Consider the following 43330-nt stretch of genomic DNA (forward strand, 5'->3'; position numbering starts at 1 on the left):
CGCGGCCCGGGACCCCGGTCTGCAGCAGGGCTATGCCCGTCGAGATCAGCGCGCCCGCGGCGGCCGAACTGATCAGGGAGGCGAGCGGGGAGACCCGGAGCTTCCCGTGCGTCATCGGCAGCAGCACGCCCAGCGGCGCGAGCAGCGCGAGCCCCTCACCGATGCGGTGCGCCGCCTCGCGCGAGCCGAGCGCGAGGTCGGCGCGGATACCGGCGAGGGGGTGCAGGTTGGCGGGCATCACCCAGGGCACGTCCAGCGGCCGCAGCATCAGCCAGGCGACGAACACGAGATGTGCGACGAGGAGGACACCCCCTGCCACACGGACGCGGATCGCGGCGCTGCCGCCGATGGAGCCTTGACGCTGCACGCCCCCGTAGACGCGCCCGCGCACACGATCGGTTCCGGATACAGCGGTGAGGCCTCGGACACACGCCCCCGAAGGGGCGCGGGGAACTGCGCGAGCAACCGTCCACAGCCCGCACCCGCCGTACGGCCTCAGGCGGAACCCCGGCTAGGCGTTCCATCGGAAGCGCCGCAACACGCCGTAGGTCGACCGCGCCGCCGTCGTGGCTGGTCGCGCAGTTCCCCGCGCCCCTGACGGGGCGCTGCCCCTCACGCCCCTGGCGGGGCGCTGCCCCTCACGCTCCTGACGGGGCGCTGGCGCTGCGCGTCAGCCTGGGGCGACCTCGGTGGACGGCGGGCGGTTTGCGCCCGGTGCGTTGCGCACCGCGTCCGTGCACTCGTACCGCCGCAACGGCTCCGTCCCCGGCCCGCCCAGGATCACCGACCCGTCCCCCTCCGCGGCCGCCGAGTCGGACAGCGTGCAGACGATCTGGGCGAGCGCGTACGACGTCAGCTGCGGCGGCGACGTGCTCAGCCGCAGCGTGTCGTCGGGGTCCCCGGCCCGCGGCCCCCAGACGCTCATCCCGCCCCGCACGTTCGTCGTGTAGCCCGCCTCCTTCTCGGCGGCCGACGGCGTCTCGGCGAGCTGGTCGAGCAGCCCCTGGGCGACGGTCACCCGCCGCTTGGCGTCCGCCGAGCCGTCGGGGACGCGCACCTCCCGGTCGACGGTCACCAGCGAGGAGCCGCACAGCAGGAACACCTGCACCGGCACCCCGCGCTCGCTCTGCGCGGGCAGGTCCGGCTGGGTCATCGAGCACGGCACCCGCGAGGGCGCCCCGCCGAAGTCGGTCGGCACCTCGGTGGCCCGGATCCCGCAGCCGGAGAGCGCCAGCGCCAGCCCGGCGACGGCCAGGAGTCTTCGTACGTGCATCAGGCGCCCTTCTCCCCGGCACCGCCGGTGCCCCCGGCATCCCCGGTGTCCCCGGTGTCCCCGGTGTCCTTGCTCTCCTCCGTCAGCCGGGAGGCGTCCCGGGGCAGCCGGAGCGTGAACACCGCGCCGCCCTCGGGGGAGTTCGCGGCGGTGATCGAGCCGCCGTGGATGCGGGCGTTCTCCGTCGCGATGGACAGGCCCAGGCCGCTGCCCTCGGAGCGCGGCCGGGAGGCGCTGGCCTTGTAGAACCGGTCGAAGACGTGCGGCAGGACGTCCTCCGGGATGCCCGGACCGTGGTCCCGCACGGCGACGACCAGTTCGTCTCCGTCTATCCGCACCGACACCCGCACCGGCGACCCGCCGTGCTTGAGCGCGTTGCCGATCAGGTTGGCGAGGATGACGTCGAGGCGGCGCGGGTCGAGACGGGCGTGGACGCCGCGCTCGGCGTCCAGGTCCACCGCGTCCAGCCAGGCGCGGGCGTCGATGCAGGCGGTGATCTGGTCGGCGATGTCGACGTCGTCGAGGACGAGACGGGCCGTACCGGCGTCGAAGCGGGTGACCTCCATCAGGTTCTCGACGAGGTCGTTGAGGCGGCGCGTCTCGCTGACGACCAGCCGGACGGCGGGCTCGATCATCGGGTCCATCGAGCCCGACTCGGCCTCCAGCTCCTCCTCCAGGATCTCCGTCACGGCGGTGATCGCGGTGAGCGGGGTACGCAGCTCGTGGCTCATGTCCGCGACGAACCGCCGCGACGCGTCGTCCCGCGCGGCCATGTCGTCGACCCGCTTCTCCAGCGCCTCGGCCGCGTCGTTGAACGTCCGGGAGAGATCCGCGAGTTCGTCCGTCCCGGACACCCGCAGCCGGGTGTCCAGCTTGCCCTCGCCGAGCCGCCGGGCGGCGACCCCGAGCCGGTGCACGGGCTTGAGCACGGTCGTGGCCGCGGCCTGCGCCAGCAGCGCCGAACCGATGAGGGCGAGCCCCGTGGCGATCCCCAGCGACCACGCCAGCGAGTTGAGGTCCTTCGCCTCCGGCTCCAGCGACTTCATCATGTAACCGGTCGGCCCGCCGCCGATCAGCCGGGTCCCGGCGACGAGATACGGCGTGCCGTGGTCGACGACCCGCTGCCAGTACAGGTGGTACGTCGACTTGTTGGAGTCGGTCACCTTCTGCTGCTTGTCAACGGCCTTGCGCAGCGAGGTCGGCACGTCGTCGAGCGCGAACGCGCTGAGCCCGTCCGAACTGCCGTACACCGTCTTGCCGTTGCCGTCCTGGCCGACCAGCAGCACACTGAACCGCTGGCTGCTGCTGGCCATCTGCCCGGCCGTGCGCTGCAGTTCGTCCTGCGTCGGGTGCACGGGCAGCGCCCCGGCGCGGTTCTGCATCTCCTGCTGGAAGTCGCGCAGCACCGCGTCCTGGGTACGGGTGAGCACGGCCTCGCGGTTGAGCCAGTACGCGATGCCGGACGCGGACACGGCGGCGGTCAGCGCGACGAGCCCGAAGACCACGACGAGCCGCAGCCGCAGACTGGTGAAGCGCAGCCTGGACATGGCTCCCCTGCGATCCGCGGCCCAGCCGCGGAAACCCCCCTGCACGTCCGTCACTGAGGGGCGTCCAGGCGGTAGCCGACACCACGCACGGTACGGATCAGGGTCGGCGACGAGGGCACGTCCTCCACCTTGGCGCGCAGCCGCTGCACACACGCGTCCACCAGCCGGGAGTCACCGAGGTAGTCGTGCTCCCAGACCAGCCGCAGCAACTGCTGCCGGGACAGCGCCTGCCCCGGCCGCCGGCTCAGCTCAAGCAGGAGCCGCAGTTCGGTCGGCGTCAGCTGGAGGTCCTCGCCGTTCTTCGTCACGGTCATCGCGCTGCGGTCGATGACGACGTTGCCGAAGGTCGCCGAGTCGGTGGACTCCCGCTCCCCGCGGCGCAGCACGGCCCGGATCCGGGCGTCGAGCACCCGGCCCTGGACGGGCTTGACGACATAGTCGTCCGCACCGGACTCCAGGCCCACGACCACGTCGATGTCGTCGCTGCGCGCGGTCAGCAGAATGATCGGCAGCTGGTCCGTGCGCCGGATCCGCCGGCACACCTCGAAACCGTCGATGCCGGGCAGCATGACATCGAGGACGATCAGATCGGGCCGCTGCTCACGCAACAGCTTCAGACCGTCCTCACCGGTCGCAGCGGTGGCCACCCGGTGTCCCTGGCGCGTCAGAGAAAGCTCCAGGGCCGTACGGATGGCGTCGTCGTCCTCGATCAGCAACAGGGAAGGCACGGGCTCATTCTGGCCCATGCAGGGCCCGTCGTACGACCTGTGCGGCGCTCAGCACCTCGCAAACCTCTGTAGCGCCACAACCTGTGCACCCTCTGTGGACGCTGTGTGCCGGACCCCTGTGACAGGTCTGTGACAGTCGGCGGATACGGCCGTGAAGGTGGCCCGGCAGTCTTTTCGGCACGGGCAGCGAGCGGAACACGGCGAGCGGCCCGGGCAGGCCGAACTACCGGAAGTCCACGACGGGGGGCGCGAGATGAACACGCTGATCAGCCACAGCACCAGCGCAGTGATCACGCGTCTGCACGACGTGAACCGGGGTTCCGAGAAGTCCGGTGCCGTGAGCGGGCGGGGGTGCGCTCGCGGCACCGGACGTCAGCACACCGGCTACATGACGGTGGTTGACAGCTTCACGGGGGAAGCACACGGGGGATCCGCCTACAGGGAGGACACGGGGGAGCGCCGCTCGCTGACCGAGGCGGAGTTCACCGCCTACGTCCAGGAGCGCCGCGCCTCCCTGTACGCGACCGCCTACCACCTGACCGGCGACCGCTACGAGGCCGAGGACCTGCTGCAGAGCGCGCTGTTCTCGACGTACAAGGCGTGGGACCGGATCAGCGACAAGGCGGCCGTCGGCGGCTACCTGCGCCGGACCATGACCAACCTGCACATCAGCGCCTGGCGGCGCCGCAAGCTCAACGAGTACCCGACCGAGGAACTGCCGGAGACGCCCGGCGACACGGACGCGATGAGCGGCACCGAGCTGCGCGCGGTCCTGTGGCAGGCGCTGTCCCGGCTCCCCGAACTCCAGCGCACCATGCTGGTCCTGCGCTACTACGAGGGCCGCACGGACCCGGAGATCGCGGAGATCCTCGACATCAGTGTCGGCACGGTGAAGTCCAGCATCTGGCGGTCGCTCCGCCGGCTGCGCGAGGACGAGGTCCTCAGCTTCGGCCGTGACGAGGAGGACGCCTTCGGGGAGCTCGTCGCCTGAAGGTATGGGGATCCGGGGGGATCCTGACGGGGGAAAGCGGGGGAGGGTCCGGGGGGACCCACGGGGGAAAGCGGATCCGGGGGGATCCGGGGGGACGGGGGAAGCTCCGCCACGGGGGACACGGGGGTGTTCGGCGGAGCAACGGGGGAAGCGGGACTGGAGGGCCGGGGGGTCCATCCAGTCCCGCTTTTTTTCTGCCCTCGCAACGACTGTTACGCCGGCGCCTGGGTCCGGTCCCGGCTCTGCCGGCCCACCGCGGCAGCCGCCATCCGGCTCAGCGCCTCGTCCCGGTCGCACGCGTACGCGCCCAGTGCCACCTGGCGGGCCACGATCGTGCGCTCCGCCCGCATCAGCCGCCAGCCGCGCCGCAGCAGGAACGGCACCGACTTGCGGCCCTCCCTGAGGTCGCGCAGGAACCGGCGCCGGAACGTCCGCACCGGGCCCCGGCTCAGGCAGAGCGCGTCGGCCAGCAGACCCAGTTCGCGGCAGCGCTCCACGATCTCGGCGGCGAAGACGCCCTCGGCGATGAACAGCGGGGTGCGGCCGATGTCCAGGGACTTGGCGGCGGTGCGGGCGCTCAGTGCTATGTCATATACCGGTACGGGCGCCGCCCCCGTCGCGCACAGCCGCCCGATCGCCTCGACCGCGACCTCCGCGTCCCAGGACTCCGGGTGGTCCCAGTCGATGTCCGAACTCCCCGCCACCAGCGGCAGGGTCGGGTCGTCGCCCTCCTTGTAGAAGTCGTCGAGGCGCAGGACGGGAAGCCCGGAACGGGCGGCGACCAGTGACTTGCCCGAGCCGGAGGGGCCGCACAGCAGCACGACGCGGGCGGGGGACGGGGGATGAATGCTCACGGAACACCAGTTTGACGTATGGGGGGCCTCCTGCCGACCCCGCGGGTCGCCTTTGGAGCGTGAGTCACACCTCAACTACCCTGTGTTCCGACACGATTACCCTGAGTACCAGAAGGTGGCAGCAGCGATGTCCCGACACGCGTCCTCCCCGACCCCGACCGCCCGGCGCGCCCTGACCGCCCTTGCCACGGCAGGCGTGGCGCTCGGCGCGGGCGCCGCGACGGCCGCCGCGGACACGCATCCCGCGGTCGACGTGGTGCGTACCCGCCCCACCTCGCTCGGTCACGTCGACCCGCAGGCGGGCGTGCGGGCGCTGGGCGCCATGCTGCCGTACGTCACGGGGTCGGTGGCGGCCCTGAAGCCGAACCCCCTCGCCGGCACGGGCGTCGACCCGCTGGACAACGGGGTGGGCACGCAGCTGGCCGACTTCAAGCCGCTGACGTCGAAGACGGTGACGGGGCCGGTGGCGCAGGCCCCGTCGGTCGGGGCGCTGCCGGTGGTGGGGCAGGTTCTGCGGGGCTGAGCGTGGCGGAGAACAGCGGGCCGGCGGTGGCTGGTCGCGCGGTTCCTCCCCCAGCGCCCCTTTCGGGGCGCTGGGGTGCACGTCAGTACGAAGAGCCGGACGCGCCCAGCGAACCCGTCGGGTGCCACACCGTCTTCGTCTCCAGGAACGCCGTGAGGCGCTCGGTTCCCGGGGTCTCGGTGTAATCCACAGCCTGTGGACGCAGCACGCGCTTGAGGTTGTCGGCCGCCGCGATCTCCAGCTCCTTGGCCAGCACCTCGTCGGCGCCCGCGAGGTCGATCGCGTTGACGTCCTGGTGCGCGGCCAGCGGCGCGGCGATCTCCGCCGTACGGCCGGAGAGCACGTTGACGACCCCGCCGGGGACGTCGGAGGTGGCGAGCACCTCGGCGAGGGAGAGGGCCGGGAGCGGCGCGTTCTCGCTCGCCACCACGACGGCCGTGTTGCCGGTGGCGATCACCGGGGCGACCACCGACACCAGGCCCAGGAACGACGACTCCTGGGGGGCGAGGACCGCCACCACGCCCGTCGGCTCCGGCGTCGAGAGGTTGAAGAACGGGCCGGCGACCGGGTTGCCGCCACCGGCCACCTGGGCGATCTTGTCGGTCCAGCCCGCGTACCAGACCCAGCGGTCGATCGTCGCGTCCACCACCGCGGCCGCCTTGGACTTGCCGAGGCCCTCCGCGTCGGCGACCTCGCGCGCGAACTGGTCCCGGCGCCCCTCCAGCATCTCCGCGACGCGGTAGAGGACCTGGCCCCGGTTGTAGGCGGTGGCGCCCGCCCAGCCGCCGAACGCCTTGCGGGCGGCGACGACCGCGTCCCGGGCGTCCTTGCGGCTGGACTGCGGCGCGTTGGCCAGCCAGTTGTTCTTCGAGTCCGTCACCTCGTACACCCGGCCGCTCTCGGAACGCGGGAACTTCCCGCCGACGTACAGCTTGTAGGTCTTGAAGACAGACAGGCGATCAGACATCGAGGTACGCCTCCAGGCCGTGGCGGCCGCCCTCGCGGCCGAAGCCCGACTCCTTGTACCCGCCGAACGGCGAGGTCGGGTCGAACTTGTTGAACGTGTTGGACCAGACGACGCCGGCGCGCAGCTTGCCCGCGACCGCCAGGATCCTCGACCCCTTCTCGGTCCAGATGCCGGCCGAGAGGCCGTACTGGGTGTTGTTGGCCTTGGCGACCGCCTCGTCGGGTGTCCGGAAGGTCAGGACCGACAGGACGGGACCGAAGATCTCGTCGCGGGCGATGGTGTGGGCCTGGGTGACGTTCGTGAAGAGCGTCGGGGCGAACCAGTAGCCGGAGGAGGGGAGTTCGCAGGCGGGGGACCAGCGTTCGGCGCCCTCCGCCTCGCCCTGGTCGGCGAGGGTGGTGATGCGGGCCAGCTGCTCGGCGGAGTTGATCGCGCCGATGTCCGTGTTCTTGTCCAGCGGGTCGCCGAGGCGGAGCGTGGACAGACGGCGCTTCAGGGAGCCGAGCAGCTCGTCGTGGATCGACTCCTGGACGAGGAGACGGCTGCCCGCGCAGCAGACCTGGCCCTGGTTGAAGAAGATCCCGGTGACGATGCCCTCGACGGCCTGGTCGATGGGAGCGTCGTCGAAGACGATGTTGGCGCCCTTGCCGCCCAGCTCCAGCGTGAGCTTCTTGCGGGTGCCCGCGACCGTGCGCGCGATCTCCTTGCCGACGGCGGTGGAGCCGGTGAAGGCGACCTTGTTGACGTCGGGGTGGGCGACGAGCGCGGCGCCCGCGTCGCCGTAGCCGGGGAGGATGTTGACGACGCCCTTGGGGAGGCCCGCCTGGCGGCAGATGTCCGCGAAGAAGAGCGCGGAGAGGGGGGTCGTCTCGGCGGGCTTGAGGACCACCGTGTTGCCGGTGGCGAGCGCCGGGGCGATCTTCCAGGCCAGCATCAGGAGCGGGAAGTTCCACGGGATGACCTGGCCGGCCACGCCCAGCGGCTGCGGGTTCGCGCCGTAGCCCGCGTGGTCGAGCTTGTCGGCCCAGCCCGCGTAGTAGAAGAAGTGCGCGGCGACCAGGGGGAGGTCGGCGTCGCGCGTCTCCTTGATCGGCTTGCCGTTGTCCAGCGTCTCCAGGACGGCCAGCTCGCGGCTGCGCTCCTGGATGATGCGGGCGATGCGGAAGAGGTACTTGGCGCGCTCGGAGCCCGGCAGCGCGGACCACTTCTCGAAGGCCTTGCGGGCGGCCTTCACGGCCCGCTCGACGTCCTCGGCACCGGCCCGGGCGACCTCGGACAGCACCTCCTCGGTGCTCGGGCTGACCGTCTTGAAGACCTTGCCGTCGGCGGCGTCGGTGAACTCGCCGTCGATGAACAGGCCGTAGGAGGGCGCGATGTCGACGACGGAGCGGGACTCGGGCGCCGGTGCGTACTCGAATGCGGTGGTCATCTTTTCCTTGGCCATGGTGATCAGTCCACCGTCACGTAGTCGGGGCCGGAGTAGCGGCCGGTGGCCAGCTTCTGACGCTGCATGAGCAGGTCGTTCAGGAGCGAGGAGGCGCCGAAGCGGAACCAGTGGTTGTCCAGCCAGTCCGCACCGGCGGTCTCGTTCACCAGGACGAGGAACTTGATCGCGTCCTTGCTGGTCCGGATGCCGCCGGCCGGCTTGACCCCGACCTGGACGCCGGTCTGCGCCCGGAAGTCGCGCACGGCCTCCAGCATGAGGAGGGTGTTCGCCGGGGTGGCGTTGACGGCGACCTTGCCCGTCGACGTCTTGATGAAGTCGGCGCCCGCGAGCATGCCCAGCCAGGACGCCCGCCGGATGTTGTCGTACGTCGACAGCTCGCCGGTCTCGAAGATGACCTTGAGACGGGCCGAGGCGCCGCAGGCGTCCTTCACGGCGACGATCTCGTCGTACACCTTGCGGTAGTTCCCCGCGAGGAACGCGCCGCGGTCGATGACCATGTCGATCTCGTCGGCGCCGGCGCTCACGGCGTCGCGCACGTCGGCCAGCTTCACGTCGAGCGCGGCCCGGCCGGCCGGGAAGGCGGTGGCGACGGAGGCGACCTTGACGGACGAGCCGGCGACGGCCTCCTTCGCGGTGGCCACCATGTCGGGATAGACGCAGACGGCCGCCGTGGCGGGGGTCGTACGGTCCGTCGGGTCCGGGTGGACCGCCTTGGCGCCGAGCGCCCGGACCTTGCCCGGGGTGTCCGCGCCTTCCAGCGTCGTCAGGTCGACCATCGAGATGGCGAGGTCGATGGCGTACGCCTTCGCGGTGGTCTTGATGGATCGGGTGCCGAGCGAGGCGGCACGCGCCTCCAGGCCGACCGCGTCGACGCCGGGCAGCCCGTGGAGGAAGCGGCGCAGCGTGCTGTCGGACGCGGTGACGTCAGCAAGTGCGTGGGGTGCGGTGGTGGGCATGGTCACCAGCCGAGCATATCTACGCGCGTAGCGGCTGTACACCCCGAGGGAACGGTTCTTCTTGGCGCCGGGGGAGTGGCGGCGCGAGCACCCTCGTGCGATCCGCGCCCGCGTACGGCGATGACGCCCCGGCGGCCCCCGGGCGCACGGCTGAGGCAGAATCGGCGCTATGACCTCGCCCCTCGTCAAGGACCGCATCTACCGATCGCCCCAGGCGCTGATCGGCGGCGTACTGCTCCTCGTCATCGTCGGCTGGCTCGGCATCGACGCGCTGTTCCGGGGGCACGGCCACACCCCCTGGCTGGCCCTCGCCGCGCTCATCCTCATCGTGCCGCTGGTCGTGGCCTTCACCCTGCGCCCCGCGGTGTTCGCGGGCGAGGACCGGCTGCGCGTACGGAACCCGTTCCGGGTGATCACGCTGCCGTGGGGGGAGATCGCCTCCCTGCGGTCCGGTTACTCGAACGAGGTGATCGTCAAGTCCGGTGCGAAGTACCAGCTGTGGGCGGTCCCGGTGTCCCTGCGCGGCCGCAAGAAGGCGGCGCGGCGGCAGGCGAAGTCGGCGGCGGACGCGCGGCGCGGGCGGACCGGGTCGGGGTCGGGGGCCGGGCTCGGCGGGTTCGGTGGTTTCGGCGGGTTCGGGGGGCAGGGCGGGGCCGAGCACGAGGCCGGGCCGATGCGGGCGGAGACCGACAAGGTCATGGACGACCTGCGGGAGATGATGGAGAGCAGGGGCGCGGCCGAGTCGGCGCAGGGCGAGGTCACGGTGCGGTGGGCGTACGAGGTGGCCGCGCCGGCGGTGGCCGGGGCGGTGCTGCTGGGGATTCTGCTGGCGGTGTGGTAGCGCCGTAGCGGGCGTGTCGCAGGTGGGTGCGGGGGCGGCCGGCCTGCCGGGTACGGCCTGGCGGGGGCGTTCGCGAGAGGATCGCGGTGCCCCCGGAGGGCCGTCGCGCGCCCCGGCCCTCAGTCCTCGGTCTTGATCTTCTTCATGGTCAGGTGGGACTCGACGCGCAGGATGCCGGGGAGGCCGGTGAGTTTGCCGGTGAGGAAGGTGTTGTACGCGGCGTCGTCGGCGACGGCGACGCGGAGGAAGTAGTCGGGTCGGCCGTACATCCGGCGGAACTCGACGACCTCGTCGTACGAGGAGAGCGTCTCCTCCAGGGTCTCGATGGTCTTCAGGTCGTTCGCGGAGACCTCGATGTCGATCATGACCTCCAGGCCCCGGCCGAGCGCCTCCGGGTTGATGACGGCGCGGTAGCCGGCGATGACCCCGGCGTCCTCCAGCCGCTTCAGCCGGCGCAGGCACGGCGGCGGGGTCAGGCCGACCCGCTTGGCCAGCTCGACGTTGCTCAGGCGCCCGTCCTGGCGGAGGTGGAACAAAATTTCCCGGTCGACGGCATCGAGCTTTATTTCATTGCTCACATGGCCATTCTAAGGGAATTATTGGAAACCATATGTGGCGACAATCCTCCTAAAATTTCAGCATGCGTACGGTTTCGGTCGCCGCGGGCGATCCTCCCCGCCCCGTCCCCGCCACCACCCCGTCCCCGCCCCCGGCGGACCCCGGTCCCCGGCCGGACGCCCTCGCCGCCCTGAAGGACTCCGCTTCGGTGGGGCTCGGTCTGCTCCCGCTGGGCCTCGCCTTCGGGGTGCTCATCACCCACGCCGGCCTGCCCTGGTGGTGCGCGAGCCTGTTCACCGCCGTCATCTACGCCGGCTCGTTCGAGTTCCTGCTGGTGAGCCTGGCCGTCGCGGTCACCCCGCTGGCGACGGTCGCGCTGACCGCCTTCCTGGTCAACGTCCGGCACGTGTTCTACGCGCTGTCCTTCCCGCTCGACCGGGTGCGGGGGCGGCTCGGCAAGGCGTACGGCACGTTCGCGCTGACCGACGAGGCGTACGCGCTGACCGCCGGTGAGCGGGCCCGGTCCTGGTCCGGCGCCCGCATCCTGTGGCTGCAGTTCTTCATGCAGTCGTACTGGGTCGGCGGCGCGACCGTCGGCGCCCTGCTCGGCTCGGTCGTGCCCGACGGCGTCGCCGGGCTGGACTTCGCGATGACCGCCCTGTTCGCCGTACTCGCCCTGGACGCCGTCCGGGAGCGCCGCGACGACCTGCCCACCCCGGTCCTGGCGCTGCTCAGCGCCTTGGTGGCACGGCTGGTGCTCCCCGGTCAGATGCTGCTGACCGCCTTCACCCTGTTCACCGCCGCGCTGCTGGTCCGGAGCCGCAAGGGCGGCGAGGGCGGCGAGGGCGGCGAGGGTGGCCAGGACCGAAGGGACCGCAAGGACCACGAGGACCGAAAGGAGCCCTCCCGTGCCTGACACCCGTTACCTGCTGCTGGCCGTCGCCGTCTCGGCCGCCGTCACCTGGGCGCTGCGCGCGCTGCCCTTCACCGTCCTGGCCTCGCTGCGGGCCAGCAGGACCGTGCGCTACCTCGGCGCCCGGATGCCGGCCGGCGTGATGGTGATCCTGTTCGTCTACTGCCTGCGCGACCTGCCGCTGACCCAGCCCCGCGTCACCGCGCCCCTGGCCGCGCTCGCGGTCACCGTCGGACTGCACCTGTGGCGCCGCAACGCCCTGCTGAGCATCATCGGCGGCACCGTCGTCAGCGTGGCCCTGGCCAGCACCCTCTTCGCCGGCTGACCCCCTACAGTGGACCGTACGGTCCAGTGTGCGGAGGTCGGGCGATGCGGGGCAGGGAGCTGACGGCCAAGGGCAGGGCGACCCGGCGCCGGATCGTCGAGGGGGCCGCGCAGGTGCTGCGGGAACAGGGGGTCGGCTCCGTGACCCTGGAGGACGTCATGGCGCGGACCGGCACCAGCAAGAGCCAGCTCTTCCACTACTTCCCGGACGGCAAGGACGAACTGCTGCTCGCCGTCGCGCGGTTCGAGGCGGAGCAGGTGCTGGAGGACCAGCAGCCGTATCTGGGCCGCCTCGACTCCTGGGAGGACTGGCGGCGGTGGCGGGACGCGGTGGTCGCCCGCTACGAGGAACAGGGCGACACCTGTCCGCTCGGGTCGCTGTTCCTCCAGGTCGGGCGGTCGACGCCGGGCGCGCGGGCGATCGTGGTCGAGCTGATGCGGCAGTGGCAGGAGAGCCTGGCGACGGGCATCCGGGCGGTGCGCGCGCACAGCGGCTCCGACGCGGACGTGGACGTCGACGCGCGGGCCGCCGCTCTGCTCGCCGCGATCCAGGGCGGCGTCTCCATCCTCCTGTCGACGGGGCGGTCCGCCCACCTGCGGGCCGCCCTCGACCAGGGGATCGCGGACCTGCGACGCGACCTGGAGCCCGCCGGGTCGGCCGCGCCGCGGTGGCCCGGGGCAGTCGGCTAGGCCGCGACGACCGCCGCGGTCGTACGGCCGCCGTCCACGTCGAGCACGATCCCGTGCACGAACGACGACTCGTCGGCGGCCAGGTACACCGCGGCGCTCGCGATCTCCTCCGGCGTGCCCATCCGGCCCGCCGGCGTCCCCTTCATCATGGCCGCGGCGATGCCCGCGTCCTCGGCGTCCGCCGCCAGCACCACACCCGGCGAGATCGCGTTCACCCGCACCCCCTGCGGCCCGAACTCCGCCGCCCAGGCCCGGGTCAGCGTCTCCATCGCCCCCTTGGTGGAGCTGTACAGCGCGCCGACCGGGATGCCCAGCCGCGCGATCCAGGACCCCAGGTTGACGACCGCCCCGCCACCGGCCGCCGCCATGGCCGGCGCGACGGCCGCGGTCAGGAAGAACGGGGCCTTCACGTTGACCGCGTAGACCTGGTCGAAGGTCTTCTCGTCGGTGGCGGGGGTCGCGTCGCCGGGGTAGATGCCCGCGTTGTTGACGAGCACGTCGATACGACCGCCCAGCACCCGCGTAGCCTCCTCGGCGAGCGCCCGCGACGCGGCGGCGCTGCCGTCCAGGTCGGCCTCTACGAAGTCGGCGCGACCGCCCCGGGCCCGGATCCCCTCGACCACCTCCGCCCCACGCACGCCACTCCGCCCCGAGACGACGACATGCGCCCCCTCGACGGCGAACGCCTCCGCGATCGCCCGCCCGATGTTGCTGGTCGCACCGGTCACCAGCGCGGTCCTGCCTGCCAGCCGCATGGTCATGATCAACCCTCCGTGTCACTCGCTTCCCCGTCGGACGCGGCCCACTGTGCGCCCGGAAAAATGGACCAGCAAGTCCAGAAAGCTGTGCGGAGTGCGGAGGAGGGCAGTCTGCGCCAGTCCCGGTGCTGCCGATCGGAGACCTCGGCGCCGAGGACGGACGGAAGGACGCGAACCGGTCGTCACCCGACGGAGCGCGCGACGCGGAATCCGACGTCGTCGACCTGGAAGGCCGGGTGGCTGCGGCGCCGCGCGGAGGCCCGGCAGCTCCAGTGCTCGTCGAACCAGCCGCCGCCACGGAGCACCCGGTAGGTGCCGTAGACCTCGGCGTCGTAGACGTCCCAGCACCAGTCCCAGACGTTGCCGAGCATGTCGTGGAGCCCCCACGCGTTGGGGTGTCTTGCGCCCACGTCGTGGATGCGTTCGTCCGAGTTGCCGCGATACCAGGCGATGTCGTCGAGTTCCCCGTACCGCGGCCCCGTCGTACCGGCACGGCAGGCGTGCTCCCACTCGGCTTCGGTCGGCAGCCGGTACCCGTCGGCGGACGCGTCCCACTCGGCACCTTCGCCGTCGGCAGGGAAGCGGTACGCGGGTGCGAAGCCGTCGCGCTCGGACAGGGCGTTGCAGAACCGCACCGCGTCCCACCAGGAGACGGACTCGACGGGCAGCCGGTCCCCCTGGGCGGTGCTCGGCCGCCGGCCGGTGACCTGTGCGTACAGCGCCTGGGTGACCGGGCAGGCCGAGAGCCGGTAGGGCGCGAGCTCGACCGGCCAACTGCGTTGCGTCCGCCGGTCCGACAGCGTCACCTGTCCCGCCGGGATGGCGACCATCTCGTTCCCCGTCATCACGTCCATGACCGGGAGATCCTAGGGCCTGTGCGAGGTTCGGATCATGCCGCTGATCCGACCGCCAGGATCCGACCGCCGGATCCGACCGCCGGGATCCGACCGCCGGATCCGGCGGGTCCACCAGGCCGCCTACGGTGTCCGTGGGGCGCGCAAGCCCCCCGAGCCCGTCCCTGGTGGACCCCACAGCAGCCGGCGGTCGCGCAGGGGCTCTTCTCTGCAGACCGCCCGATCACGGCCTCCACCGGCTCCGGACCCCTGCCCGGCCGGGGCGTCCCGACGGGGGAACGGCTGCGGAGTCCCGCCGATGGTGGCGGGACGGCCGGCGGGGACCCCTCGACCGGTGCGGTCACCGAGGACGAGCGCTCGGTGCGGAGCGGCGGGGCCGGCGGGTGGTCCGGCGACCTGTTTCCGGGCCGGTCTCGACGTCCTTCGGTCAGGCGATCACGTACGCGCGAGACGCCGTCATGCCGGGACCTTGTCCAGGAAGCCGTGCACGTCCTGGATCCGGCCCGACTCGTCCAGTACCAGGACGTCGAATCCGATCACCAGCGGCTCGGCTCCCTCCGGGCCCAGGCCCCAGCGGAAACGCACCTGGCGATGGTGGGCGTCGGCCTCACCGACCTGGGTGAACACGAACCCGGGAAACTGCGCCTGGACGCCGTCGACGACGGCGGTGATCCCGTCGTGGCCGGAGACCTCGGCCAGCGGATCGGTGTAGGTCGCCGCGGGCGACCAGTGCTGGGTGAGCAACGCCGCCCGCTCGTCGCCGGTCGCGTTCCAGGTGGCCAGGTACTGCTGAACGACAGCCTTCATGATTGTCTTCTCCCGTTCGTCTCGGTCGGCTGACGGCATCCTGGCCCGGGCCCGGCGGGCAGATCCATGACCTCACAGGTCATGGCCACCCGGATGTGGCCCCCTAGGCTCACGGGTATGAGCGTTGCAGTGGAAGTCCCGCCGGTCGGTGCGCTGTTGCGGACCTGGCGTGAACGGCGCCGGTTCAGCCAGCAGGAGTTGTCCAACCGGTCCCGGGTCTCCACCCGGCACCTCAGCCGGGTGGAGACCGGCAAGGCGCACCCGACGCCGGAGATGCTCATGCGTCTCTCCGACAACCTGGATGTGCCGCTGCGGGATCGCAACCGGCTCCTGTTGGCCGCCGGCTACGCGCCCCGCTACCGGGACCACCCGTGGGACGACGCGTCGATCGCGGTGGTGATGGACGGCCTGCGCCGACTCCTCGACGCCCATCTCCCTTACCCCGCACTGCTGTTGGACGATCACTGGGACATCGTCGACGCCAACGCCGCCGTTGGCCGGCTGCTGGCCGGCTGCGCGCCGGAGCTGCTGGAGCCGCCGGTCAACGTGGTCCGGGTCTGCCTCCATCCGGACGGGCTGGCCCGCCGGATCGGCAATCTCCCGGAGTGGGGCGGCCATCTGCTGCGGCAGGTGAGCCACCGTGCCGAGCGCACCCATGACCAGCGCCACCACGAGCTTGCCGCGGAGATCGCCGGATACCTCGGCAGACCCGATGCCTCCACCCCCCGCACGGGGCCGGTGATCACCCTCGAAATCGACGTCGACGGCAGACCGCTCCGGTTCTTCAGCACCTCCGCCACCCTCAGCACCGCCACCGACGCCGCCTTGGAAGGGCTGCACCTGGAGACGTTCCTGCCGGCCGACGACGAGACCCGACGCCAGCTCGATCAGCGCTAGACCTTGCCGGAGGCGTCCGTCCGCGGGCCCGGCTCACGGCATCGGTCCGCGTTCGGGTCCGCGTCCGCGATTCACGAGAATGGGGAGCGCGAATCCGGCCGGGCGTTTCGGGCCGCACGGCAGCAGGTGACTCGGAGGGCCGATTCCCCGCCGGGGGCGAGCCGGTGGCGACACGACTGGCAGGCCAGGAGAGACGCCTTGTCGCGCCGCCGTCCGGCCGGATGTCAGCGCCGGTCGGTGGCGCGCGGGTGCCCTGTGCCTGCGAAGGTGATCCAGCAGGTCTCCCGGCCGATGTCGAGGAGGTACCAGATGCGGCCGCCACCGGTCACCTCGATCTGCCACTGCTCACAGGTCTGCCCGCGATGGGTGCCGTGCGCCAGACCGCCCTTGAGGCGGTGGTGCCGAGATGTCTCGATGGCCGGTCTGGGGGCGGTGCGCAAGGTGACCCAGGCGCGGTAGGTGTTCTCGCGGGCTTGCTGGGTGAGACCCGCCCAGCCCTTGGCCGAGGCGGCGTCGGCGAAGCGGACTTCCCATTGGCCGTCCGGCGCCGGTGGTGCGGCGCGGTCGCCGCGGCCCGCGGTCATGCGCTGTCCCGGGGGTCCGGTACCGGGCCGTAGTCCTCACCGTGATCCCTGGTCAGTGCGGCCAGCAGCTCGGGGTCGGAGTAGACCTCGGCGGTGTGCTGCCAGGCGGTGAGCAACTGGGCGACAGAGGCACTGTTGCCGACCGAGTCGGCGGCGCGCATGGTGTCGACCAGTTCGACGGCGAAGGCGTGGACATCGGGCTCGGGCAGGAAGCGGACCCAGGGGAAGGCGTCCGGCAGTATGTCGAGGAGCAGTTCCATGCTGCCGGGTTCCCGGCGCGCCATCGCGGCCAGCATCCGGGTGGCGGCCGACACCACGGTCTGGTCCTGCTCGGCCCGTGCCGCCGTGGTGAGAACCAGGTCCTCGCCGTCTCTGCGGTGCAGGAGCAGTCTCGGCGACTCCTTCAGCCGGGCAAGCGTCTGCTTGTTCTTGTTCACCAGCTCGGAGAAGTTCACGGCTGCGCTCTCGGCACTCATGAATTTGAAACTACTTCGAAACTCGCCACGGTGCCATCGCGCGTACGGGTGATCGCGCCTCCGCCGATCCGGCATGAAGGATCCCGTGACGGGCGGCGGTACGTTGTGCCGATGTCCGAGTCCCTGCCGCCCGGCGGTGCCGTTCTCGACGCCGACGAACTGACCGCCCGCTGGGCGGACCCGTGGCGGCCGGAACAGGTCGCGGTCCGCTTGGGCGGGGTCGGCGTGCCCTGGTGTGTTGCGGGCGGGTGGGCTCTGGACCTCTTCCGTGGCGGGCAGTCGCGGCCGCACGGTGACCTGGAGATCGCCGTTCCTGCGGCCGGGTTCGCGGAGGTGCGGGACCGCTTCCCCGAGTACGTGTTTGACGCGGTGGGCTCGGGACGCATCTGGGCGGCGGCGGGGGACGAGGTGCTCGCGGCGACGCACCAGACATGGGTACGGGATCCGGTGAGCGGACGGTTCCTCTTCGACGTCTTCCGCGAGCCGCACGAGGGCGGGACCTGGATCTGCCGGCGGGACGAGGGCCTGCGGCTGCCGTACGACGCGGTCGTCGAACGCACGGCGGACGGAATTCCCTACCTGGTCCCGGAGTTGGTGCTGCTGTTCACGGCGAAGGAGCCACGGCCCAAGGACCACGCCGACTTCGGCGGGGTTCTGCCGCTGCTGGGGCAGGCACGGCGCGAAGCGCTCAGCGGCTGGCTGACGCGCATGCATCCCGGACATCCCTGGCTGGCGGGGCTGGCCATCCAGTGAGTCCTCAGCGCACCGAGCACTCCAATGCCTCCCGGTGATCGGAAACCCACCGGTGGGCCGCCTGTACCTGCCTCACCGCTCCCGCGTCACGGAGCCGGGCCATGGCGACGTCACCCGCATCGGCCCGGGCGAGGACAAGGCAGCGTGGGCATCGAACGGTTCGGGGTGCATGTCACCACGGCGAGATGCAGGTAGGAGGGGCGTTCGAGGTAGAAGCCGTACGACACGTCGGCGCCCGAGTGCAGTTGTTCGGCAGCGGCGTTGACCTGTGGGGCCAGGCGGGTGGTGTCCCGGTCCTGCTCGGATGCGAAGCGGGGCGCGTACTCGGCGAGCCGCTCGCCGAGCCATGACGCGGCATCCTTCGCTTCCTCCCACGTGCCACGGACCAAGGAGTGCGGCTTGATCAGCCAGTACGCGGTTTCCACTGGCGGCAGATCGGACGAGGGGAACTCTGCGGCTACCTCGCGGTAGCGCTGGATCAGTTCCGGTCGGCTTCCGCCCGGGGGCGGCTCGGGGTGTGGGGGTCGTCGTAGCGCTAACTGGTCGAAGCGTGCTTTCGGGCCGGTCCACAGATAGCCGTGGTGGTGCACGGGTCGTTCCCGTTCCGAGAGGTGTCGGCCGGGCATGGACCGGCCCGGCCGACGAAAGAGGGCGGGGGATCAGACGTTGAGGCCGAAGCGCGCCGGGTCGATCCCGGCCGCGTCCAGTTCCTCCGTGGTGAAGCGGAGCGGCTGCGCGTCCGGCCGTTTGCTGTCACCGAGGGCCCAGGCTTCGTCGCCGATCCGAGCCAGGGTCACGCACCCCTCGGTGCACGGGCCGCCGCACGCCTTCACGAACGTGGCCCTGCTGATGTCGAGCGCGTACAGATCACTTCCGTCCAGCATCACTGCACCTTCCTCCTGCTCAACTGATCACGGCCATGACTGACCGCCGCCGCCCAGTGCCGGGCGGGAGTTCAGGGATTCTCAGCGCCGGGTGGGCCGCTACTGGGTGCGTACGACCATGGCGAACGAGGTCCGGATACGCCGGAAACCGGCATGACCCGACCGGCCCGTATGGCTCATGCACGCCATGTCGACGGGCGCCGGGTCATCGGCGGGCGGGGCCTTCCAGCAGCAGTGCAGACACTCGGCCTCGAACGTCACATCGGTGTCAGGGTGTTCCGTGATCCGGTGCATCACGTACCGCATCGCCGTCCTGATACTCACCGTCCACCCCTACGGGTCCGTGTGTTGACCTCGGCGACTCTGTTGCTCAGCCCCGCTGGCGGGTAGTTCGGTGGAGGCTCGTAGTCAGGGCACTTCGGGCTCCCGCACTCGCACGGGGGCCAGCACAACGCCGGGCTGGGCGCCAGGTCAGCTCCTTCGGGGCCAGGGATACTTTTCTGGACTACGACAACGCCGTCCACGCAGAATTCGGTGTCCTGCGCCTTGTTCTCGCCCATCACACCGCGCCTTCCTGGCCGTTCCCGGGTCGATGCGTCGACCGTAGGAAGTGACGAGTGCAGGGCTCCACAAACTTGCATGAGCTTGCGCGGCGATCACCTGATGGCGTCGATGGCGGCGGTGATGAGCGACCTGGCTTGTGCGCCGTACACGGCGATGGCGGACAATTCGGTGAATGCTCTCGCGTACTCCGCGATCTCACCGGGTTGTGTCACGGTCAGGTGGGCGGCGACGAGTTCCACGTTGACCTGGGTGTCGTCGTACATGGTGAAGGATTCGACGGGCCATCCGGCACCGCGTGGTGTGCCCATGGGGATGACACCCAGGCTGACGGATGGGAGCGATGCGACGGAGATCAGATGGCCGAGCGCTCCGGCCATGGTGTCGTTGCAACCGATGACCGTGCGCAGTACCCATTCCTCGACCAGCATGGCGAACCGGTGGTCGCCGGAGTGCAGTACGCGCTGTCGGTCCATGCGGACGGCCACGGCGTCGTCGATGTCGTCGGGCACGTCCCTGAGGTCGGCCACGGTGCCCAGTACCGCGCGGGTGTAGGCGGCGGACTGCAGCAGGCCGGGGAGCACCCAGGACTGGTAGACGCGGAAGCGGCGGGTGCGGTCGAAGAGCGGTGCCACAGACTGTTGGACCCGTCGCAGCCCTGCCCGCTCCATGCGCCGCCATTGCACGTACGCTCCCTCTATCCCACGTGCCGTGGCGATGAGGTCGGCAGTCTGGTCCTGAGCGTGGCAGAGCGTCGTGTACGCCCGAATGTCCGCGTCGGACGGAAGCGTGTGTCCGTTTTCAAGTCGCGAGCACTTCGATTCGTGCCAGGCGGCATGCCTGGCCAGCTCGCGCGCCGTCAGGCCGGCGTCCTTGCGGAGCTCGCGAAGACGCCGACCGAGGGCCTGTCGTGCCTGCTGAACGCTGGATGAAGTCACGCGGGGGATTGTGGGTCAGGCGAGCGTGTAGTCCGCATGCGGTGTCGCAAGTGCCCAGACAGCTTCGAAGGCATGCGCGCACAGTTTGACGACGGCCGGGTCGTCGTTGAATTCCTCGTCGTCCGGGGCCAGTTCGCCGTCGCCTGCGAAGTGATGGAAGACGACCGAGCTGTCGTCGAAGAGCCAGAAGTCGTTTCCGGGCAGAGGCAGAGCGGATGCGCGGCGGCGCGGCAGCCAGCGCACCTGTTCGCCGGCCGCCGCGGTGGGGCCGGTCAGATGGTGTTCGAACCGGATGTAGTCCGAGACGGGCTCCGACACGATCCGGGCTCTGCGTACTTCGACCCCTTGGGCTACGAGGTCGGCAATGAGCCGCAGCCACGGGCGACGTTCCGGGTCGCTTTCGGCGGGGTCGTTCCGGATGCCGTTCTGCCAGGCGGTGAACCGAGGGTCGGAGCGCATGTACTCGTCGCGCATCTCCAGATGAACCGCCGTGCGGGTGCAGCCCCGCAGGCGGTCCTCAAGAGTCGGTACCGTCACCGTGCTTCACCTCCGGGAAGAACTGCACCATGCGCTTCGGGATTTCGATCACGTCCTCATGCCCGGGAAGGTCCAGCTGCGAACGCCGGGCCTCATCGACCACCTTCCACCCCTGCACCAGATAGGTGCCCTTCTCGTCATCGAGGTAGATGGTGGGCGACTTCCCTTCCGGGCTCTCGGGATCCTGGCCGAGTTTGATCAGAGCCACTGCTGCCTCCCTCGTCGTCGGGTATCCGTGCTCGATCTTGCGCTCAACGCCGGACACGGACCAGGAGCTTGCGAGAACTTGCGCACGCCTCCTTCCGCGAGCGGGCGTTTGGAGTGTTTACGCCAGGGGTTTGGTTTTGTGGCCTGGTCGTGGCACAGACACTCCAAACACAGTCATCTGTGGCGGGGATGGCGCGTTGTGTACCACACGAAGTCCGCCCAGGCGGTGGGCCGGAGGGTGAGGTGGGGGCCGGAGGGGTGTTTGGAGTCGCGTATGCGGATGGCGGTCGGGGTGGGGGCAATCTCGACGCAGGCGGAGCCTTCTTCGCTGTACGTCGACTTCTGCCAGATCGGTTCGGCCATGTTTCGTCTCTCAGATGTCTTGGGCGATGCGGTGGATGAGGTCGAGTGAGGGGACGGGTTTCAGGGCTACGGCCTCCATGCGGTCCAGGACAAGGCGGTACTTCTCCAATTGTCCTGCGGCATCGACAAGTTCGGTGCCGTGTGCGGTGTCCACCTCGACGGTGTCGAGGGCGGGCAGCGGGCCGTGGAAGTAGTCGACGGCGTGGCCGGTCGTGGGGAACGAGGTACCGTTGAAAGGGATCACCCGGAGGCCGACGGCGGGGTGCTCGCTGATCTCGGCGAGGTGCTGCAGTTGCGCCCTGGCCACCTCGCGACCGCCGAACTGCATGCGCAGGGCGGCCTCGTGAACGATCGCCGTGTACGACGGCGGCTGCTCGCGATGGAGGACGGCCTGGCGCTTGATCCGGTGGGAGATCCGGTACTCGATCTCGTGGGGGCGCAGTGCGGGAACCGCTTCACGGAAAAGCGCGCGGGCGTGTTCCGGTGTCTGGAGCAGACCAGGGATGTTGATGACCTGCGTCACGCGCAGCCTCGTGGCGTGGTGTTCCAGTTCCGCCAGGTCGAGGAGACGAGGCGGCAGGGTGTCGCGGTACTCCTCCCACCAGCCTCGGGTCCGGTCGGCAGCCATGGCGGCGAGGGAGTCGATCAAGGGCTGGTCCGTGCAGCCGTAGATGTGGGCGAGCGTGTGTACGCGTTCCGCGCTGATGCCGAAGCGGTTCGCTTCGATGTTGCTGATCTGCGCTTGCGTCGTCCCCAGGGATCTGGCGGTCTCGGCGGCGGTCAGGCCTGCACGTTCGCGTAGCCGACGCAGTTCTGCGCCGATACGGAGGCGCCGTGCCGTGGGGGCGGGCCTCGGTGGCATGTCCTCACTCCGTTTCATACACCTGGCGTAGTGGTCACCCACACGAAGGAGATTACTGAAGGTTTTGCTGGAAGGAGCAAAACCTTCAGGCGCTGAAGTCTACGGTTGACCCAGGCCACTCGACTCCCGCCCCCTAAGCCGGAAGCGCACCGCGCCGCCCTGTCCGTGCGCGGCACTGCCACCGCCCGTTCGGTTGTCGAGTGAACCAGGTCCTCCCACCGTAGGAGCCGTTCATGGTCACCGTAGCCCCGCACGACACCTGGGCGTACGCCCTCCGCCTGCCTCATGACCCCCGCGCCGCGCGTGTCGCACGTATGACCGTACGGTCCGTGTTGGACAGCCATGGCAGAGGTGAAGTCCTTGATGCTGTGCAGTTGTTGACCTCCGAACTGGTCACCAACGCCTACCTGCACAGCGGTGGGCCCGTATCCCTGCGCCTCACCGCCCTTGCCGACGGGCGGCTGCGGGTCGGGGTCTGGGACAGTCATCCGCATGTCCCCGCCCCCTTCGGTGAACCGCCCTGGAATCGGGTGCCGCCTGCGCCGGCGGATGCCGAGAGCGGGCGTGGGCTGTGCCTCGTGACGGAGTACGCCGACAGATGGGGTGGCTGGCCCCTCGGGGACGGCCTCCTGGAGCGCGGCGCCGGGAAACTGCTCTGGTTCGAGGTGGGCGGGAAGGCAAGCCCGTGACGGAGGCGGCTCCCACGGAAACACGCTGGTCAGTCGAAGATGGCGCAGTTGACCGCGTCCATCAGGGCCGCGCCGGTCTGGTGCGCCTGTTTGGTGAGAGTGGACGTGGCAAAGAAGAAGGCGGCCGTGCGATGGCCGGTGGAGTCGGTGACGTTGTAGGTCGCATAGCCCGGGACGATGCCGACGTGGTCCCAGACCGTGCCGCAGTCGGTCTTCGCCGTCTCGATGCCCAACCCGTAGCCGAGCTCGTCCGGGTCCCCCGGCCCGTCCTCCGGCACGGTGGTGCGCATCTCGGCCAGTTGGGCGGCGGGCAGCAGGCGGCCCGACATCAGCGCGCCGTAGAAACGGGACCAGTCACCGGCGGTGGACACGATCGCGGCATCCGCTCCGACGGCCGTGACGTAGTCGCCGGTGACGTCCACGTGGTCGTCGTGCTGCGGTCCGGCGTAGTTCCTGAACTCGTCGGGGACGTCCGGTGGCATGTGGGCGGCGTCAGGTTCGTAGCCGTGCGCGTGCCGGTCGTGCCAGGCCGAGCCGGTGGCGTAGAAGGTGTGCCGGAGCCCCAGGGGTTCGGCGATCCGGTCCCGCACCAGCGCCGCAAGGCTCTTACCGGTGGCCTTCTCCAGGACGGCGCCGATCGCGATGTAGTTGGTGTTGCTGTACGACCACTCGGTGCCCGGCTCGAACAGTGCCGGGTGTCTGCTCACCAGGCTCAGGATTTCCGTCGACGTCCATACGTGGGAGTCCCGGCCAGTGAGGGCCGGTGCGAGGGCGGGGTCGTCGGTGTAGTCGAACAGCCCACTCGTGTGGTTGAGCAGCATGCGCAGGGTGATCGCTCTGCCGTTGCGCACCTGGCCGGGCAGCCACTTGTCGACCGGGTCGGTGAGGGCGAGTCTGTGCTCAGCGACCAGTTGCAGGACGAGGGTGGCCATCACCGTCTTGGTGTTGGACGCTTCCCGTACCTCGTCGTCCGCCCTGAGTCGATGGTCCTTCTTCGTCCAGGCGGCCTGCTCGGAGATCTCGATGGGCCTGCCGTGACCGTCGTCCACCCGCACGATCACCCCAGGCACTCCTTCTTCCACCAACTTCCGCGCCAACACCCGCAGGTGGGCGCGTGTCTCCGCAGTGCCGTCCTGCTGGACCGTCGAGAGCGTCCGAGGGCCGACGGCCGCACTCTCGCGGACAGCCGCATTCTTGCGGACCGTGTTCGCACTCGACGGGGTCGCAGCGAGGGGTACGACGAGGGCCGCGGACACCGCAACTGTTGCTACTGCGCGAAACCCCGTCAGTTGCGGGCGCCGTCGAACGCGCACATTTGCACGCATCTCATGCTCCTTCGAGAATCCGGGAGGCCGTCGGGCACGATCGGGGGACGGGGAGGAGAACACCTGACTCCGCCGGGCGAGTTGTCGCCCGGCCCCGGGCGGAGCCAGCTCCGGCGGGCCGTGCGTAGCCCTGGGAAATCCTTCGGAGGGTAGCCGAAGCCGGGGTGAAAAAGATGAATATCGGTTACTGGATCACGTTTTCCTGGGTGGAGTCCGCGAAACGAGCGGTTTCAGTGAGTTGTTGAGCTCGACTTCGATGTCCCGTGACGACCGGCCGGCTTCGCCTACGGACCACGAACCCCATCGAGTCAGCGTTCTCCACGGCCCAGCTCCGCACCGAGGTCACGCGAGGCGCGGGCGGCCCGGCTGCGATCTCCCGTGTCTGTGGCAGCGGTTGTGAGAGACAGTGAACGGTTCTGACTTGGGCCATTGGGCGGATGGCCACCCTGAAGTCCTGGCGCCTGCTGCGCAAGCCCCGCTGCGGCACCATCCGCATCACCGACCTGGTCAAGGCCGTCCTCGCCCTGCATCCGGCGACGTCAAACCGAGCTTGGAAAGGGCTCAGTGTGTCTCGTGTGCGGCGTGGAGGATCAGGGATCGCGTAAGTCCTCTCGCCTCGCCAGGAACTACAGGTGCGGTTCCGGCCGCAGGACGAGGTCGAGCAGCCCCGGGAAGCGGGCCTCGAACTCCGGTCGTCGTAGGCGGTTGACCCGGCGTGGGCCCTCGTCGCGCTGTTCGACGAGGCCGGCTGCCCGCAGTACGGAGAAGTGGTGGCTGAGGGCGGGCTTGCCGACGGGTACGTCGAAGCTGCCGCAGCTGCGGGACCACTCGGCGCTGGCGGCCAGTTCCCGGACGAGCGTGAGGCGTACCGGGTCGGCGAGGGCGGCGAGTGCGGTGAGGACGGGTACCTCGTCGGGGTGGGTGTGTTCGGGGGCGGCCCGGTGGCTCGTGCCGGTCATGCCGTCCTCCTCCCTCCTCTTCGCGGTGTTCCGCTTGCCGAGTGTTCGATGAAAACCATACACTCCCGGGTGTTCGATCCGTGTTGAACACTCGTGGAGAGGTGTGCGCCGTGCGTGCGGTCGAGTTGCAGGAATACGGCGGTCCGGAGGTCCTGAAGACCGTCGAGGTGGACGTCCCCGAGCCGGGCCCCGGCGAGGTGAGCATCGACGTGGCGTACGCGGGCGTGAACTTCGCCGACCTCAAGGCGCGTTCGGAGGGCTACCGGGTACCGGACCTGCCGTTCCGTCCGGGCCTGGAGGTCTCGGGCCGGGTCAGGGCCCTCGGCGCCGGCGTCGCGGACCTCGCCGTCGGCCAGGAGGTGGCCGCGCTGACCCAGGGCGGCGCCTACGCGGACGTGGTCGTGACGCAGGCGGCGACGGTCTTCCCGCTGCCGGCCGGGGCCGACCTGCGCACCGGAGCCACGCTCCCGTCCGTCCTGCCGACGGCGTACGCCCTCGTCCACACCGTCGGCCGCCTCCAGCCGGGCGAGACCGTCCTCGTGCAGGGCGCCGCGGGCGGGGTCGGTACGGTGGCCGGGCAGCTGGCGAAGGCGGCGGGCGCGGCCGCGGTGTACGGCGTGGTGTCGAGCGCGGCGAAGGCGTCGTACGCACGGGACCACGGCTACGACGAGGTCTTCGTCGGCGACTTCGAGGAGCCGGTCCGGAAGGCCACCGGCGGCCGGGGCGTCGACCTGGCCCTCGACCCCGTCGGCGGCACGACCCTGCGTGTGGGCCTGTCGTCCCTGGCCCGCTTCGGCCGCCTGGTCTCCTACGGCAACGCGAGCGGCGAACCGGCCTGGACGGCGGGCCAGGCGGAGCTGTACCCGCGGGGCCTGTCGGTCGCCGGTTTCTCCATCCTGGCGCTGGCCCAGACGGACCCGGAGGTGCTGCGGGAGCTGTCCGCCCGGGCCTTCGCGAAGGCGGCGGACGGCACGGTGACCCTGCCGGTCACGGCCGAGTTCGCCCTGACGGAGGCGGCGGAGGCGCACCGCCTGATGGGCGCCCGGACGAGCACGGGGAAGCTCCTGTTGCGGGTTACGGGCTGACGGCGTCGCGCGCTGACGGCGTCACGGACTGACGGCATCGCCGGCCGTGAACGGTGGTCCGGGGAGCGGCCCGTGCGCATATCCTCCGGACATGGCTGATCAGCGCTCGGTCGACGTCGGCGAGGTCCGGCTGGCCTGTCGGACCTCGGGTCCCCCGGACGCTCCGCCGCTCGTCCTGCTGCACGCGCTGGGCGAGGACGCCACCGACTGGGAGGCGGTGCTGCCCGCTCTCGCCCGGAGCCGGCGGGCGTACGCCCTCGACCTTCGCGGTCACGGCCGCAGCGACTGGCCGGGGGACTACTCCCTCGAACTCATGCAGGCCGACGTGCTCGGGTTCCTGGACGCGCTCGGACTCGGGCCGGTGGATCTGATCGGGCACTCCATGGGCGGGGTCGTGGCCTACCTGCTCGCGGCGGACCATCCGCGGCGGGTGGGCCGGCTCGTCCTGGAGGACGTGCCGGTGCCCCGTCCCCGGAAGCCGACCACGCCGGTCAGGCCGGACGGCGCGCTGACCTTCGACTGGGAGGTGGTGCCGGCCGTCCGGCGGCAGATCGACCGGCCCGACCCCCGGTGGCTGGAGCGGCTCGGCCGGATCACCGCCGAGACCCTCGTGCTCGCCGGCGGCCCGCGGAGCCATGTTCCCCAGGACGGTGTCGCCGAACTCGCCCGCCGCGTCGCTCGCGGGCGGCTGGTCACGATCCCCGTCGGACACCTGATCCACCACGCGGCGCCGGAGGCGTTCACCGAGGCGGTCTCGGCGTTCCTGGCGGCGGACGGAGCCGCGCCGGGTCGCCGCTGAGCCGCGCCAAGTCGGGTTGAGTGACGTCAAGTCGGGCTGAGCCGCGCCGAGTTGGAGCGAGGCGGGCTTCCGCCCTTGTGCCGGCGCCCCAATTGGCAACGTTGTCCCAGTCCGGGTGGTAGCGCTTTCTCTGTGTCTTGCCTACGGGTTACCTAGGGGATACCTCTACATGAAGCGTGGCCTCGGCAGTCAGTTTTGTCCGGGCGCCGTCACCCGCGTCTCAGTAGATTGCTGCTGCCGCCCCAGAGTGCCGTACCTGCGGATTTTACTTACCTATTGGGCGGCGGGGGTGGGGACATGGAGCGGTCCGAGAGGGCGGCAAGACCTGCCGCCGGGGCAGCGGGCATGAGATGCCAGGTGGACATCGACGGGCAGGGCAGGTTCGGCTGGCGACTGGTGGCGCCGAACGGGAGATCGGTGGCGGTTTCGCTCACGTCGCACGACACCCATGCCCGATGTCGTGCCGCGTTCCATCGCATGTGCGCGTTGCACTCCCGTACGGGGGGCGGAGTGCAGCACGGTTCCGACGGCGGCGGCTGGGTGTGGGTGGTCTGGGACGACTCCGGGCGTCACCTGGCGGGCTCGGCGCGGACGTACGAGCGGCATGCGACCTGTCGTGCGTCCTACGACCGGTTCCGCGCGACGATCGCCGAACTGGTATATGCCGGGCCCGAGTTATGGGGCGAATGAGCCGGGACTGATCCGCACGTCAACCGGGTCAGGAGGGGTCCTGGTCGGGGGTGAGGTGTGCCCGTGCGGGCGGGGCCGATGTTGCCCTTAGGGAACCCGTAGTTCACACCTCGGGATGGGCATGTCAACCGATGACACGGAGTGTCGGGACCGTGCCTTCGCTGAGAAGAACCAGACAGCCGCAGCCCGTGATCGCGGGCGTCGGCTCCACCGGCGCCGGAGCCGACGCCGGTGAACCCGACGTACGAAGACGTCTGTACGCCGATCCCGGGCTGCCCGACCGGGTGTTCCGCGCGGTGCTGCGCTCAGGCGGCGGTCTCGTGCTGGCCGTCATGCTGCTCGTCGGCGGCTTCCTGCTCTACCGGGCCTGGCTGGCGCTCGACAAGGCCGGCTGGTCGTTCCTCACCACCGCCGAATGGGAGCCCGGCAACGGGAAGTTCGGCATCGCGGCCGTCATCGTCGGGACCATCCTGATCGCGACCGTCGCGGTGCTCGTGGCCGTGCCGCTCGCCACCGGCGCCGCGCTCTACATCTCCGAGTACGCCTCGCCGCGGCTGCGCCGGACGCTGATCAGCGTCGTCGACCTGATGGCCGCCGTGCCGTCCGTGGTCTACGGCCTGTGGGGCGTCTTCTTCCTCCAGGACAAGGTCCTGCCGATCGCCCGCTGGATCTCCGCCTACTTCGGCTGGATCCCCGTCTTCGACGTGCAGGGCGCCGACCCGGACGACCCGCTCGCGCCCGAGAGCATCTACACGTCCTCGACGTTCATCGCGGGACTGGTCGTCGGCATGATGATCGCGCCCATCATCTGCTCGATCATGCGCGAGGTCTTCTCCCAGGCGCCGGCCGGCGAGCGCGAGGGCGCCTACGCGCTCGGCGCCACCCGCTGGGGCGTGATCCGCAGCGTGGTGCTGCCCTTCGGGCGCGGCGGGATGATCGGCGGCACGATGCTCGGGCTCGGCCGCGCGCTGGGCGAGACGATCGCCGTCTTCATGATCATCTCGGTGACCTTCCAGGTCCAGTGGCACATCCTGCAGTCCGGCACCAGCTCGGTCTCCTCGCTGATCGCCCTGCGGTACGGCGAGGCCAGTGAGTTCAGCATGTCCGCACTGATGGCGGCCGGTTTCTCGCTGTTCGTCATGACGCTGATCGTCAACTTCGCCGCCTCGTCCATCGTCGCCCGCTCCCGCTCGGGCGCGGCGAGCGACGCCTGAGCACCCGCGGCGCACGCAGGTCCCTTGCGCCACACAGGTACGCCACACAGGTACGTCACACAGGTACGTCACACAGCTATGCCACACAGGAATGAGCGACCATGACCGTTGCCCCCGAAGCGCCCGGCGCGCGTCAGGCGACCGGACGCCCGGGTACCACGCTGCCGGGCCCGGCCCGTGGCGCCGACCCGGCCGGTGAGCGGCGCCGCGCCCTGACGCGGCTGCAGGCCACCGACGTGTACGCCATGGCCGGGGCCGCCACCGCCGCGCTGTCGATCACCTGGCTGCTGTTCCACTGGCTGCTGCCGTTCAACGGCGCCGTCGGCTTCGTCGTCATCGCGTACGGCCTGTTCCTGCTGGTGTACGCCCTGCTGGTCTCCTTCGACGAGGACGGCCCCGCGGTCGTCGACCGGATCGCGGCGGCGATCGTACGGTCGATGGGTCTGCTGCTCGTGGTGATCCTCGTGTTCGTCGTCTGCTACGCGCTCGTCCAGGGCCGCAAGGCGCTGGTGCATCTCAACTTCTTCACGCAGAGCATGGAGCTGGCCGGCCCGCTCCAGCCGCTCAGCGTGGGCGGGGCCCTGCACGCGGCGGCCGGCACCCTGATCATGATCACGATCGCGCTGCTGATCACCGTGCCCACCGGGCTGGTCTGCGCGGTGTTCCTCAACGAGGTGCCCGGCGCCTACGCCCGGTTCGTGCGCACCATCGTCGAGGCGATGACGGCGCTGCCGTCGGTCGTGGCCGGTCTGTTCATCTACGCGACGGTGATCCTGGGCCTGGGGCTCGACCAGTCGGGCCTCGCCGCCGGTCTCGCCCTCTCGGTGATGATGCTGCCGATCATCATCAGGGCCGCCGACGTCGTCATCCGGCTGGTACCCGGCACCCTGCGCGAGGCGAGCTACGCGATGGGGACCAGCCGCTGGCGCACGGTCTGGCACGTGGTCCTGCCGACCTGCCGCTCGGGCCTGACCACCGCCGTCATCCTCGGCACCGCGCGCGGCATCGGCGAGACCTCCCCGGTCCTGCTGACCGCCGGCTTCACCAACGAGCTCAATCTCAACCCGTTCCACGACTCGATGGTCTCCCTGCCCCTGGTCACCTTCGAGTTCGTCAAGTCGCCCGAGCCGAACATGATCTCGCGCGGTTTCGGTACGGCGGCCCTGCTCATGGCGCTGGTGCTGCTGCTGTTCGTCGCCGCCCGCATCCTCGGCGGCCGCGGCCCCGGCCACCTCACGCGCCGCCAGGAACACCGGCGCGTCCTCGCGTCCCGGCGTGACGCGCGTCGATTCGCCGGGCGCCGGCCGGCCGGCCTCGTCAACACCCCTACCGAACCCGGGAGTCCGTCGTGAAACCCGCCACTCGTTTCCGTCTGGCGGCCACCGCGCTGTCACTGCTGTGCGCCCTGCTCGCCGTCCAGCCGCCGCCCGCCGCCGCGGCCTCCTACGCCAAGATCACCGGCTCCGGCTCGACCTGGAGCTCCAACGCCGTCCAGCAGTGGGTCCGCAACGTCAAGGCCAACTACGGCATGACGGTCAACTTCACGGCCAACGGCTCCTCCCAGGGCCGTGAGCAGTTCAAGAACAACACCGTCGACTTCGCGGTCTCCGAGATCCCCTACGGGCTCAAGGAGCAGGGCGTCACGGACACCCCGCCGAGCCGCGGCTACGCCTACATGCCGATCGTGGCCGGCGGTACGGCGTTCATGTACAACCTCAAGATCAACGGCAAGATGGTGACCAACCTCCGGCTCTCCGGGGACGTCGTCACCAAGATCTTCACCGGGAAGATCACCCGCTGGAACGACCCCGCGATCGCCGCCGACAACCCGGGCCTGACCATGCCGGCCCGCGCGATCGTCCCGGTCGTCCGCTCCGACGGCTCCGGCACCAGCGCCCAGTTCACCATGTGGATGTCGAAGCAGTACGGCTCCCTGTGGGCCGACTACTGCTCGCGCACCGGCCGCGGCAGCGGCAACTGCGGCATGACCTCCAACTACCCGCTGCTCAGCGGCTCCACGATGATCGCCAAGTCCGGCTCGCTCGGCGTCTCCGGCCATGTCCGCCAGCCCTCCGGCGAGGGTGCCATCACCTACGTCGAGTACTCCTACGCCAAGAACACCGGCTTCCCGGTGGCCAAGGTGCTCAACAAGGACGGCTACTACGTCGAACCGACCGCCGCGAGCGTCGCGGTGGCGCTGACCAAGGCCCAGATCAACGAGAACAAGTCGTCGGTCAACTACCTCACCCAGATCCTCGACGGCGTCTACGCCAACGCCGACGCCCGCACCTACCCGCTGTCCAGCTACAGCTACATGATCCTGCCGACGAAGGTGGAGTCCGGCTTCACCGCGGCCAAGGGCAACTCGCTGGGCACGTTCGGCCGTTACTTCCTGTGCGACGGCCAGCAGCAGGCGGACGACCTGGGGTACTCGCCGCTGCCGAAGAACCTGGTCCAGGCGGGCTTCGACCAGCTCCGCAAGGTCCCCGGCGCACCCACCGGCAGCATCGACATCAACACCTGCCGCAACCCCACCTTCTCCGGCGGGGTCAACACCCTGATCAAGAACGCCCCGTACCCCAAGTCCTGCGACAAGAAGGGGCCGACGCAGTGCACCACCGGCACGGCGGGTGCCGCGGGCACCGACACCCCGGTGAAGCCGGGCGCGTCGGGCGGTAGCTCCTCGGGCGGTTCCGGTTCGTCCTCCGGCGGCTCGTCGACCGGGGGGTCCTCCGCGACGGGCGGCAGCGGCACGGGCGGAACGGACACCAACGGCGACGGCAAGCCCGACGCGAGCGCCAGCGCCGCCGCCGGCGGTACCTCGGGGGCGAGCGTCGACCCCGACACCGGCGAGGTGGTCAGCGGCGACGGAGCGAACACCGGCGACACGAACGTGGCCGCCAACCCCGTCGCCCTCGCCTCCGACAACGGCCTCGGGATGCGCGGCGCCCTGATGGCCCTCTCCGCCGTCCTGCTCGTCGCGGTGGTCGTCGGCCCACCGCTCACCGCGCGTCTGCTCGCGGGGCGTTCGCGCCGTCGTAAGGGGGAGCTGTGATGAGAAGACGGCTGACGCCGCGGCTGTCTCCCGGCCGGCGCCGGGTGACCGCGGGGGTGGGCTGCCTGCTGTCCGCACTGGTGCTGGCGGTGCTGCCGCTGCCCAGGGGGGCGGATCAGGCGCAGGCGGCCACGACCGAGAGTTCGGCGGTGACCAAGAGCGGGGCGAAGGGGGTGTACGGCGACGACTTCTCCGATCTGAAGGTCACCGTGCACCAGACGGAGAACCTGTCCGGCCAGGCCGTGCGGGTGACCTGGACAGGCGGGCAGCCGGCCGCCGACACCTCGGGGACGAACTCCCTGTCGATCATGCAGTGCTGGGGGGACGAGGAGTCCGGGCCGGACCGTACGCAGTGCGAGTACGGCCTGTCGTCCGGCTCGCAGCCGGGCGGCCAGCGGTTCGTGTTCCTGACCGGGAACGGCGCCGTCAGCGACCCGCTGGAGACCGGTTCCGCGACCCCGGTCGACAAGAACGGCACCCACTACGTGCCGTTCCGGCCGGTGGCGGGACAGGGGGACGCCACTACGAGCGGCACCGACACCACGTACTTCACCTCGGAGGACACGAATGCCGTCCCGTACGTGCCGAACGACGGGGACGGCGGCGGGGACGTGGCGTTCGAAGTGAAGTCGGCGGTCGAGCAGCCCGCCATGGGGTGTGGCGCTCGCAAGACGTCTTCGGGCAAGATCCAGCCGTGCTGGCTGGTGGTCGTGCCCCGCGGTACTCACGACCCCGACGGAACAGCGCACCAGCCGAGCAACCAGCTCGCGTCCTCGCTCAGCCAGTCGACCTGGGACCAGCGCATCGTCTTCAGGCTGGGCTTCGCCCCGGTCACGGACAACTGTGACCCGGACAAGCCCGAGCGCGGAATCATGGGGTCGGAACTGGCCACCGATGTCATCACGTCGTGGCAGAGCGCGCTGTGCAGGACCGGAACCTATCGGTTCAGCTTCACCCAGTCCGGTGAGGGGCAGGCCAGGGACGCCGTGACGTCGGGTGACTCGGTCGCGGGGCTCGCCATGACGGTGGATCCCGTGGAGCCGGTCGACGGGGCGGCGCAGGTGGTACACGCTCCGGTGGCGGTCAGCGGCCTGACGATCGGGTTCGTCTGGATGTACGACACCCAGGACAACCGGAGTCTGCCGCTGACGGAACTGAAACTGAACCAGAGACTGCTGGCCAAAGTGCTCACGCAGTCGTACCCCTTCAGCGTGGTCAACCCGAGTGCCGGCACCCCCGACTACCTCGCCGGCAACCCGGAGTCCATCGTCAGGGACCCCGAATTCCTTCAGCTCAATCCCGGTCTTCAGGGCCAGGCGGCCGTCAACAGTCCATTGGGTCTGGCCCTGACTCTGGACAACACGGATTCCGCTCGTCTGGTGTGGAAATACATTCTGGCGAACACCGACGCGAGGGAGTTCATCGAGGGGAAGGTCGATCCTTGGGGGATGAAGGTGAACCCCGCGTACAAGGACGGGGTCATCTCGGATTCGCTGGACTTCTTCCCCAAGGCCGATCTCACGCCCTCGGTCACCGACTGTGCGGTAGGCGTACCCCAGATCACGTACAACGGGCAGGACGTGGTCCCCTACACGAACGACATGCACGATGCGGCGCTGAAGGTGCGTCGGGGTTCCATCGGAACCGCGTACAAATGTGGTTCCACGGTAAGCGGCTACAAACTGGTAGCGGAAGACCGGCCGATTCCCACGAAACAACGGCAGTACGGCATCGTCGACAACGCGTCCGCGGTGCGCTACCAGCTGGGCGCCGCCGCCCTGCCGAACGCCGACGGGGACTACATCACGCCGACCAACGACTCCCTGCTCAAGGCGGTCGCCGAGATGCCCGACTCGGACGTGGCCGGCGTCAAGGCGCCCGACCCCGGGAAGATGAGGGCCGGCGCCTACCCGCTGACCGCCGTGGTCTACGCGGCGTCCTCGCTCGACCAGGCCAAGGACGCCCGGCAGGACTACGCCAAGGTGATGCGCTACGCGGCCGGCGCGGGGCAGACCCAGGGCACCGCGAAGGGCGAACTCCCTTATGGGTACGCCCCGTTGCCCGCCGCCCTGCGCACGCAGGCGGAGCAGGCCGCCGACAGGCTGGAGAAGGGGGCGCCGGACGCCGACGAGTCGTCCAGCGGTACGTCCGGAGGCGGCGGTGACCTGAGCGGCACCGGCAGCGGCGGCGCGGCGGGCGGCGCGGCCGGCGGCACCGGCGGCGACTCCGCCGGGACCTCGGGCACCGCGACCGGCGCCGACGCGACGGACACCGCCCAGCCCTCCACCGCCCCGACCGAGACCGACCCGGCCAAGCAGAACGTCGCCCAGTCCGGCGGCTACACCCCGTCGGAAGTGCTCGGGCTGATCCGCTGGGTGCTGCTCGGTGTCCTCGTCGCGGGCGGAGTGGCCGCGCTCTCGGGCCCGGTGATGCTGCGGCTGTCGGTACGCGGGGCGGCCCCGACCCGATTCCACGGGGACGGAGGGAAAGCCAGGTAATCGCCGGATTCAAATTTCCGGGGCTTATTCGACCCCGGGGAATTCGTGCACCGCTAGGTGAACTCCCTTGGATTCACCTAGGAAACGGACTCGTAACCTGAAGGCCGGCTGTAATTAGTGGCCGCCGGTCCGGGTCTGCGGAATTGTTCTGCGTGGCCGGCCGACGGGTCGGTGGCGAAAACGGAATCCGGATTTTCTTGCACGTCCATTGCTCGATCCGTTTCAACGGAGGAGAAATCAAGTGAACGTCAAGTCCCGCGTGCGCATCGGTGCCGCTGTCGGTGCGGTTGCCCTGGGCCTGGGCGCCCTTGCAGCCCCCGCCGCTTACGCCGACCCCAGCTCGGCCACCGACTACCGTCAGCTGGCCGGCGTCGGTTCCGACACGACCCAGGACGTCATGAACGCCCTGGGCAACGCGATCACGAACAGCAACGGCAAGGTCATCGCCTCCTGGAACGCCACCGGCGCCAGCCCGATCACGACCAAGGGCAGCGGCAGCTGCACGATCGCCCGCCCCGACGGCTCCGGCGCCGGCATCACCGCGCTGAACACCGCTCTGGACGGCAGCACCGGCTGTGTGGACTTCGCCCGTTCCTCGCGCGGCCCGAACAACACCACCACCACGGACCTGACCTTCATCCCGTACGCCAAGGACGCGGTGTCCTGGGTGAAGCAGGACGGCAGCGCCCTGCCGGACGACCTGACCACGGCCCAGCTCAAGGCCATCTACGAGTGCACCCTGACCTCGCTCAACGGTGTCACCCTCACCCCGATCCTGCCGCAGTCGGCCTCGGGCACCCGCGCCTTCTTCCTCAGCTCCATCGGCGTGACGACCCCCGGCTCCTGCGTCACCTCGAACTCCACCATCCAGGAGAACGACGGCTCGGTCATCGACAGCGCGGGCGACATCTTCCCGTACTCCGTGGCCCAGTACACCGCCCAGGAGACCTCCGTGGTGGACGACCGCCGCGGTGACGCCGTGCTCGGCTCGGTGAACGGTGTGGTCCCGCGCAACGAGGACGACCTGTCGCTGAACCTCTCCTTCCCCTACCTGCGGAACGTCTACAACGTCGTCCCGACCGCCAAGCTGTCGGACGCGCTGATCGCGGCCACCTTCGTGGGCACCGGCTCCAAGGTCTGCGCGAACACCAGCACCATCACCGACTACGGCTTCGGCACCCTCGGCAGCGACTGCGGCAGCACGACCCTCAAGGGCGAGAGCTGATCACCGTCCCATAGCCGCACAACGGCCGGGCACCTCTTGGGTGTCCGGCCCTGTCGGCGTATTCATCCACGACCCGGACCCAGACCCCGCGGGGGGACCATCCATGAATCACCGTCTCGCACCACTCAGATCACCGGTGGCGCTGCTGACCGGCATCGCGCTGCTGTGCGCCGCCCTGGCCGGGGTCCTCGCCTTCTCGGGCCGGGCCCATGCCGCCACCCAGCTCGGCAAGTTCACGATCACGCCCACCACGGGCAGCATCTCGACCTACCCCATGATCACGTCGGTGACGACGACCGCCGGCTGCCCGGACGACACCGCCGGCAAGGCGGCCGTCCTCAAGGTGTTCAACCCCACGAGCGACACCACGCAGGCCACCCTCGGCCAGGGCGCCACCAAGATCGTGGCCGGCTCGGGTCCCTTCACGATGGACATCACGACCCTGGCCGCCGCGAAGAGCCTGGAGACGCGGCTGCGCACCTGGATCCCCGACGGATCCCTCGACGGCACCTACACCCTGGGGCTGGGCTGCGGCGGCGGTACCGACGTCCCGGTCTTCCTCGCCAAGGTCCGGGTCACGGGCGACACCTGGTCCCTGCTCGAACAGCAGGCCACGACGCTCTCGGTGAGCGCGGCCTCCGGCGTTGCCGTGGGCGGCGACCTCAAGCTCACCGCCACGGTGTCGCCCGCGTCGGCGGCCGGCTCCGTGGAGTTCAAGAACGGTGACACGTCGCTCGGCACCGCGCAGGTCACGAACGGCACCGCCGAACTCACGGTCAAGGCACCCGCGATCGGCGGCCCGCTGCCCTTCGGCGCCGTGTTCACCCCCACCGACGCCGACTCCTACTCCAGCTCCGAGGCGAGCGGGACCGCGAACATCGACTACGTCGTCTCCGCCAAGGACGCCGACGGCACCGCCCTCGGGGCCAAGCCGACCCTGTACGTCGGCCAGAAGGTGAAGGTCACCGTCAAGGGCTTCACCCCGGCGGCCGCCGCACACGTGACGCTCTCCAACTCCACCGCGACCTTCGCGGACGTGACAGCGAACGCCGACGGCGCCGTGGCGGACTACGCGTTCACCGTGCCCAACGCCCTGACCAACGGCGACCACGCCCTGAACTTCTCCGAGAAGTCCGGCATCTACGCCACCTTCGACTTCGTCAGCACCGACCAGGCCCCCTCCAGTCCCTCCCCCTCGGACGACCCCGACCTCACCGTCACCGACGAGGACGGCAACACCCTCGACACCAACCCGAACCTCGAAGCCGGGCAGAAGGTGAAGATCACCGCCCGCGGCTACACCGCGAGCGCCGCGGTCAAGGTCACCCTCGCCGACAGCGACGCGACGTTCGACGACGCCAAGGCGAACGCCGACGGCACCGTGGAGGACTACGCGTTCACGGTCCCGAAGGACATCGCCGACGGCGACCACACGCTCACCCTCGCCGAGGACAAGACCGACGGGCACAGCGTGGACTTCGCGTTCACGACCGGCTCCGACGACTCCAGCGAGTCCCCCGAGCCCAGCGCCTCCGCCTCGGACAGCGGTGGCACGGACACCGGCGGCACCGGCAGCGGCGGCTCGGACACGGGCGGTTCCACCGGCGGTGGCACCGGCGGCTCCGGCGGCGGCTCGATGGCCTCGACCGGCGCCCAGGTCGGCGCGATCGGCCTGGCCTCCCTCGCGTTCCTGTCCGCGGGTGGCGCGCTCGTGCTGCACATGCGCCGCAAGGGCCTGCTGACCTTCGGCGGCGACACCCCGCAGCACCACTGACCGACCGGGCGGCCGACCGGCCGACCGGCCGACGGGTCGGCCCGGGGGCGCACGCCGACGTGCCCCCGGGCCCGCCCCGTCTCCGCAGGAAGCCGTAGAGAACCCTCCGCTTCGAGGAGCGCACCCCGTGACCACCCTCGCCCCACCCTCGGCCAACGCCGCGGCGCCCGCCGACGGACCGCCCGACCCGCCGCCCCCGCCGACCACCGAGCCGCGCCAGGAGACCCCGCGGCCCCCCGCCCGCCCCGGGCTCGCACTCGCCGGGGCGGCCCTGTGCGTTCTCGCCGCCGTGCTCCTCGGCTTCGCCGCGAACCTCACGATCGTCGGCCACCTCCAGCACGCCCGCGACCAGCAGACCGCCTACGACGAGCTGCGCAAGGAACTCGCCCTGGGCACCGCCCCCGTGGGCCAGCGCGACTACGAGGGCAAGCTGCTGAAGGCGGGCGCGCCCGTCGCCCTGCTGCGGATCCCGGCCCTCGGTCTCAAGGAGGTCGTCGCCGAGGGGACCACCTCAGAGGTGCTGATGGCGGGGCCGGGGCACCGCAGGGACACCCCGCTGCCCGGCCAGGCCGGGACCGCGGTGCTCATGGGCCGTCAGTGGGGATACGGCAGCCCGTTCCACGACCTGCACCAGCTGCCCGTCGGCAGCCGCATCGAGATCACCACCGGCCAGGGCAGGGCGGTCTACGAGGTCACCGGCATCCGCCGGGCCGGCGACGCGCTGCCCGCCCCGGTCGCCGAGGGGCAGGGCCGGCTCACCCTCATCACCGCGACCGGGGCGCCGTACACCCCGAGCGGAGTGCTCCGGGTCGACGCCAAGCTGGTCACGGCCGTGCAGCCGAACCCGCCGCGCGATCTGCGGGCGGGCTGGATCGCCGACTCCGAACAGGCCCTCGGCACCGACTCCGGTGCCTGGCTCGGCGTCTTCCTGTGGACCCAGGGACTGCTGCTCGCCGCGCTGCTCGCGGTGGTCTCCTTCCGGGTCTGGGGCCGCTGGCAGACCTGGATCTGCGCCGGCCCGCTGCTGCTCGCGCTGGGCCTCGCCGACTCCCAGTCCATCACGGCACTGCTGCCGAACCTGCTCTGAACCACCGCACGTCGAAGGGGAGTTGACCCACCGCATGTCCGAGAACACCGATCTTGTCGACACCGTCGTCCAGCCGCCCGTCGAGGCCGGCCGCGACCGCGGACCCCGCTTCGGCGACGGCCCCGCCACCCTGCGCGCCGACGCCGTCTCCGCCTGGTTCGGCGACCACAAGGTCCTCGACCGGGTCTCGCTCACCATGCCCGCGCGCCAGGTCACCGCGCTCATCGGCCCCTCCGGCTGCGGCAAGTCGACCTTCCTGCGCATCCTCAACCGGATGCACGAGCTGATCGGCTCGGCCTCGCTGGCCGGCCGCGTGCTCCTCGACGAGGTCGACATCTACGACCGCGGGCGGCGCATCACCCACGCCCGCCGTGAGATCGGCATGGTCTTCCAGAAGCCGAACCCCTTCCCGGCCATGTCGATCTACGACAACGTCGTCGCCGGTCTCAAGCTCAATGCCATCAAGACGGGGCGTGACGGCAAGGACGACCTGGTCGAGGAGTGCCTCACCAAGGCGGGCCTGTGGAAGGAGGTCAGGGACCGGCTCCGGCAGCCCGGCGGCGCGCTCTCCGGCGGCCAGCAGCAGCGGCTGTGCATCGCCCGGTCGCTCGCGGTACGGCCGCGCGTGCTGCTGATGGACGAGCCCTGCTCGGCGCTCGACCCGACGTCCACCCGCCGGATCGAGGAGACCATCCACGACCTCAAGGACGAGGTGACGATCGTCATCGTCACCCACAACATGCAGCAGGCCGCCCGTGTCTCCGACAACTGCGCCTTCTTCCTCGCCTCGCACGGCACACCCGGTGTGATCGTCGAGCACGGCGACACCCACGCGATGTTCAACTCGCCCCAGGACGAGAGGACTTCGGACTACGTGAACGGACGTTTCGGGTGACGGGGTGGCGGCGGGCGGGTGCCGGCGGGGGTGCCGGGGTGCCGGTGCCGGTGGCTGTCGTGGCGGTGGTGGCGGTGGTGGCGGTGGTGGCGGTCGTGGCGGTGGGGCTGGTCGCCGGGTGCGGGTCCGGGGGGAGGGCGGCGGTGGGTGCGGGAGCAGGGGCAGGGACAGGGGCAGGGGTGGGGGCGCGGGTCTCGGAGACCGCGGGAGGGGTTCCGGGCGGCTCGGCCTCGGTGACGCCGTCGCCCTCGGCTTCCGCCTCCGCGCCGGGGTCCCTCGCGCCGCCCGTGCGCCGCGGCCCGCGGCCCGGCACGTCCCGTGCCTCCGCGAGCGCGGGCGCCCGGGTGCCGGGGCCGGACCTGTCCCGTCGGGTGCCGGTCACGCCGTCCCGCCGTCCGAGCGCCTCCGCCACGCCGCGGGCCGCCGCGGGCACGGCCGGGCTGCCGGCCGGCACCACCATCCGGATCGGCACCTGGACCGCGGGCGTGATCCGCGGCGGGCAGGACGAGGTGGACGCCTGCCAGGACGCCGTGCAGTGGGCGGGGCCCAACATCGGCACCGAGGACGGCTACGAGATGCGGACCGTCGTGATCGTCGGTCACGACTACTGCGGGTTCGACCTGTTCGCCACCCTCCGCGTCGGCACCAGGGTCACCATCGGCACCCCGCGCGGCGCCTGGACGTACACGGTGTACGCCAACTACGTCACCCCGGGCCGTGGCGCCCCGGCCGCCGGGCTCTACTGGGGCGACCTCACCCTGCAGTCGTGCGTGGGACCGGACACCGGGTTCAGCTACCTGGTGCGGGACTGACCGCTCACGGTGCGCTCGGCCAGACCAGGAGCATGTACGCCCCGCAGTACGCCGAGCCCGCGACGGCCGCCGTCAGGGCGAGTACCCGTACCCGTGCCGAGGCGCGGGCGAGGTACCCGGCCACCGGCAGCAGCAGCGGGAAGCCGGGGAGGAGGAAGCGGGCGCGCGGGAAGTAGACGCCGCCGCTGGCCACCACGATCAGCAGCAGGACCGCGCTGAAGACGAGCAGCGGGAGCGGCTGGCGGTCCGCCGCGGCCAGTCCGAACAGGACGACGGAGGCCAGCATCGTCAGGCTCACCACGACCAGGAACAGCTCCGGGCGCGAGACCTGCCCGAACAGGTGCCGCAGCCAGTGCAGGGTCTCCGCGCCGCCGTCCAGCTCGTTGTGCCACATCCGCTGCACGGCGAAGTAGCCGTCCCAGCGGTGCAGCCTGACGCCCACCCAGCCGACGTACGCGCACCAGCCGAGCGGGGCCAGCAGGGCCGCCGCCAGGGCGCGGGGCGAGCGGCGGGTACGGAGGGAGAGCAGGGCGGTGACGGTGACGGCGGCGGCCACGGCGATGCCGGTCGGGCGGGTCAGGCCGGCCAGGACCGAGCCGGCCGCCGCGTACAGCCAGCGCTCGGTCAGCACCGCGTACAGCGTCCACGCGGCGAACGCCGTGAAGACGGATTCCGTGTAGCCCATCCACTGGACGAGTCCGACCGGGTACGCCGCCCACAGCACGGTCAGCAGGACGCCGACCCGGCGGCCGGCCAGCCGGTCGCCCACCGCGAACACGCCCCAGGCCGCGAAGAGCGAGGCCAGCCATGCGAGGGCCAGGCCGGTGCTGGCCCGGGTGCCCGGGGTCAGCACCGCGACGGCCTTGACCAGGAGCGGGTACAGCGGGAAGAACGCCAGGTTGTTGTGGTCGTAGGCGGTGCCGAGCACGTGGGCGTACCCGTGGTCCGCGATGCCCAGGTACCAGCGGGAGTCCCACTGCGTCGCCAGCATCGGCCACACGCCGTGGTGGCGCCGGTGCGCCCAGACGGTGAAGAACACCAGGCCGGTGAGGCGTACGGCGAGGTACGCGGTGAGCGCCGGGGCCGCCCGGCGCAGGGCGTGCCGGGGAGTGGCCGCCGTGGGGAGGTGGGGTCGTCGGGTGCCCGGGATGTGCCCGCGGGGGGCGGTGTCGGGGGCGGTCGAGGACACGGTGGCGGCTCCTGTACGACGGCTGCGGCGGGCGGTACCGGATCACCGTTCCCCGGGAGCCGGGGCGGGGCGCGGTGGGTGGGTCGGTCGCCGTCGCGAAATCACCCGTAGGGGTGCCCCCTGGCGGAGAGGCACCCCCACGGGCGTCAGATGCCGGCCGCCGCGGAGAGGTCCCGCTTGATCTCGGCAAGGGTCCGGGCGGCCTGTGCGCGGGCCGCGGGGAGGGCGGTGTGGTCGGCCACGGGGACCACTGCCTCCAGGTAGCACTTCAGCTTGGGCTCGGTGCCGCTGGGGCGGACGACGACCCGGGCGCCGGTGAGGGTGTAGCGGAGGCCGTCGGTGGGAGGCAGCTTGTCCGTGCCCCGGGTGAGGTCCTCGGACCTGGTGACGGGGAGCCCGGCGAGTTCGGTGGGGGGGTGCTCGCGGAGGCGTCGCATCGCGTCGGCGATGACGGAGAGGTCCTCGACGCGGACCGAGAGCTGGTCGGTGGCGTGCAGGCCGTGTTCCACGGCGAGGTCGTCGAGGAGGTCGAGGAGGGTGCGGCCCTCCTCCTTGAGGACCGAGGCCAGCTCGGTGATCAGGAGGGCCGCGGTGATGCCGTCCTTGTCGCGGACGCCGTCGGGGTCGACGCAGTAGCCGAGGGCCTCCTCGTAGCCGTAGCGCAGGCCGTCGACGCGGGCGATCCACTTGAAGCCGGTGAGGGTCTCCTCGTAGCGGAGGTTCGCCTTCTCGGCGATCCGGCCGAGGAGGGAGGAGGAGACGATCGACTCGGCGAAGACGCCGGTGGCGCCGCGGCGGACCAGGTGGGCGGCGAGCAGGGAGCCGACCTCGTCGCCGCGGAGCATGCGCCAGGTGCCGTTGTCCTTGACGGCGGCGGCGCAGCGGTCGGCGTCCGGGTCGTTGGCGATGATCAGGTCGGGGTCGGTCTCGCGGGCCTTCGCGAAGGCGAGGTCCATCGCGCCGGGCTCTTCCGGGTTGGGGAAGGCGACGGTCGGGAAGTCCGGGTCGGGGTCGGCCTGTTCGGCGACGAGCGCGGGGGCGGGGAAGCCGGCGCGGGCGAAGGCGGCGAGGAGGGTGTCCCTGCCGACGCCGTGCATGGCCGTGTAGACGGTGCGGGCGGTGCGGGGGGAGGTGGGGGACAGGACGGCGTCCGTGCGGGCCAGGTAGGCCTCCAGGACGGTGTCGTCGAGGGTCTCCCAGCCGGTGTCGGGGCGGGGGACGTCGTGGAGGGTGGCGATCGCCTGGATCTCGGCGGCGATCTCCGCGTCGGCGGGCGGGACGATCTGGGAGCCGTCGCCGAGGTAGACCTTGTAGCCGTTGTCGCGGGGCGGGTTGTGGCTGGCGGTGACCTCCACGCCGGCGACCGCGCCGAGGTGCCGTATGGCGAACGCGAGGACGGGGGTGGGGAGGGGGCGGGGGAGTACGACGGCCTTGAGGCCGGCGCCGGTCATGACCGCGGCGGTGTCGCGGGCGAAGTCGGTGGACTTGTGGCGGGCGTCGTAGCCGATGACGACGGTGCCGGTGGCGTGGCCGTGGGTTTTGAGATAGGCGGCGAGGCCGGCGGCGGCTCGGATGACGACGGCGCGGTTCATGCGCATGGGGCCGGCGCCGAGTTCGCCGCGGAGGCCTGCGGTGCCGAACTGGAGGGTGCCGCTGAAGCGGGCCGACAGTTCGGTGAGGTCACCGGCTTCGATGAGCTTGGCGAGCTCGTCGCGGGTCTCCGGGTCGGGGTCCTCGGTCTGCCAGGCTCGGGCCCGGGCGATGAGATCGTCGTGCACGGTCGTCGTCCAACCTCTCGTGGTGTGCCTGCGGCGCATCCGCGGCTTCGGTGGGGGTGTGCGTGGCGCCTGCGGTTCGGGGGTGGGTCGGGGCCGGGGGGGGGGGGGGCCCGCCCCCGGCCCCCCGGGGGGGGGCGAGGGGCGAGGCGGGGGGCCCCCCCCC

46 protein-coding genes and 1 pseudogene (1 of these 47 only partly in view) are annotated in these 43330 nt (G+C 71.0%); 21 read left to right on the forward strand and 26 right to left on the reverse strand.

What is annotated here, in order from left to right:
• From ACFZB3_RS12070 to afsQ1, 4 genes are all read right to left on the reverse strand, one after another.
• Positions 1–367: the 5' portion of a VanZ family protein gene (locus tag ACFZB3_RS12070; protein WP_391373489.1), read on the reverse strand. Its footprint begins 185 nt before the window's first position; the window shows 367 of its 552 coding nt (coding positions 1–367); its start codon is at positions 365–367; the stop codon falls past the left edge of the window.
• Positions 368–670: 303 nt separating this feature from the next.
• Complete coding sequence (locus tag ACFZB3_RS12075; protein ID WP_391373492.1) at positions 671–1273, reverse strand: hypothetical protein; 603 nt, start codon at positions 1271–1273, stop codon at positions 671–673.
• Positions 1273–2874, reverse strand: a complete 1602-nt coding sequence (locus ACFZB3_RS12080) for an ATP-binding protein (protein ID WP_391373495.1) — start codon at positions 2872–2874, stop codon at positions 1273–1275. Before ACFZB3_RS12080 ends, ACFZB3_RS12075 begins: the two co-directional genes overlap by 1 nt.
• Positions 2871–3548 carry a two-component system response regulator AfsQ1 gene (afsQ1, locus tag ACFZB3_RS12085; protein ID WP_177232965.1) on the reverse strand — a complete coding sequence of 226 codons (678 nt, stop codon included), beginning with the start codon at positions 3546–3548 and terminating at the stop codon, positions 2871–2873. Before afsQ1 ends, ACFZB3_RS12080 begins: the two co-directional genes overlap by 4 nt.
• A gap of 253 nt (positions 3549–3801) precedes the next feature.
• Here afsQ1 and ACFZB3_RS12090 point away from each other — a divergent pair, with 253 nt between their 5' ends.
• Positions 3802–4539: a SigE family RNA polymerase sigma factor gene (locus ACFZB3_RS12090; RefSeq protein ID WP_391373498.1), complete on the forward strand. Its 738-nt coding sequence runs from the start codon at positions 3802–3804 to the stop codon at positions 4537–4539.
• A 212-nt stretch (positions 4540–4751) separates the two neighbouring features.
• Here ACFZB3_RS12090 and ACFZB3_RS12095 read toward each other — a convergent pair whose 3' ends face one another.
• Positions 4752–5393 carry a uridine kinase gene (locus ACFZB3_RS12095; RefSeq protein ID WP_391373501.1) on the reverse strand — a complete coding sequence of 214 codons (642 nt, stop codon included), beginning with the start codon at positions 5391–5393 and terminating at the stop codon, positions 4752–4754.
• A 127-nt stretch (positions 5394–5520) separates the two neighbouring features.
• Between ACFZB3_RS12095 and ACFZB3_RS12100 the strand changes: the two genes are divergently transcribed.
• Positions 5521–5916, forward strand: a complete 396-nt coding sequence (locus tag ACFZB3_RS12100) for a hypothetical protein (RefSeq protein WP_391373504.1) — start codon at positions 5521–5523, stop codon at positions 5914–5916.
• Positions 5917–5998: 82 nt separating this feature from the next.
• Here the strand turns inward: ACFZB3_RS12100 and ACFZB3_RS12105 are convergent, their stop codons facing one another.
• Genes ACFZB3_RS12105 through deoC form a run of 3 tightly spaced genes read right to left on the reverse strand, consistent with a single transcriptional unit; the run spans position 5999 to position 9286 of the window.
• The gene (locus ACFZB3_RS12105; protein WP_391373507.1) at positions 5999–6883 is read right to left on the reverse strand and encodes an aldehyde dehydrogenase family protein; all 885 of its coding nucleotides are present in this window, start codon (positions 6881–6883) and stop codon (positions 5999–6001) included.
• Positions 6876–8312, reverse strand: a complete 1437-nt coding sequence (locus tag ACFZB3_RS12110; protein ID WP_391373509.1) for an aldehyde dehydrogenase family protein — start codon at positions 8310–8312, stop codon at positions 6876–6878. The genes ACFZB3_RS12105 and ACFZB3_RS12110 overlap by 8 nt, the downstream gene beginning before the upstream one ends.
• Before the next feature lie 20 nt (positions 8313–8332).
• Positions 8333–9286, reverse strand: coding sequence for a deoxyribose-phosphate aldolase (gene deoC, locus ACFZB3_RS12115; protein WP_391374055.1), 954 nt, complete (start codon positions 9284–9286; stop codon positions 8333–8335).
• A gap of 169 nt (positions 9287–9455) precedes the next feature.
• Between deoC and ACFZB3_RS12120 the strand changes: the two genes are divergently transcribed.
• A complete protein-coding gene (locus ACFZB3_RS12120) occupies positions 9456–10127 on the forward strand; it encodes a PH domain-containing protein (RefSeq protein WP_391373511.1) in 672 nt (223 codons plus the stop codon).
• Between the two features lie 119 nt (positions 10128–10246).
• Here ACFZB3_RS12120 and ACFZB3_RS12125 read toward each other — a convergent pair whose 3' ends face one another.
• On the reverse strand, positions 10247–10705 hold the full coding sequence (locus ACFZB3_RS12125; protein WP_391373514.1) for a winged helix-turn-helix transcriptional regulator: 459 nt from the start codon (positions 10703–10705) through the stop codon (positions 10247–10249).
• Positions 10706–10893: 188 nt separating this feature from the next.
• Between ACFZB3_RS12125 and ACFZB3_RS12130 the strand changes: the two genes are divergently transcribed.
• Genes ACFZB3_RS12130 through ACFZB3_RS12140 form a run of 3 tightly spaced genes read left to right on the forward strand, consistent with a single transcriptional unit; the run spans position 10894 to position 12612 of the window.
• Positions 10894–11601, forward strand: a complete 708-nt coding sequence (locus ACFZB3_RS12130) for an AzlC family ABC transporter permease (protein ID WP_391374058.1) — start codon at positions 10894–10896, stop codon at positions 11599–11601.
• Positions 11594–11923, forward strand: coding sequence for an AzlD domain-containing protein (locus ACFZB3_RS12135; RefSeq protein WP_391373516.1), 330 nt, complete (start codon positions 11594–11596; stop codon positions 11921–11923). Before ACFZB3_RS12130 ends, ACFZB3_RS12135 begins: the two co-directional genes overlap by 8 nt.
• Positions 11924–11967: 44 nt before the next feature.
• Positions 11968–12612 (forward strand): TetR family transcriptional regulator, encoded by a 645-nt coding sequence (locus ACFZB3_RS12140; protein WP_391373519.1) that lies wholly within the window; start codon positions 11968–11970, stop codon positions 12610–12612.
• On the opposite strand, the gene ACFZB3_RS12145 is transcribed toward ACFZB3_RS12140, so the two are convergent.
• The 3 genes from ACFZB3_RS12145 to ACFZB3_RS12155 form a co-directional block, all read right to left on the reverse strand.
• Positions 12609–13373 carry an SDR family oxidoreductase gene (locus ACFZB3_RS12145; protein ID WP_391373522.1) on the reverse strand — a complete coding sequence of 255 codons (765 nt, stop codon included), beginning with the start codon at positions 13371–13373 and terminating at the stop codon, positions 12609–12611. The genes ACFZB3_RS12140 and ACFZB3_RS12145 overlap by 4 nt on opposite strands.
• 179 nt (positions 13374–13552) lie before the next feature.
• Positions 13553–14224, reverse strand: a complete 672-nt coding sequence (locus tag ACFZB3_RS12150) for an SUMF1/EgtB/PvdO family nonheme iron enzyme (RefSeq protein ID WP_391373525.1) — start codon at positions 14222–14224, stop codon at positions 13553–13555.
• A gap of 456 nt (positions 14225–14680) precedes the next feature.
• Complete coding sequence (locus ACFZB3_RS12155; protein WP_391373528.1) at positions 14681–15031, reverse strand: nuclear transport factor 2 family protein; 351 nt, start codon at positions 15029–15031, stop codon at positions 14681–14683.
• 117 nt (positions 15032–15148) lie between these two features.
• Between ACFZB3_RS12155 and ACFZB3_RS12160 the strand changes: the two genes are divergently transcribed.
• The gene (locus ACFZB3_RS12160; protein WP_391373531.1) at positions 15149–15928 is read left to right on the forward strand and encodes a helix-turn-helix domain-containing protein; all 780 of its coding nucleotides are present in this window, start codon (positions 15149–15151) and stop codon (positions 15926–15928) included.
• A 224-nt stretch (positions 15929–16152) separates the two neighbouring features.
• Here the strand turns inward: ACFZB3_RS12160 and ACFZB3_RS12165 are convergent, their stop codons facing one another.
• Complete coding sequence (locus tag ACFZB3_RS12165) at positions 16153–16512, reverse strand: hypothetical protein (protein WP_391373533.1); 360 nt, start codon at positions 16510–16512, stop codon at positions 16153–16155.
• Positions 16509–16988: a hypothetical protein gene (locus ACFZB3_RS12170; protein ID WP_391373535.1), complete on the reverse strand. Its 480-nt coding sequence runs from the start codon at positions 16986–16988 to the stop codon at positions 16509–16511. Before ACFZB3_RS12170 ends, ACFZB3_RS12165 begins: the two co-directional genes overlap by 4 nt.
• Positions 16989–17099: 111 nt before the next feature.
• Between ACFZB3_RS12170 and ACFZB3_RS12175 the strand changes: the two genes are divergently transcribed.
• Entirely contained in the window at positions 17100–17741 is a 642-nt protein-coding gene (locus ACFZB3_RS12175) for a nucleotidyltransferase domain-containing protein (protein ID WP_391373538.1), read from the forward strand.
• A 110-nt stretch (positions 17742–17851) separates the two neighbouring features.
• Here the strand turns inward: ACFZB3_RS12175 and ACFZB3_RS12180 are convergent, their stop codons facing one another.
• The 8 genes and pseudogenes from ACFZB3_RS12180 to ACFZB3_RS12215 all read right to left on the reverse strand — a co-directional run bounded on the left by ACFZB3_RS12180 (position 17852) and on the right by ACFZB3_RS12215 (position 22093).
• Complete coding sequence (locus tag ACFZB3_RS12180) at positions 17852–18331, reverse strand: hypothetical protein (protein WP_391373541.1); 480 nt, start codon at positions 18329–18331, stop codon at positions 17852–17854.
• A 69-nt stretch (positions 18332–18400) separates the two neighbouring features.
• Entirely contained in the window at positions 18401–18625 is a 225-nt protein-coding gene (locus tag ACFZB3_RS12185; RefSeq protein ID WP_391373544.1) for a DUF397 domain-containing protein, read from the reverse strand.
• A gap of 656 nt (positions 18626–19281) precedes the next feature.
• Positions 19282–19821 (reverse strand): Scr1 family TA system antitoxin-like transcriptional regulator, encoded by a 540-nt coding sequence (locus ACFZB3_RS12190; RefSeq protein WP_391374060.1) that lies wholly within the window; start codon positions 19819–19821, stop codon positions 19282–19284.
• Between the two features lie 105 nt (positions 19822–19926).
• Positions 19927–20124, reverse strand: a pseudogene (locus ACFZB3_RS12195) (helix-turn-helix domain-containing protein); the annotation flags it as partial.
• A 15-nt stretch (positions 20125–20139) separates the two neighbouring features.
• Positions 20140–20598 carry a DUF6879 family protein gene (locus tag ACFZB3_RS12200; protein ID WP_391373547.1) on the reverse strand — a complete coding sequence of 153 codons (459 nt, stop codon included), beginning with the start codon at positions 20596–20598 and terminating at the stop codon, positions 20140–20142.
• A gap of 43 nt (positions 20599–20641) precedes the next feature.
• Positions 20642–20869 carry a hypothetical protein gene (locus ACFZB3_RS12205; RefSeq protein WP_391373550.1) on the reverse strand — a complete coding sequence of 76 codons (228 nt, stop codon included), beginning with the start codon at positions 20867–20869 and terminating at the stop codon, positions 20642–20644.
• A 173-nt stretch (positions 20870–21042) separates the two neighbouring features.
• A complete protein-coding gene (locus tag ACFZB3_RS12210) occupies positions 21043–21231 on the reverse strand; it encodes a DUF397 domain-containing protein (RefSeq protein ID WP_391373553.1) in 189 nt (62 codons plus the stop codon).
• Between the two features lie 10 nt (positions 21232–21241).
• Complete coding sequence (locus ACFZB3_RS12215) at positions 21242–22093, reverse strand: Scr1 family TA system antitoxin-like transcriptional regulator (protein WP_391373556.1); 852 nt, start codon at positions 22091–22093, stop codon at positions 21242–21244.
• Positions 22094–22407: 314 nt separating this feature from the next.
• On the opposite strand from ACFZB3_RS12215, the gene ACFZB3_RS12220 reads away from it, so the two are divergent.
• The gene (locus ACFZB3_RS12220) at positions 22408–22782 is read left to right on the forward strand and encodes an ATP-binding protein (RefSeq protein ID WP_391374063.1); all 375 of its coding nucleotides are present in this window, start codon (positions 22408–22410) and stop codon (positions 22780–22782) included.
• A 29-nt stretch (positions 22783–22811) separates the two neighbouring features.
• On the opposite strand, the gene ACFZB3_RS12225 is transcribed toward ACFZB3_RS12220, so the two are convergent.
• Together ACFZB3_RS12225 and ACFZB3_RS12230 are read right to left on the reverse strand one after the other, a co-directional pair.
• Positions 22812–23843 carry a serine hydrolase gene (locus ACFZB3_RS12225; RefSeq protein ID WP_391373559.1) on the reverse strand — a complete coding sequence of 344 codons (1032 nt, stop codon included), beginning with the start codon at positions 23841–23843 and terminating at the stop codon, positions 22812–22814.
• A gap of 890 nt (positions 23844–24733) precedes the next feature.
• Positions 24734–25066, reverse strand: coding sequence for an ArsR family transcriptional regulator (locus ACFZB3_RS12230; protein WP_391373562.1), 333 nt, complete (start codon positions 25064–25066; stop codon positions 24734–24736).
• A gap of 110 nt (positions 25067–25176) precedes the next feature.
• On the opposite strand from ACFZB3_RS12230, the gene ACFZB3_RS12235 reads away from it, so the two are divergent.
• The 12 genes from ACFZB3_RS12235 to ACFZB3_RS12290 all read left to right on the forward strand — a co-directional run bounded on the left by ACFZB3_RS12235 (position 25177) and on the right by ACFZB3_RS12290 (position 40200).
• Positions 25177–26151: a zinc-binding dehydrogenase gene (locus tag ACFZB3_RS12235; RefSeq protein ID WP_391373564.1), complete on the forward strand. Its 975-nt coding sequence runs from the start codon at positions 25177–25179 to the stop codon at positions 26149–26151.
• A gap of 91 nt (positions 26152–26242) precedes the next feature.
• Complete coding sequence (locus tag ACFZB3_RS12240) at positions 26243–26950, forward strand: alpha/beta fold hydrolase (protein ID WP_391373566.1); 708 nt, start codon at positions 26243–26245, stop codon at positions 26948–26950.
• Positions 26951–27460: 510 nt separating this feature from the next.
• The gene (locus tag ACFZB3_RS12245) at positions 27461–27640 is read left to right on the forward strand and encodes a hypothetical protein (protein ID WP_391373569.1); all 180 of its coding nucleotides are present in this window, start codon (positions 27461–27463) and stop codon (positions 27638–27640) included.
• A 152-nt stretch (positions 27641–27792) separates the two neighbouring features.
• Entirely contained in the window at positions 27793–28854 is a 1062-nt protein-coding gene (pstC, locus tag ACFZB3_RS12250; protein WP_391373571.1) for a phosphate ABC transporter permease subunit PstC, read from the forward strand.
• A 101-nt stretch (positions 28855–28955) separates the two neighbouring features.
• The gene (gene pstA / locus ACFZB3_RS12255) at positions 28956–30206 is read left to right on the forward strand and encodes a phosphate ABC transporter permease PstA (RefSeq protein WP_391373574.1); all 1251 of its coding nucleotides are present in this window, start codon (positions 28956–28958) and stop codon (positions 30204–30206) included.
• Positions 30203–31909 carry a phosphate ABC transporter substrate-binding protein PstS gene (gene pstS, locus ACFZB3_RS12260; RefSeq protein ID WP_391373577.1) on the forward strand — a complete coding sequence of 569 codons (1707 nt, stop codon included), beginning with the start codon at positions 30203–30205 and terminating at the stop codon, positions 31907–31909. The genes pstA and pstS overlap by 4 nt, the downstream gene beginning before the upstream one ends.
• Complete coding sequence (locus tag ACFZB3_RS12265; RefSeq protein ID WP_391373580.1) at positions 31909–34407, forward strand: hypothetical protein; 2499 nt, start codon at positions 31909–31911, stop codon at positions 34405–34407. The genes pstS and ACFZB3_RS12265 overlap by 1 nt, the downstream gene beginning before the upstream one ends.
• A 241-nt stretch (positions 34408–34648) precedes the next feature.
• A complete protein-coding gene (locus ACFZB3_RS12270) occupies positions 34649–35632 on the forward strand; it encodes a substrate-binding domain-containing protein (protein WP_391373583.1) in 984 nt (327 codons plus the stop codon).
• Positions 35633–35735: 103 nt separating this feature from the next.
• Positions 35736–37406, forward strand: coding sequence for a hypothetical protein (locus tag ACFZB3_RS12275; RefSeq protein WP_391373585.1), 1671 nt, complete (start codon positions 35736–35738; stop codon positions 37404–37406).
• Positions 37407–37533: 127 nt separating this feature from the next.
• Positions 37534–38493, forward strand: coding sequence for a sortase domain-bontaining protein (locus ACFZB3_RS12280; protein WP_391373588.1), 960 nt, complete (start codon positions 37534–37536; stop codon positions 38491–38493).
• A gap of 34 nt (positions 38494–38527) precedes the next feature.
• Positions 38528–39388: an ATP-binding cassette domain-containing protein gene (locus ACFZB3_RS12285; RefSeq protein ID WP_391373591.1), complete on the forward strand. Its 861-nt coding sequence runs from the start codon at positions 38528–38530 to the stop codon at positions 39386–39388.
• 50 nt (positions 39389–39438) lie between these two features.
• Positions 39439–40200: a hypothetical protein gene (locus tag ACFZB3_RS12290; RefSeq protein ID WP_391373593.1), complete on the forward strand. Its 762-nt coding sequence runs from the start codon at positions 39439–39441 to the stop codon at positions 40198–40200.
• Positions 40201–40204: 4 nt separating this feature from the next.
• Here ACFZB3_RS12290 and ACFZB3_RS12295 read toward each other — a convergent pair whose 3' ends face one another.
• Entirely contained in the window at positions 40205–41389 is a 1185-nt protein-coding gene (locus ACFZB3_RS12295) for a hypothetical protein (protein WP_391373596.1), read from the reverse strand.
• Positions 41390–41535: 146 nt separating this feature from the next.
• The gene (locus ACFZB3_RS12300; protein WP_391373599.1) at positions 41536–43167 is read right to left on the reverse strand and encodes a phospho-sugar mutase; all 1632 of its coding nucleotides are present in this window, start codon (positions 43165–43167) and stop codon (positions 41536–41538) included.
• Between the last annotated feature and the right edge of the window lie 163 nt (positions 43168–43330).

The sequence above is a fragment of the Streptomyces sp. NPDC008092 genome (assembly GCF_042957285.1).
In the GTDB taxonomy this organism is placed as follows: domain Bacteria; phylum Actinomycetota; class Actinomycetes; order Streptomycetales; family Streptomycetaceae; genus Streptomyces.

What these genes read in the sequence shown, in the direction of transcription:
- ACFZB3_RS12075 (WP_391373492.1), bottom strand. Translation starts at nt 1,273, where the DNA reads ATGCACGTACGAAGACTCCTGGCCGTCGCCGGGCTGGCGCTGGCGCTC.
- ACFZB3_RS12090 (WP_391373498.1), top strand. Translation starts at nt 3,802, where the DNA reads ATGAACACGCTGATCAGCCACAGCACCAGCGCAGTGATCACGCGTCTG.
- ACFZB3_RS12100 (WP_391373504.1), top strand. Translation starts at nt 5,521, where the DNA reads ATGTCCCGACACGCGTCCTCCCCGACCCCGACCGCCCGGCGCGCCCTG.
- ACFZB3_RS12105 (WP_391373507.1), bottom strand. Translation starts at nt 6,883, where the DNA reads ATGTCTGATCGCCTGTCTGTCTTCAAGACCTACAAGCTGTACGTCGGC.
- ACFZB3_RS12110 (WP_391373509.1), bottom strand. Translation starts at nt 8,312, where the DNA reads ATGACCACCGCATTCGAGTACGCACCGGCGCCCGAGTCCCGCTCCGTC.
- deoC (WP_391374055.1), bottom strand. Translation starts at nt 9,286, where the DNA reads ATGCCCACCACCGCACCCCACGCACTTGCTGACGTCACCGCGTCCGAC.
- ACFZB3_RS12120 (WP_391373511.1), top strand. Translation starts at nt 9,456, where the DNA reads ATGACCTCGCCCCTCGTCAAGGACCGCATCTACCGATCGCCCCAGGCG.
- ACFZB3_RS12140 (WP_391373519.1), top strand. Translation starts at nt 11,968, where the DNA reads ATGCGGGGCAGGGAGCTGACGGCCAAGGGCAGGGCGACCCGGCGCCGG.
- ACFZB3_RS12145 (WP_391373522.1), bottom strand. Translation starts at nt 13,373, where the DNA reads ATGACCATGCGGCTGGCAGGCAGGACCGCGCTGGTGACCGGTGCGACC.
- ACFZB3_RS12150 (WP_391373525.1), bottom strand. Translation starts at nt 14,224, where the DNA reads ATGGACGTGATGACGGGGAACGAGATGGTCGCCATCCCGGCGGGACAG.
- ACFZB3_RS12155 (WP_391373528.1), bottom strand. Translation starts at nt 15,031, where the DNA reads ATGAAGGCTGTCGTTCAGCAGTACCTGGCCACCTGGAACGCGACCGGC.
- ACFZB3_RS12160 (WP_391373531.1), top strand. Translation starts at nt 15,149, where the DNA reads ATGAGCGTTGCAGTGGAAGTCCCGCCGGTCGGTGCGCTGTTGCGGACC.
- ACFZB3_RS12165 (WP_391373533.1), bottom strand. Translation starts at nt 16,512, where the DNA reads ATGACCGCGGGCCGCGGCGACCGCGCCGCACCACCGGCGCCGGACGGC.
- ACFZB3_RS12170 (WP_391373535.1), bottom strand. Translation starts at nt 16,988, where the DNA reads ATGAGTGCCGAGAGCGCAGCCGTGAACTTCTCCGAGCTGGTGAACAAG.
- ACFZB3_RS12175 (WP_391373538.1), top strand. Translation starts at nt 17,100, where the DNA reads ATGTCCGAGTCCCTGCCGCCCGGCGGTGCCGTTCTCGACGCCGACGAA.
- ACFZB3_RS12185 (WP_391373544.1), bottom strand. Translation starts at nt 18,625, where the DNA reads ATGCTGGACGGAAGTGATCTGTACGCGCTCGACATCAGCAGGGCCACG.
- ACFZB3_RS12200 (WP_391373547.1), bottom strand. Translation starts at nt 20,598, where the DNA reads ATGCGCGACGAGTACATGCGCTCCGACCCTCGGTTCACCGCCTGGCAG.
- ACFZB3_RS12210 (WP_391373553.1), bottom strand. Translation starts at nt 21,231, where the DNA reads ATGGCCGAACCGATCTGGCAGAAGTCGACGTACAGCGAAGAAGGCTCC.
- ACFZB3_RS12215 (WP_391373556.1), bottom strand. Translation starts at nt 22,093, where the DNA reads ATGCCACCGAGGCCCGCCCCCACGGCACGGCGCCTCCGTATCGGCGCA.
- ACFZB3_RS12220 (WP_391374063.1), top strand. Translation starts at nt 22,408, where the DNA reads ATGACCGTACGGTCCGTGTTGGACAGCCATGGCAGAGGTGAAGTCCTT.
- ACFZB3_RS12230 (WP_391373562.1), bottom strand. Translation starts at nt 25,066, where the DNA reads ATGACCGGCACGAGCCACCGGGCCGCCCCCGAACACACCCACCCCGAC.
- ACFZB3_RS12240 (WP_391373566.1), top strand. Translation starts at nt 26,243, where the DNA reads ATGGCTGATCAGCGCTCGGTCGACGTCGGCGAGGTCCGGCTGGCCTGT.
- pstA (WP_391373574.1), top strand. Translation starts at nt 28,956, where the DNA reads ATGACCGTTGCCCCCGAAGCGCCCGGCGCGCGTCAGGCGACCGGACGC.
- ACFZB3_RS12265 (WP_391373580.1), top strand. Translation starts at nt 31,909, where the DNA reads ATGAGAAGACGGCTGACGCCGCGGCTGTCTCCCGGCCGGCGCCGGGTG.
- ACFZB3_RS12275 (WP_391373585.1), top strand. Translation starts at nt 35,736, where the DNA reads ATGAATCACCGTCTCGCACCACTCAGATCACCGGTGGCGCTGCTGACC.
- ACFZB3_RS12285 (WP_391373591.1), top strand. Translation starts at nt 38,528, where the DNA reads ATGTCCGAGAACACCGATCTTGTCGACACCGTCGTCCAGCCGCCCGTC.